This is a genomic window from Bacteroidales bacterium, from assembly GCA_017521245.1.
Lineage (GTDB): Bacteria > Bacteroidota > Bacteroidia > Bacteroidales > G3-4614 > Caccoplasma_A.
In genome coordinates, this window is sequence record JAFXDI010000009.1 from 1 (window position 1) to 57671 (window position 57671).

The window sequence follows — 57671 nt, forward strand, 5'->3', positions numbered from 1 at the left end:
AAAGTATTACCGTCAGGCACAGGCAACGTAACCATCGACGGAAGTACTACCACCCCCAAATACGTAGTGCCCGGCACCAACGTCACCTATGTAGCCACCGCAAAAAGCGGATACAAATTCAAAGGTTGGAATATGGAAGGAATAGAGATAAGCACTTCAAACACGCTTATACTTCCCATAAATTCAAATACTGAGATAACTGCAGTATTCCAAAATATACCCAATTATAGCGTAACAGTAGTAAGCAGTGGCAATGGAACAGTAAGTAGCAGTTCAAGCAGTGTACAAGAGGGCGGCAGTGTAACCTTAACCGCTACCCCCAATAGTGGCTATGTATTTAAGAATTGGACCTTAAACGGCAACGTCGTAAGCACCCAAAACCCCTATACAGCCATCGTAACAGCCAATAGCGTATATGTAGCAAACTTTATAGATAAATATAACGGACACGAATACGTTGACCTCGGCTTAAGTGTCAAATGGGCAACCTGCAACGTAGGCGCAACAACGCCGGAGGAATATGGTAATTACTATGCGTGGGGCGAAACCACACCAAAAACAACTTCCTACGATTGGATTACCTATAAATGGTGTAATGGAGATAAGTATTCAATGACCAAATACTGTACAAGTTCAAATTATGGCACAGTAGATAATAAAACCACATTAGAACTCACAGACGATGCAGCTCATGTAAATTGGGGTGGAAGTTGGCGTATGCCAACATACGAGGAACTAGAAGAATTAATGGATACAAATAACTGTACATGGAATTGGACAACTCAAAACGGAGTAAGAGGTTATAAAGTAACAAGTAAGAAGAACGGCAACAGTATATTTCTCCCGGCGGCTGGCTATCGCAGCAATAGCAATCTTAACTCTGCGGGCAGTTACGGTTACTACTGGTCGAGTTCGCTTTATACGAGCAGTAGCAGTAGTAGCTTCGCTTACTACTTGGACTTCATTTCGGGCAATGTGGATTGGGACTACTTCTACCGTTACTACGGGCGCTCTGTCCGCGCAGTTTGCGAGTAGAATTAAACGCCACAGCGTTTAAATTTAGTTTTTAGAATAACACTCAATAATAAGCAAGAGGTTGTAACGTAATAGTACGCGTTGCAACCTCTTGTTGTATTTCCCCGATTTTGGTTGTTTTTTCGGAAAAGATACACAGAGTTTGCAACCGGCCAAGTAGGGACACACCATGGTGTGTCCGCTAAAAAGAGTATCAATGTATTTCCCCGATTTTGGTTGTTTTTTCGGACGTACCATGGTACGTCCCTACATTAAGACATTGATAATCATATAAGTTAAGGTGCAAAATTCTGCAACCAGACAAGTAGGGACACACCACGGTGTGTCCGCCGAAAAGGGTATCAAAAGTTATCAGTTTTCAGCTATTAGATGTCAGTTTTTAGAATAAGAATTTATAACAAATAAAGTAGGGACACAGCATGCTGTGTCCGCCGAAAAGAGTATCAATGTATTTCCCCGATTTTGGTTGTTTTTTCGGAAAATATACACAGAGTTTGCAACCAAGCAAGTAGGGACACACGATCGTGTGTCCGCTGAGAATAGTATTACAAAATATAAAAAACATCTTTTGAAATTATTTATATATAACATATATTTGTTGTAGCATAAGTAAATAATTTTAACTGTAATGAAAAAACTCCCACAACGAAAAACACCTCGAGCGCAATGGATAGAATATAATACCGGATTATATTTTATAACAGTCTGTACTGATAATTGGATTCATTATTTTGGGGAAATAAAAAAAGGAGAGATTGAGCTAAGTGAAGTAGGTAAATATTTGTATGAAATATTGAATAATAGTAACACCCACCATTCATATATAAAAGTATTGCAATCAGTAGTAATGCCAAATCACTTTCATGCAATAGTTGAGGTTTGTGAAGGAGATAATTTTTCGGACACAGCATGCTGTGTCCCTACATCAGAGTATCGTATCTCGGAAGGAATAAACCTAACGAAACGCCCTTTATTATCAATATTTGTAGGCTCTATAAAATCATCAGTAACACGATATGCCAATAAAAGAAATATAAAATTTAAATGGCAGAGTCGCTATCATGACCATTTAATACGAGGAGTTGAAGATTGTAATAATATATCGCAATATATTGAAAACAACATCTTAAAATGGGAACAGGATTGTTATAATAAGTTGTAAGCTAATTGGAATATACAAGAAGTAACCATGCAAGTAGGGACACACGCAAGCAAGGTAATTACTTTGTAATTAGAATTGACTAAATGTCAATTCGTGCCGAAGGTTGGAGAGCACAGTGCTCTGTGCGACGGGGGTGTGTCCGCTAAAAAGAGTATCAATGTATTTCCCCGATTTTGGTTATTTTTTCGGACGTACCATGGTACGTCCCTACATTAAGGCATTGATAATCAGATAAGCTGAGGTGCAAAATTCTGCAACCAAGCAAGTAGGGACACAGCATGCATACAAGGTATTTGTGAAACAAATAGGATTAACTGAATGTTAATCCGACCGCAGTATGGGGAGTGCAGTGCTCTGCACGACGGAGTTGTGTCCGTCAAAAAAAATGCTCTCTCCGCAGTTGTTACTTTTTAGTTGTACGGTGTTACCCACGCACCTTAGTTATTAGCAATAAAGGCTCTAACATCTATTTATTATTCCTTATTTTTTCGGACGTACCATGGTACGTCCCTACATTAAGATGTTGATAATCAGATAAGCTAAGGTGCAAAATTCTGTACCATGCAAGTAGGGACACACGCAAGCAAGGTAATTACAAAGTAATTAGAATTGACTAAATGTCAATTCGTGCCGAAGGTTGGAGAGCACAGTGCTCTGTGCGACGGGGGTGTGTCCGCTAAAAAGAGTATCAATGTATTTCCCTGATTTTGGTTGTTTTTTCGGACGTACCATGGTACGTCCCTACATTAAGACGTTTATAATCATATAAGTTAAGGTGCAAAATTCTGTAACCAGACAAGTAGGGACACACCACGGTGTGTCCGTCTAAAATACAAATATATCTGTTATCTTTTTAATTCAGAAGGTAATCAAAGATATTCATCATGATAATGCCGTTTGGCATGGTATGTGTTGGTATATTATCTGTTGTAATAATTATTTTTGTAAAATAGTCGTTAGTAAGGGTAAGAGAACGTTGTTCTTGGTTCTTTTTCTCCTCATTTGGTAACGAATATGCAGATTGTATATATAATCTTTCACTGCCTTTGTTACAAACAAAGTCAATTTCAAGAGTAATTCTAATAGTTTTATCTTCATCATTTTTCTGATAGAATGTAACACTTCCTACATCTACTTTATAACCATTACCGACAAGATGGTTATATATGATGTTCTCCATGATATGAGTTGGCTCTACTTGACGGAAATTCAAAAGAGCATTACGCAATCCAAGGTCAGCAAAATAATATTTGTATGGAGTGTCAATATACTTCTTCCCTTTAATATCATAGCGAACTGCTTTCTCAATGAGGAATGAGTCTATAAAGTAATCTATATAGGTTTTTATTGTATTGTGACTTATTTTTACCTTTTTCTCACTAACGAATGTATCTGTGAGTTTGTTGGGATTAGTTAATGCTCCTATATTTGATGCCAAGAGACAAAATAATTCTTCTAATTCAGCATCATTTTTTATTCTATTACGGTTTATGATATCACTTAAATATGTCTCTTTAAGCAGCTCTTGAAGAATTTCTGCTTTTCGTGCTTTATCCTTCTCAATGACAACCATTGGCAGCCCCCCATAATAAATGTAATCTCGCCACAATGAAGAAGTATCTTCATCTGACATTTCTTTTATTTCTTTAAACGAAAGTGGTTGAAGATGGATTTGAACTCCGCGTCCTCTGAATTCTGTAACTATATCTGAAGAGAGGAATTTAGCATTACTTCCTGTTACATATACATCAAGATTCTCAATATGTAAGAACCCATTAAGAACATCAACAAAACTTTCTAACATCTGAACTTCATCAATTAACACATAATACATTTGTGAATCTTGCTTTGTCAAATTCTCTACATATTCATATAAAGTTTCTGCTTTGCGATATTTTCGGTGTACAAATGAGTCAAGTTGTATTTCAATAATATGCTCGGCATCAACACCATTGTTCAAAAGATGTTGCTTATAAAGATTGAATAGCAGATACGACTTGCCAACGCGTCGTAACCCTGTAACAATCTTTATCAAATGATTGTGCTTGCTGCTTATCAACTTTCTGATGTATTCTGCTCTTTTAAATCTCATATAAGTATAGTTTTTGTGTATTTACACAGTTTTCGTCTGCAAAGATAGTGATTTAATTAAAAAATAGGAATTTTGTCTCTATTATTTCCCCGATTTTGGTTGTTTTTTCGGAAAAGATACACAGAGTTTGCAACCATACAAGTAGGGACACAGCATGCATACAAGGTATTTGTGAAACAAATAGGATTAACTGAATGTTAATCCGACCGCAGTATGGGGCATTTTTAGGTAATTACATTGTAATTAAAATTGACTAAATGTCAATTTGTGCCTAAAAATGGGGAGTGCAGTGCTCTGCACGACGGAGGTATTAACTCCTATGCGACGGAGGAAATCAGTGCTCTGCACGACGGAGTCACGTCCGCCGAAAAGAGTATCAATGTATTTCCCCGATTTTGGTTGTTTTTTCGGACGTACCATGGTACGTCCCTACATTAAGGCATTGATAATCATATAAGTTAAGGTGCAAAACTCTGCAACCATGCAAGTAGGGACACAGCATGCTGTGTCCGCAGTTGTCAGTTTTTAGTTGTACGGTGCTACATACACCTTAGTTATTAGCAATAAAGGCTCTAATAACTATTTATTATTCTTTGTTTTTTCGGACGTACCATGGTACGTCCCTACATTAAGATATTGATAATCAGATAAATCGAGGTGCAAAATTCTGTAACCAAGCAAGTAGGGACACACCACGGTGTGTCCGTCAAAAAGAGTATCAATGTATTTCCCCGATTTTGGTTGTTTTTTTCGGACGTACCATGGTACGTCCCTACATTAAAATGTTTATAATCAGATAAGTTAGGGATAAAATTCTGTAACCATGCAAGTAGGAGGCTGCGCCAAAAAATACATTTTGACACAGCCCCCTATTTTGTTATTGTTTTGAAAGATTATTTAGTTTTATTAATCTAAAAACTACCCCGAAGGGGCAACAAAGTTGACAACTAAAAACTAACAACTGAACCTATCCATTCCCTTGAAAAAGTGTAACAATATCTTGCATATTCGTTGGAAAAAGTGTAAATCACTAATATATTTTGATTTGTGAAAGAGTAGTATTTGAATTATTTCTTTGGATTTTTACGATTTTCGTTAAATTATTTCTTTGGAAAATTTTGATTTACTATTTTTATGCATGTAAATAAAACGTGGGATTGAAAAAAAGAGATATGAAAAAGTTATCGGTTATTGAGTTGGATAGAGTATCAAAGGAGGAGTTTAAACAAATTGATAAGACTCCTTTGGTTGTGGTACTTGATAATATAAGAAGTTTAAATAATGTAGGTTCGGTTTTCCGTAGTTCTGATGCTTTTAAACTTGAGAAGATATATTTATGTGGTGTAACTGCTACACCTCCTAATGCCGAAATTCATAAAACCGCTTTAGGTGCTGAGGATAGTATGGAGTGGGAGTATGAGGAGGATACCAAAGCAGTTGTTGCAAAACTTAAACAAGAGGGATATAAGATATTTGCTGTTGAGCAGGTTCAAAATAGTATAATGCTCGATAGGGTTGAGCTTGATAAAACCAATAAATATGTTCTTATATTGGGCAACGAGGTTAAGGGCGTTCAGCAAGAGGTTGTTGATATGTGCGATTTTGCTGTTGAAATTCCTCAATTTGGCACTAAACACTCCCTCAATGTATCGGTTGCCGCAGGTATAGTTATTTGGGAATTCTTTAAGAAGTTGCAGTAAAAATAAAATAGACCAATTGGACTAAATTAGCCTAATTGGTCTAATATTTAAAAATAAGTACATTGCTAAAGCAAATGCCTTATGTGTGCTTAATAGTAAAATTCCTAATTCCTAATTGGCACGGAGTGCCGAACTAATTCCTAATTCAAAAAATTCTATTCGTTTATTAGAAATTTAATAGGGAGTCTTTTTATAGCGTACCCTTCGGCAAGTAACCACTCTATCACTTTTGGTAGAGCCTCTTTAAGGTTACGTTGGGCTTTTATTGAGTCGTGGAAAACAATAATAGAGCCGTTACGGGTATATTTCTTTACAATCTCCACAACCTCATCGGGAGTTAAGTTTTTACTATAATCTCTACTAACAACGTCCCACATTATTATATGATAACCCGCCTTTTGGAGAGCAACCTTCTGCCTAAAACGCATATGTCCGTGCGGAGGTCTGAATAGTGGACTGTTTATTAAAGTATTGGCAGCCTCAACATTTTTAAGATAGTTTTTTGTTCTGAACTTCATACCCTGTATATGGTTTTGGGTATGGTTGCCAGTTAAATGACCTCTGTTCAGCACCTCTTGATACAACTCTTTATGTCGGGCAACATTATCTCCAACGCAAAAGAAGGTGGCTTTAATGTTATAGTGGTCTAAAATATTCAGTACCCAAGGTGTAACCTCAGGTACTGGACCATCATCAAAAGTCAGATATACTGTTTTGTTTTTTCGTGGTATTCGCCATATAGTTTCAGGATACAACATCCTGTACATATATGGCGGTTGCTCTATTAACATATCTCTTCTATTATGACTCTTTAAACAAGTTGTAACCTAAATCACTGAGAGCGTAAAGATACTTCTCTGCACTCTCCTCATCGCCTTGTTGTATAAAGAATTGAATAATTGTTTTTAATGTGTATTCTTGTCTTAAATACTCTTGAGATATTGATCTAAGTTTATTGTATTCCAATGTTCTGAACCAACTCATATACTCCATTGAGTTATCGGCAATTTCAGTTAGCAGGGCTTTACCCTTTTCAGTTTCGCCCAAACTGTAATATGCCATTGCAGGTTGAATTGATAGGTAATCGTGTTTTGTTGCCGATGCAGGTATCTTCTCCATCATCTTATCAAGAACATTCAAAGCCATATCGTACTTCTCTTCCATTATCAATGCCTCAGCAAGGTCAATAAACAACATACGCATAGTATATGTCATTTTGCGAACGGTCTCATCTAAATATACATTAGGATTATCGACACCGCCCCACTCAAATTTGTTCATCATATTATCGTACATTGTCTCGGTATCAACCAATCCGTCACTCTCTGTATCGTTGTTTACAACAGGAAGTATTCTGTATGCCAAACCAACCTTAACAAAGTGTTTGTCCAAATTCAGATACATATCAGGGCCAACAGTTACTGCATAGTAGATAGGTCTTTCCCAGTTATCCCTTGCAATAGAGTTAAGCATACTCAATACCGATAATTGATTTAGCATCAGAGCATCGTTATTTGCCAACTTTATATCAATTCTGTCGGTAGCATACCCTTTTAAGTCGGCAGGAATTTTATCTGCTACTGCTGCTGAATCAACATCAATATAGAGGTTACTGTTAGGTATATGGTCAATAGATATACCATATTCAGGGATATATTTATTATCCTTATCCTCTGATATAAGGTAATTCATTGCTTTGTCAAGTTCCATATCGTAACCATAGCCTCTGTCAAGAACGTATGCGTATGAGAGTTTACCGTTACCATATCTGCTTCTATCCATCTCAATAGGTAGAGGAGTAGATTCGTATGCTTGGCTCTTCATTTGGTCAATATACCAATCAGTTTGAAGATAACTCAAGTTACAAACTCTCACGTCTGTTCTGTAACCCTCAGTCTCTTGAACATACCACAATGGGAATGTATCGTTATCGCCATTTGTGAATATAATACCGTTCTCCTCAACACAACTCAAATAGTTCTTACCAAAATCACGTGCGGCATAGCGTCCCGAGCGGTCGTGGTCATCCCAGTTTTGTGCTGCCATCTGAACAGGAACAAACAAGCATAGAATAGCAGTTGCAAGAGCAACAATAGAGTTATCTCTATCTTTAAGAAGGTATCTCTTAATTAAACTATATATACCTAATACTCCCATACCAATCCATATAGCAAAGGCATAGAAAGAGCCTGCGTAGGCATAATCTCTCTCTCTTGGTTGGTAAGGTGTTTGGTTAAGGTAAATAACAATAGCCAAACCAGTCATAAAGAACAGGAAGAATGTTACCCAGAAACTCTCAATACCTTTTTGTCCCGAGAAAGCCTGATAGAACAGACCAATCAATCCAAGTAGTAGAGGTAACATATAATATACGTTTCTACCCTTGTTGTTCATCAAGTCCGAAGGCAAGTTTTCTCCTTCAATATGTTTATCAATAAAACTAAAACCGGTAATCCAGTTACCTTTGTGTAATTCACCATGACCTTGAATATCGTTTTGGCGTCCTGCAAAGTTCCACATAAAGTAACGCCAATACATATAGTTTACTTGATAACTCAAGAAGAATCTTATATTCTCAGCAAATGTAGGTTTCTCTACATATCTGATACCACTATTAGTTTTAACCTTAACCTTATTTGTTTTATTGCCATCTTTGCTCCACTCTTTGTATGCCTCAACATGATGTGATTGGTTGCTATACATACGAGGGAATAACATATTCAACTCAGGTTGATATGTATAATCCTTTTTGTGGTCAGTTACAACATATTTATCAGGTTCGTTCTCATTGTTTTTAATAACACGTTTCCAGATAGCTTTGCCCTCTTTTATTTCGGGATTACCATTTGCATCTCTAACAATATCCGAGGTGTATGTATATCCATACAATAGAGGTCTCTCGCCATACTGTTCGCGGTTAAGATAACTCGATAGAGCAAATACATCCTCAGGTGAATTTTGATCCATTGGAGTATTAGCAGTAGAGCGTAACAAGATAATAGCATACGATGAGTATCCTATAAATATCACCATTATACAAGTTAAAACTGTATTAAGCAATCTTATGTTTACCTTCTTGCTTGCAAAGGTTACAACAATTAGAGCTGCAACAATTAGCAACGACAATAATATACTTTCGCTAACAAAAGGAAGTCCTACCATTATCAAACTCACAATGAACGACAATTTAAGTCTGTTCAAATTCTTTTGAGTAAAGGTCTCATACAATCCCCAACATATTGATGCAATAACCAAGAAGAAGTATGCAATAACACCTGTGTTATAAGGTGCTCCAAAAACATTTACAAATAGGAGTTCAGCCCATCCGGCAACCTTTATAAATCCGGGAACCAATCCGTAAAGAATAAAGAATATAAGGGCAAACGAAACCAATATAGCAATTATAGAGCCTTTTGCCGATGGCTCTTTCCATTTCTTATAGTAATAGATAAGAACAATAGCAGGGATACACAATAAGTTCAACAAGTGAACAGCAATTGAGATACCTATAATGTATGCAATTAAAATAATATATCTGTTGGCGTGGGGTTCATCAGCGTGGTTCTCCCATTTAAGTATAAGCCACACAACAAGTGCTGTACAGAACGAAGAGTATGCATAAACCTCTCCCTCAACAGCCGAAAACCAGAATGTATCGCTGAAAGTGTATGCTAAAGCACCAACAGCACCAGCACCCATTATGGCAATAGTGTTTGTTAAAGAGTAGTTATCACCCTTGATAACAATTTTACGAGCAAGAGCAGTAATTGTCCAGAATAGCAACAAAATAGTTGCAGCACTGAACATTGCCGACATAAAGTTTATGCACCATGCCACTTGTGATGGGTCAGATGCAAAGTTGGCAAAAAACCTACCAGTAAGCATAAAAATAGGGTTACCGGGTGGGTGTCCAACCTCTAATTTGTATGCCGATGATATAAACTCTCCGCAATCCCAGAAACTTGCGGTTGGCTCTAAAGTAAGGGTATAGACAATTCCTGCAATTAAGAACATTGCCCATCCCATCACGTTATTCAATTTTTTATACAATTCCATATTTTGAATATGCTAAATCTAACAACTAAAAACTAACAACTAACAATTCAATCAACTGTTTTTCCCAAGAGCGTAGCCGATGATGAGTCGTAAATTTCAACCATCACTCTATCACCAATGTGGTAGTTACCTTTGTCAAACACAACAGTTTTATTTTGAGGTGTTCTTCCACAAAGTTGTTCGCGAGAGCGTTTTGAGAATCCCTCTACCAAAACCTCAAAGCGTTTTCCAATATCGCGGCGGTTACTCTCTGCCGATAATTCGTTTTGTAACTCAATCATACGTTGAAGCCTTGCAATCTTAACCTCCTCGCTAATGTTGTCGGGCAATCTCTTTGATGCAAAAGTTCCGGGACGCTCAGAGTATTTAAACATAAATGAAGAGTCGAAACCAACCTCACGCATAAGCGACAAAGTCTCTTCAAACTCCTCCTCAGTTTCAGAGTGAAAACCGCTGAACATATCGGTTGATATACCGCAGTCGGGAATATATCTTCTGATTGCGGCAATTCTCTCTAAATACCATTCGCGAGTATATTTGCGATTCATCAGAGCCAAAATTCTGTTAGAACCCGATTGAACAGGCAGATGAATATGGTTACAAATATTATCGCACTCAGCAATGGTTTTTAAAATCTCATCGCTCATATCTTTGGGGTGAGAAGTTGTAAAACGCACCCTTATACCATCTCCAGCCTCAGTTGAGACCATACGAAGAAGTGCAGGGAAATCGGTTTTATTACCATTCTCATCTTCAAACATATAAGAGTTAACGTTTTGACCTAAAAGAGTAATCTCCTTAATGCCATTATTTTTAAGTTCGTTCAACTCATTAAGAATACTTTGAGGTGGACGGCTTCTCTCTCTACCGCGAGTATATGGAACAATACAATAAGAGCAAAAGTTATTGCAACCACGCATAATAGATATAAATCCCGAAATTGATTTACCAATCTTTCGAGGAAGAATATCTTTGTATGTCTCAACAGTTGAGAGTTCAATATTAATAGCCTTCTCGCCGCACTCTACAGCACCTACAAGGTTGGGAAGGTCGTTATAAGCATCGGGACCAGCAACAAGGTCAACACCGTAGTTGTTTATAAGGTCCTCCTTAACCCTCTCAGCCATACATCCAATAACACCCACAATAAGTTTACCCTTCTTATGGCGTAAACTATTCATAAATTGCAAGCGTCCCAAGACCTTCTGTTCGGCATTATCTCTAATAGAGCAGGTGTTTAGGAATACAGCATCGGCATCGTTAATATCTTCGCATAATGAGTAGCCGCAAGTAGCCATAATAGAGGCAACTACTTCGCTATCTGCCACGTTCATCTGACACCCGTATGTTTCAATAAAAAGTTTTTTATCCTCCGACATATTTTATTTATCAGAATAATTTGTAAATTTGACACAAAAATAATGATTAGAGAGCAAAATAATATCAAGTTTAGTTGAATATTTTACAGCGAGCGAAAGTATTTTTGCAAAAAAGCAGATAAAAATATAAAAACAATATAGATTATGGCATTTAAAGTAATAACAGCCCAAGAGGCAGCATCGCATATCGGAAACGGTGCGAAAATAGGATTTGGTGGATTTACTGCATCAGGAACACCAAAAGTAGTTTCAGCCGCATTGGCAGAGAAAGCAGAGGCTGAACACGAAGCAGGAAGAGAGTTTAAAGTATCGTTATATACAGGAGCATCATCGGGCGATATGCTTGACGGAGCATTGGCTCGTGCAAAAGCAATAGATGCACGCACACCATACCAATCAAACAAATCATCACGCGAAGGCATCAATAAGAACGAGATACAATACTTTGATATGCACCTTTCGCATTTGGCACAAAACCTGCGTTACGGATTTTATGGTAAGTTAGATTTTGCCATTGTTGAGGCTTGTAAAGTATATGATGATGGTCGCATAATACCATGTATGGGAGTAGGTATTGCACCAACAGTATGCGATTTGGCAGAGAAGGTTATCATTGAGTTGAATCATCACACACCTGAGGCAATAGAGGGCTTCCACGATATATATCAACCCGCCGATCCTCCATATCGTAAAGAGATACCCATTTATACACCATCCGATAGAGTAGGAGTACCATATATACAAATTGATCCCTCAAAAATCATAGGTATAGTTGAGAGTAACTTACCCGATGGCGTAGCACCCTTTACACCAGCCGATGAAACAACCAATAAGATTGGCGAGAATGTATGTAATTTCTTGGTATCAGAGTTAAAAGCAGGACGTATTCCTTCATCGTTCCTACCCATACAATCAGGAGTAGGAAACATAGCAAATGCAGTCTTAGGCTCACTTGGTACAAACCCAGATATTCCACCATTTGAGATGTACACCGAGGTTGTGCAAGACTCGGTTGTTGGTTTGATGAAGAGCGGAAAATGTAAATTTGCAAGTGGATGTTCACTAACTGTCAGTGATGCAGTAATGGAAGAGATAATATCAGATGTAGATTTCTTCCGCGATAAGATAGTTTTACGTCCACAGGAGTTATCAAACAATCCGGAGGTAGTTCGCCGTATGGGACTTATTACCATAAACACAGCACTTGAGGCAGATATATTCGGTAATATCAACTCAACACACGTTACCGGAACAAAAATGATGAATGGAATAGGAGGTTCGGGCGACTTTACTCGTAACGCATACCTATCAATATTCACATGTCCATCAGTAGCAAAAGGAGGTAAAATTAGTGCCATAGTACCTATGGTATCGCATCTTGACCACAGTGAACACTCTGTATCAATCCTTATCACAGAGCAAGGAGTTGCCGACCTTCGTGGTAAATCACCTCGCCAAAGAGCAGAGGCAATAATTGAGAACTGTGCTCACCCAATGTATCGCCCATTACTTCGCAAGTACCTTGAAATGGGAGCAGGACACACTCCTCACACTCTATCTGCTGCCTTTGCAATGCACACAGCATTTAACGAAACAGGTGATATGAGTACAGCAGAGTTTTAATATTGCACAGATAATAAAGTATATAAAATAAGAGGGTTCACTTCATCAGTGCAACCCTCTTATTTGTTTGAAATGTATATATGAATATTATCTACTCTTCTGCTTTTGTAGGCATTTCACGAATTTTTTTGTTCTTGCCCGAGATTTTTAAATCTCCTTTGCAGTAAGCCGCACCTTTCCCCCAACTGCGGACAGAGATGTCTTTATTCACGTGGCAACCAACGTCACCTTTTCCAAGAATCTTACAAGTGACCTCCTCTGCAACTAAATTATCGGCATCAATCTCTCCACTACCAATGATAGAGTATGTTGCCTTTCTTGCTTTGCCCGATAGAAGAATATCCCCTCTACCTAAACCGCGTTTTACAACCACTTCATCGTAAACAATATTTTTACAACGAATTAAACTCTTGTTTAAGACCTTTAGTTTAAGTTTACTGCCCGATACAATACCCTCTGCTGTAAAGTTGGCACCAACCGAACAATCAACTTGAGTAAGTTCTTTTGAATATACATAAACCATTATAACACCAAAGTTTCTGTTATAGCCTCTACCATATCTGATGCTAAGTAATCCGTTTTTAGATGTTATAGATACAACATCATCCCCTTCGGGTGCATATATTCTTACCTTTCCGGCCTTGCTCTCACTTTGAGTATATACCACGTTAATTCCGTTAAGAATACTTATTTTATTAAAATCGGCAATAGTTGTGTCGCTATACACATAGTTGTATTTCTTAACAGCACCATTTTGTGCATTTACCGTAACTGATGCAATAAAAATTGTAATTACTGCAACAAATAGTAATTTAATTCTCTTCATGATCAATTGAGTTATTTAAATATTTCTCTTGTATTGTGTCAAATATTGCGTTTAGTTCATCCTCTTTCTCGGCTCTTAGCATTGCTATCTTTATATCTCTGAAGTTAGGAATACCCTTAAAAAGAGTAGTTGCAGCAAGGTGTCGGCGAATGTGTAATATACCTCTTCTCTCATCTAAACGAGCAATACTTTCACGCATTTGGCGTCTAAAAACATTCATCTTCTCTTCCACCGATAGAGGTTTATATGTATCAGGATTTGTCATATAGCCCTTTATGTCGCGGAAAATCCAAGGAGCACCAATAGCACCTCTACCAATCATTATGGCATCGGTCTTATACTCCTCAAATCTCTCTTTGGCAATTTCGGCAGATGTCACATCGCCATTACCAATAATGGGTATCTTAATTTTAGGGTTTGCCTTAACCCTTCCGATATAATCCCAATCGGCAGAGCCTGTGTACATTTGACTACGAGTTCGCCCATGAATTGAGAGTGCTGCAATTCCGCAATCTTGCAACTCTTCGGCGAGAGTCTCAATTATACGAGAATCGTGATCCCACCCCAATCGGGTTTTTACTGTAACAGGAATATCAACCGCCTCAACAACTGCCTTTGTAATTTTGAGCATTTGAGGAATGTTTCGTAACATTCCAGCACCGGCACCTTTCCCTGCTACACGTTTAACAGGGCATCCAAAGTTGATATCCAATATATCGGGGTTAGCCTCTCGGCATATCTTAGCAGCCTCAACCATAGGCTCAATCTCCCTACCATATATCTGAATAACCACAGGGCGTTCCTCATCACTAATAGAGAGTTTAGCCTCAGTTTTATTAACGTGCCTTATTAAAGCATCGGCCGATACAAACTCGGTGTAAACCATATCGGCACCAAACTCTTTACACATAAGACGGAACGAAGCATCTGTTACTCCCTCCATAGGTGCAAGGAATAAGGGGAAATCTCCAAAATCAAGTTTACCTATTCTCATACTTTATATCACGCCTTAATAGTTTTTATCATATAAAAAATTCAACACCTTTTGCAATGCAAAGATAACGCAAAAATTTACCCAATAGCATAGATATGTTAGTAATCCACCGGTTAGCCCTCATATATCCCAATGCCACTATAATAAGTTCGCCACAAAAGGGTAAAAACGAGAGAAAGGCAATTATTGCTCCGGGACCTTTTTGTAGATACGAAATACCTTTTTGTAGCTTCTCTGGTTTTATTCTAAGATATTTCTCAATCCACTCCAATTTACCCAATCTGCCAATATAGTAACATGTTACGCCACCCAGAAAATTACCGAGAGTTGCAACAATCAACGAGGTAGTCATATTAAATCCCGATGCAAGCAGTAAGGTTAAAACTGCTTCGGAACTCAAAGGGAATACCGTTCCTGATATAAAGGCAGAGAGGAACAATCCAATATACCCCCATCCCGATAGTTGTGCTACAAAATCCATACAATATAGCAGGTAATATATATCAGTATTATCAAATATAAGAATCTCAATTTGCCTTTACTCTTAATAGAGTTAAAATAGTGAGCCGACAAAAGAGCGGCACTGCTATTAAAAATGGGCATATATGAGTTTATGTTTAATGGATTAAACGCAATAAGCAAAAGAGTAGTCAAGAGAACAGAGTTTAAAAACTGAACATACCTTTTTATTGAAATCTTCTCACGAGAGTCGGCATATAGATTTGTAATATTGTAAATAGCAACAACAATTAAGATAGGTATCAGATATAGAATATCATATAGCATCTTTCGACTTATAGAGTTATAATCCTCCAATAGGATAACCGATTTAATACTCTCCCACGCACTATTAAAATTGAAATATTCCAATCCTAAATATGAAGATGCCCAAAATAAAAAAGATGCTGTTGCTATTGCAAGTAGCGATGCACCTGCACTCTTTACCGAAAGGATGTTGAGTTGAGCCATACCAATCCAAAAGAGAGGAATAAAAAATATAATCTTATCCCAGAGAACTGCCGTTGCACATAAAATAAGAGTAGTATTATATACCATACTCTCCACATGCCTTCTGCCATAATTCTCAAAAAGGTAGTAGGTGGCAACAAGAATAGAGGTAGCACCTATAAGTCCAATATTAAACGATTGTAGAATAGCTGGTTTACAGCATTGCAACAATATAAAAAACAGCGAAGGGAATAGCGACAATAGAGTAGTAAGAGAGTATTTATTTGCTATTGAAGAGATAACAAAAGTAAGGAGCATCACAATTACAATATTAACAGTAATTGCCATATTTGATACTAACCACTCCTCTGATATTTGTAAAGGAACAATACCTTTAAAATTCTCCACCTCAGGAGCAAAATATATTGAGGCGATGACTACCATAGCCACCGCCACAATTATACATATAATGTGAGATACCAACGATGTAGGTACCTTTATTGCTCCGTACTCTCTGCCCGATTCCACCGTTTAAGTTCTATTTTAAATCAAAGCCAATATCTCTACGATAATATTTTTTGTCGAACTCAATCTTTTGAGCATTCTCAAACGATTTAGCCAAAGCCTCATCTTTACTATTTCCGTATGAACTAACTGCAATTACTCTACCACCCGATGTTACAACCTTACCATCTTTAAGGGCAGTTCCTGCATGGAACAATATACTATCTGTAACATTTTCAAGTCCGGTAATCTCTTTACCCTTTTCGTAATCACCGGGATATCCTCCCGATACCAACATAACAGTAACTGCGTAACGAGGGTCAATTTCAAGAATCTTCTCATTAAGTTTACCCTCTGCCACACCCTCAAACATATCAACAAGGTCAGATTTGATGCGAAGCATAACAGCCTCTGTTTCAGGGTCGCCCATTCTTACGTTATACTCAATAACCATAGGCTCGTTGTCAACATTGATAAGACCTAAGAATATAAAACCTTTATACTCAATACCCTCTTTCTTAAGACCTTCAACTGTTGGGATAACTATACGCTCCTCAACCTTTTTCATAAACACTTCATCGGCAAAAGAAACAGGCGAAACAGCTCCCATACCACCAGTGTTTAAACCGGTATCACCCTCGCCAATACGTTTATAGTCTTTTGCAACGGGTAATATTTTGTAGTTCTCTCCATCTGTCAAAACAAATACCGAACACTCTATTCCCGATAAGAACTCTTCAATAACAACAGTGCTACTTGCTTCGCCAAACATACCATCGAGCATGGCTTTCAACTCCTCTTCAGCCTCTTTAAGGTTGTCGATAATTAATACACCCTTACCGGCAGCCAAGCCATCGGCTTTTAAAACGTATGGAGCTTTTAAGGTTTTCAAGAACTCAACAGCCTCATCATACTCTTTTGCAGTAAACTCTTTGTATGCGGCAGTAGGAATGTTTTGACGCATCATAAATGCCTTAGCAAAAGCCTTGCTACCCTCAAGTCTTGCACCCTCTTTTGAAGGTCCAATAACTGGGATGTTTTTCAATTCTGCACTATTTTTAAAATAGTCATAAACACCTTTTACTAATGGATCTTCAGGACCTACAACAACCATTTTAATATCATTGGCAAGAACAAACTCTTTAATGGCATCAAAATCATCGGCTTTGATAGCAACGTTTGTTCCTGCGTTTGCAGTACCTGCATTACCTGGAGCGATAAACAACTTATCGCATTTTTCACTCTGAGTTATTTTCCACGCAAGGGCATTCTCTCTTCCGCCCGAACCTAATAAAAGGATATTCATATTTTACTATTTAATGATTATACAACTTTAGTATAGGATATCACAAACATATCCTATGTTGCAAAGTTAATTTAATTGAGTCAAATGACAAAAAAAAGATAAAATTTAGAGATAAATAAAGGTAATAAATGTTTAATTAACTATTTTGAGAGAGATAAATCTTCCATAAACCATTACAACTCATAGGTTTACAAAAATACCCTAAAAAAATAAAAAAAAATCAAATAAAAATTTGGATAATAAAAGTTCTCGTTTTATCTTTGCATCTTGTGTAGTTGCCCCCTATACAAAAGGGGGGGGTATATATGACAGCAGGAGTAAGATATCATTACCTTAACAATTATCAATTGTTCCCAAACTCCTCAAAAACTTTGCTTCACTTATCCTTTACGGAATTTCCGTAATCGCGTAGTCCAGCAGAACATATTTTTACAGCAAGAACTTTAAATTAGGAGTAATTTAAAGTATCCTTTTGCCCCCTATTGCGAAGTGTCGCAAATTTGTTTGTTGTATTAAATTTAAATTGTATAAAAAACAGAAAATTAGAATGCTATGAAAACACAACCAACCCACTTCCCGGAAAAGAATAGCCAACCTTCTTCAACTCAATTTAGACGGCTATAAATATTTTAAATAAATTTTTTAGGTAGATTTTATTAAAAACAAACTCAAACAAGAAGTTGTCTGGCTATTTTTTTAGACTTTGTATTTCTCTGTTGCGCAAAGTAGATCTTCCCCTCCTTTTAGGGACACCTCCTCGTCCCCTCGGTAGTAGAGTTAATGTTCTGTTAATCTCCTGCCATTTAGTGCCTTAAATCACTCTGTGATACAACTTCAAGAAGGGCTGCCATAACACATTGGTTGTTTGGTAGTCCTTCTTATATATAAAACATATTACCACTCTATCTGTAATCTTTAAGAATATTTTGTAATCTTTGCCTAGCAAAAAATATTCTACTCTTTACAGTTCCCAGTGGTAACTTCATATAAGCCGCAATTTCGTGATATTTGTATCCGGTAATATGCATTGAGAAAGGAATTCGGTATTCAGGAGCAAACGAAGCAATAGCCCTGTTAATCTCTTTAATTGTATAACTGCCATCGGGTGTATCAAATCCCGATTCTTGTGGCAGGTTCAAATGGAACAAATCTTCGGTTTGGTCAACCATAGTTTGGTTACGAACAACTCTGCGATAGTTATTAATAAATATATTTCTCATAATAGTAAACAACCACCCTTTAAAGTTGATGTTGTCAATATATTTATCCCTATTATCCAGAGCCTTCAAGGTTGTATCTTGTAATAGATCTTTAGCCTCCTCTCTATCAGAGGTAAGCATATAAGCAAAATTGTAGAGATTATCTTGTATCTCTAATAATCTCTCTTTAAACAGATCAAACTCTTTGTCCATTGTTAAGTTGTTTTTAATTACAAACTAACAACATATAACCTCTTAATATGGTTCAGGAGGATGAACAAAAAAAAGAGTGAACCCAAAATAAAGGGAACACTCTTATATGAATATTGTAAGCAAAAACTTTAATTATTACCCGATATAAAAACTATTTTGGTAACAACGCCCTCTTTGCCATCACTTGAAGAAGCCCAAACATAATATACTCCGCTCTTTACTCTTTGCCCATTAGTTGCGTTACCATCCCATACTATCTGACCACCTTTAGAGTATGCCTGATATATTAAATTTCCGGTAGTATCGGTAATCTTAACAAGAGAGTTAAACATCAATCCGGTTATTGTAATCTCGCCTGTAAACTCAGGGCGAACAGGATTTGGGAATGCATATATATTATCGTAATCTTCTTCTTCCTCAGTAGCCTCTGCCCTAAACGATGCCAAACCTTTATCGGTAGCAAAATATACCTCACCACTCTCTTGGTTAATAGCAATATCGTATATACAATTTGAGGGTAACAATGAATTTTCAGTTGTAAAGTGGTATATAGTTTCAAGACCATCGGGCGAAACTAAAAAAGCACCATTGCTGTAAGTTCCTATCCATTTGCAATTTGCGCCGTCAACTTTTATTGCTCTAATGGCTTCATCATCAAGCAAGAGGTCTGCATTGTTTGTTCCATCGTTACGAGCAATTTTTACCCTCTGGCATGTAAAGTTTGAGTTCATAAAGTTATCGGGGCGAGATATTATTATAGGACCTCTATCAGTACCTATCCACAATTTTCCGTCTCTATCCTCGCTTATACAATAAAAAGCAGTAGCATCAATGGTTTTACCATCTTGGTCGGTAAATGTATTAAATCTGCGATATTTATCATCAGAGGTCTTTTCAAGAGTATTGTTTATGTTTAAAGCCAAAACAAAGTTTTGTCCGTTATTTGATACAAACCATTTTGTTTTTGATTGTTTGGGATGTATCATATTGCACATATATTTTTGATCTATCAAATCATTAATATGTTCATAAACCACCCATTTACCATCAGGTTTTAAAATAAGAACACCTTGCTCTGGGCTATAACTAGTCATCCATAAGTTTTTATCTTTATCAAAAGCTAAACTACTTAATTGATTTGCGTAGTTATTGGCTGCTCCAACAATAGGACTATTCATATAGTTCCAATTCTCTTTATATTTCCCCTTTTCAAACTTATAGAGTCCGTCAAACCAAGTACCAACGTATGCAAGCTCATCATTATCGGGGTGAATTGCCAGTTTTGACGGCAACATAAATTTATTTATGTTAGAAGGTTTGTCTTTGGGACTTGGAACATTATCGCCATATATATTATGCCATCTGTAATCTTTTAAATATGATATGTTGTTATAAGCCAATTTTTGGTCTTCATTATCTAAACATATACCAACAGGAACACAGTAGAGCGTACTGCCCGAAATAGCAAGAGAGTAGGGAGCAGATACAGCCAATTTATCAATCATTGGAATAGTATCACTTCGTGTAATGTTGCTCTCTTCTGTTTTATACGAGGCAATGCCATTTTCATTTAAGAACCAATATAGCGAATTTTTATTATTACATGATATATTTATTGGGGTATAACCAATTTGTGGCAATATCTCTATTTTGTTTTTCTTAGAGAAGTCGGGTAGAAATATCTCAACAGAACTTTTTGTTATAGAGTAAGCATATATCTCATTTAAAGCATTTTTCTCCAATGATACATATTTACCGTATGAAATGTTTTTGACGCCTATATCTTTATTATAACCCCAAATCTCACCTAATGTTTGAATCCATAAAGTATCAGATAAATTTAATAAAGTTTGAGGTTTAGTTGGAAATTTATAAATGCTCTCCCAGTTATTTATGTCATAAGGGATATTATCTTCGGAGCAACTATCCAAATAACGATCCTCATTAACCATAAAATATTTATCTTCAAAGTATGTAGCATCCAAAACCTTAACCCCTAATTCAAAACTATTTTTTATCTCAAATTTTTTACTATTTAAGATAACAATACCAAAATCGGTAGAGAGATATATCTCATCTCTATCGGGTAAGAAGTTAATGTTATTAATTGTTTTGGAGGTTGTCATAATAGCCTCCTTGATGTATGGAATGTTGTAAGTTTTGTTTTTATATAAAATATCAATATTACCATTAGCGTATGCAACAACCAACATATCTTTAACATTGTCATATTTAATCAGAGAAATTTCTGTATCAGACAATTTATTATCTCTATTAATCTCGGCAACCTCGTCATACTCTTTATCGTATGAATATAGATACCCTTCGGCTAAAATATATACACACTCTTTCGCTTCTACAACCATTTTAGGGTTATCAAAAGCCGAGTAGGTTTGCCATTCAAACATCTCTGATTGCGAAAAAGCTGTTGCAATACAAAAAATAAAATACAGTATAGTAAATAAAATTCTTTTCATATAAAGTTAATCAATAAGATTATTTAAGAACTGAGCCAGTTTATACATAGCCTTTGCACGATGACTAATTTTGTTTTTAACATCATCGCCGAGTTCGGCAAAAGTCTCATCGTAACCAAAAGGTTTAAAAATAGGATCATACCCAAAACCGGCATTGCCACGAGCCTCTTTTGTGATTACACCAGCAATCTCGCCCATAAAAATATGTTCGCTACCTCTTAATGTTATGGCAACACAAGTTACAAAAGCAGCACCTCTCTGCTCAATGCCATCTAATTCGTTGAGCAGTTTCTCCATATTTTTTTGAGGGTTACACTCCTCGCCGGCATAACGAGCCGAATATACTCCGGGTGCCCCATCAAGAGCATCAACCAACAAACCGGTATCATCGGCAAAGCAATCATAACCGTAATGCTCTTTTATATATCGAGCCTTTATCAAGGCATTGCCCTCTAATGTAGTAGCAGTCTCGGGAATATCATCGTTACACCCAATCTCGGCAAGAGAAAGAATTTCAACCATCCCCTCTAAAATCTTACGAGCCTCCTCTAATTTATGTTTATTGTTAGTGGCAAAAACCAATTTTCTCATAATATTTACAACTTATTGTTTATACTATATATAATTAACGAGCAACACGTTGCTCTATTGCATAAGCAAAATTAAAAAATATTTTTACAAAAAAGTTTGATGTTAAGCAAATCGTAAAAAATATATCTAAAAAATCGCTCCATAACTTTTTTTATATCTCAACTAATTGATAATTTTCAAATTTATTTTTTACTTTGTAGTAGAAAATTTAAACTATAAAGGTTATGGCAAAAAGTAAAAAGGGTAAAGGATCAGGAAACCAAAGAATGACAAGAGAGGAGATGATTAAACGCATCGAAAAATTCTTTAAAGAGCGTCCTTCTCAAATATATAATTATAAGCAGGTTGCACGAGGTATTGGAGCAAATAGTGAACCTGCAAGAATTGATGTTGCCCACCTTCTTAACCAGATGAAAAATGATATGTTCTTGGTTGAGACCGATCCTGGACGTTTCCGCCGTAATCCAAAAAGAGATCTTCGCGAAGGAGTATTCCAACGCAAACAGAGCGGACACGTTATTATCCCTGATGGAGGAGGCGAGCCTCTTGCTGTTAAGGAGGAGGATTCGTTACATGCACTATCGGGTGATAGGGTAAAATACTCTCTATTAACCAAGCGTCGCCGTCACGATTTGGAGGCAAGAGTTCAAGAGATTATAGAGCGAGCCGATAATTCCTATGTAGGAATCTTAGAGGTAAAGAAACATTACGCTTTTTTAACCCCTAATACACGTACACTTGAGTATGATATATATATACCCTTAGATAAACTTGGCGAAGGAAAAGATGGCGATAAGGCAATAGTAAAGATTGTATCGTGGGATCCTTTAGCATCTAATCCCGAAGGCGAGGTAGTGGATATACTAGGAGTACCCGGCGAGAACAATACTGAGATGCACGCCATTCTTGCGGAGTTTGGTTTGCCATACAAATATCCCGAGAATGTAGAGGCCGCAGCCGATAATATTTCAGAAGAGATACCACAAGAGGAGATAGAACGAAGAGAGGATTTCAGAGGAGTAAATACCTTTACAATCGACCCCAAAGATGCAAAAGATTTTGATGATGCCCTATCAATAAGAACACTATCCAATGGCAATTATGAGGTTGGAGTACATATTGCTGATGTAACTTACTATGTATTACCTGGTTCAGTAATTGACAAAGAGGCATTTAATCGGGCAACATCAGTATATTTGGTTGATAGAACCATTCCTATGCTTCCTGAGAGGTTGTGTAATAACCTATGCTCTTTACGACCAAACGAAGATAAACTTGCATTTTCAGCAATATTTGAACTAAACGAAGCGGCTGAGGTCAAATCCTCACGCATTGTTCGCACAGTTATTCGTTCAGTACGTCGCTATGCTTATGAGGAGGCACAAATGATAATTGATACAGGCGAGGGAGAGTACAAAGAGGAGATTTTGAAACTTAACGAACTTGCACAAAAACTTAGAGACAAACGATTTAAAGATGGCTCAATTGACTTTGACCGTTGTGAGGTACGCTTTGATATTGATGATAAAGGTAAACCCATAGGAGTATATTTCAAACAGAGCAAAGAGGCAAATAAACTTATTGAGGAGTTTATGTTACTTGCCAACCGCACTGTTGCCGAAAAGATAGGAAAAGTGGAGCGAGGCAAATCGGCAAAATCGTTTGTATATCGTGTACACGACTTGCCCGATAGTGTAAAGATGGCAGATGTAGCAAAATTTGTACGCCGATTAGGATATACGCTCAAAGCAGATGGAACAAGAGGGCAATTAACAAACTCAATAAAAGGGATGCTTGCCGAAGCAAAAACACGCCCAGAGGCAAACCTCATTGAGACCATAACCATAAGGGCAATGGCAAAAGCCATATACACTACAAAAAATATAGGGCACTATGGTTTGGCATTCAACTATTACACACACTTTACATCCCCCATACGCCGTTATCCCGATATGATGGTACACCGTCTTTTGGAACGATACTTGGATGGAGGTCGTAGTGTAAGCGAAGGACGTTTAGAGGAGGCATGTAAACACTCTTCTGATATGGAACTGACAGCAGCAAATGCCGAAAGAGCCTCAATAAAATACAAACAAGCCGAGTATCTTGGCGATAGAATAGGCGAAGTTTATGATGGAACCATTTCGGGGATAAACAAGTTTGGAATATACGTAGAGATTGATGAGAATAAATGCGAGGGAATGGTTCCTTTCAGAGACTTTGAAGATGACTACTATGAGTTTGATGAAAAGAACTATTGTGCAAGAGGTCGCTCATTCCATAAAGTTTACCGATTAGGAGATAAGATGAAAATCACTGTTGCTCGAGTGAATATGGAGCGTAGGCAAGTAGATTTTAACATTGTAGAGGAGTAATCTTTATATGAATCTCACAAACTATCACTCCCATACGCCATATTGCGATGGACGTTGTAATATTGAGGAGTTTATCGTAACCGCCATTTTTTGGGGATTTACCTCATACGGAGTATCGCCACACTCTCCAATACCTTACCCCTCGTCTTGTAATATGTTGCACGAAAGGGTAGAGGAGTATATTTCAGAGATGAATCTCTTAAAACAAAAATATGAGGGAAAGATAGAGTTATACACAGGAATGGAGATTGATTTCTTTGGCGAGGAGTGGAACACAACAATAGAGTATTTCAAAAAAATGCCACTTGACTATCGTATAGCATCGGTACATTTCATACCAAACCAACAAGGAGAGTACTTTGATATTGACGGTAATGCACATAAGTTTATAAAATTAATAGATACACATTTTGGAGGAGATATAAGATATGTGGTAGAGTGCTATTTCGAGAATATGATTAAAATGATTGAAATAGGAGACTACGATTTTATAGGTCATCCCGATAAAATATCAATGAATGCCTCAGCATATTCTCCTCATATTACAGATAGTAAATGGTACAAAGATATAGTTCACGACTATTTCAAATTTATAGCAAAAAAAGGGGTTATGTTAGAGGTAAATACCAAAGCATATACCCCACATTCATATCTCTTTCCTAACGTTCAGCACCTCAAATATTTAAAGAAATTAAATATCCCTCTGGTAGTAAATAGTGATGCACACATACCCTCGTTAATGAAGAGTGGATATAAAGAGGCATACACCCTATTAAAAGAGGCAGGATATAAAAATACTATGCAACTCTCTTCGGGTAAATGGGTAGAAAATCCTTTTTGAGTAACTAAAACGCTCTAAAATTGCTCTACAATTTTTATAACTGAATTTATTTTGCTTTTTTTGCATAATAATTGCTAAAATGCGGTAATATGATTTTGTCATATCCCATATTACCTATTAACAAAATAGATGATGCGAAAACAAAAACATGCACAATCAATAAGAGAGGCGGTAGAGAAACTCTCTAATCAGGAGTCGGTGCGTATCTTGTGCAATCGACAACAAGAGGGAGAACCAATGCCCTCGGCAAAGGAACTTTGCGAGATAATAGATTTATGCCGTTCATTGATATTTCCCGGATATTTCGGGCACTCACGCATAGATATAGATACACTTCCCTATCACATAGGAGTAAATACCGAAAAACTTTTTAAACTCCTCATAAGCCAAATTCTAGCAGGAATGTGTAGTGGTAATCCGCAACAGGGCGAGAGTATTGAAACACGCAGAGAGAAGGCAAAAGACCTAGCTGCCGAGTTTATATCATCACTACCTGAACTGCGCAGAATATTGGCAACCGATGTTATTGCCGCTTATAACGGAGACCCTGCCGCAGAGAGTTATTCAGAGGTAATATTCTGTTACCCTGCCATAAGAGCCATAAGTAACTATCGTATTGCCCACCGACTTATGCAGTTGGGAGTACCCCTTATCCCACGAATAATATCAGAGATGGCACACTCCGAAACAGGAATAGATATACACCCGGCGGCAACAATAGGCGAGTATTTCACCATTGACCACGGAACAGGAGTAGTAATTGGAGCAACTGCCATATTAGGAAACAACGTAAAACTATATCAGGGAGTAACACTCGGAGCAAAAAGTTTCCCATTAGATGAAAACGGCAACCCAATAAAAGGCATAGCCCGTCACCCTATAATTGGCGATAACGTAATAATATATTCAAATGCAACAATATTGGGCAGAATAACCATTGGCGAGGGGGCAGTAATTGGAGGTAACATCTGGATAACCGATAGTGTAGCACCGGGCGAAGTGGTAACACAATCAAAGGCAAAACAAAAGAAAGGAGAGTAAAAGTGGAAAACGCTAAATTTAAATTAGTAGCAAAAACTTTTCAAGGAGTTGAGGAGGAACTTGCAACAGAGATATCGCAACTTGGAGGAGAGGATATAATCATAGGCAAACGAATGGTGTCGTTTGTAGGAGACAAAGAGTTAATGTACCGAGCAAACTTTTTTTGTCGCACCGCACTACGAATATTAAAACCTATATACACCTTTGAGGTAAACAGTACCGATGAGTTATACGACAAAATAAAAGGGTATAATTGGGAACAAATACTATCACCAAAGAGTACCTTTACAATAGATTCAGTTGTAAACTCAGATGAATTTAGAAATTCCCGTTTTGTAACATACAGGGCAAAAGATGCCATAGTAGATTATTTTACCGACAAAGGAAAAGAGCGTCCATCGGTACGATTAACAAACCCCGACATATATATAAACATACATATCTCACATAATGAGTGTACCATTTCGTTAGACTCATCGGGAGAGAGTCTGCACAAACGCGGTTATCGAGTAGCACAAACCGAAGCGCCTATAAACGAGGTACTTGCAGCAGCAATGTTGATTAAAGCAGGATGGGACGGAAGTTCCGATTTTGTTGATCCTATGTGTGGCTCTGGAACAATCCTTATTGAGGCTGCAATGATTGCCACAAATACACCACCAGGCATCTATCGTCAAGGATACGCATTTGAAAAGTGGAGTGATTTTGATGCCGACCTATTGCACGAAATATACAATGATGACTCTGCTGAGCGAGAATTTAATAATAAAATCTATGGAGCAGACATAAATCCTCAAGTGATAGAGGTGGCTGCTAAAAACGTTAAGAGTGCAGGTATGGAGCGTTACATATTGCTTGAAACACGCTCAATACAACGCTGGGAAGAGGCACCACAAAACTGTATGGTAGTAACAAACCCACCATACGGAGAGCGTCTGAAACCAAGAGATTTAGAAGACATATATGCAGCACTTGGCGAAAAATTAAAACACATATTCTTGGGATGCTCTGCTTGGATAATAAGTTCTTCACGCGAGGGATTTGACAAAATAGGATTAAAACCTTCGCAAAAAATAAAGATGATGAACGGAGCGTTGGAGTGCGAGTTAAGAGAGTATCAAATCTTTGGAGGAACATATAGCCAACATAAAAAAGATATAGCCGAAGGCAAGAAAGAGGGTAAGCGAGAAAAGAGAACACCCAAAAAAGAGAATTTCAAAAGAGAGTTTGAGAAGAAGGATAAAGAGAAAAAGAGTTATCGTTTTGACGATAGAACTGCACCTAAGAAAGAGAAACCCTCAAAACCAAAACGAGAAAAAGTATTCTCAAAAAAGGAAAACAAGCCAAAACCAGCACCAGTGCCAACCGAAAATTTTGAACGAGGCAAACGAGAACTGCATGGCGATGAATTTGTATCAAAATTTGTAACCTTCCGTAAACCCACAATGATTGATGAGTCGGCAACAGAAAACAAACAATTCCGTAAACGTAAAAAAAAGGAGTAATGTATAATCTAAGAAGAGTACAGCTACTTGTGGTAGCACTAACAATATCGTTATTTACAATGGCACAAAACAGAAAAGAGTTAACATTACAACACCTTATGCCGGGTGGAAAAAACTATTCATCAATAGTAGCCAAGAACATAAAGCAGTTGCAGTTTGCAGGAGATAACTATATTTATGTATCGGGGAATAAAATTATATCAGCATCACTCCCCGATGGTAAAGAGAGTACTCTTATTACAAAACAAGATATAGACCTTATATTATCATCAGTAAAGGCTGATACACTTAAATCAATTCCTCAAATATTTGCATCAGAGGAGGGGGGAGCAATAGCCATACGATTTAATCATAAGGGCAAAGCATACAAGATTGATTGTCAGGCGAAAAAGATATTATCGGAATATACCTTTGTCAGAGGAGATAAACACGCAGAATATTCTGCTGAAGCAGATGCCTATGTAACAACCGTAGGAAATACACTTCATTTACATTCAGCAGATGGTAAGCGAGTAAAAATGGTAAAAGATGAAGGAGAAGATATATCACTTGGCTCAAACTATGTACACCGAAACGAGTTTGGCATTGAGAAAGGAATATTTTGGTCGCCACAAGGAGAATCAGTAGCATTCTACCGTATGGATGAGAGTCGAGTAAAAGATTACCCATTAGTAAACATCTCGGCACGTCAAGCCCAACTCCAAAGCATAAAATACCCTATGGCGGGAATGAACAGCCATACCGTAAAAGTTGGAGTCTATAACATAAAAAAGAAAAAAGCAGTTTACCTGAAAAGCGGTAAAACAGATGAAAGATACTTTACCAATATAAGTTGGTCTCCCAAAGGAGATAAACTATATATCTTAGAGGTAAATCGAGGACAAGACACTTGTAACTTAGTATGTTACAATGCAAAAAACGGAGCAAAAGAGAGTGTCCTGTTTACCGAAACAAGCAATAAATACACAGAGCCAGAAAATCCATTGTTGTTTATATCAGACACAGAGTTTATCTATCTGTCACGCAAAGATGGCTTCCGTCATGCCTATCTCTACAATACAAATGGAGAGGAGATAAAACAACTAACCTCTGGCGAGTGGGAGATAATAGAGGCACAACTCTCTGCTGATGGAAAATATCTCTATATACTCACAACAGAGGAGTCGCCATTACAACGCACACTATATAAATTAGATATCGCATCGGGCGAAAAAACACGAATAACCCCGGAGGAGGGAGTACATAAAGTACAACTCTCAGCATCAGGAAAATACTACATAGATAATTATAGTAGCCACAACGTACCACGAGTAGTAAAGGTAGGAAGTTTAGAGTCTGGAGCAGAAGTAAAAGAGTTGTTACGAGCAAAAAATCCATTCGATAAATTTGATATGCCGGTGGTAATAGAGAGTGGAACAATAACCGCAGCAGATGGCGTAACACCACTATATTACAGAATGACACGCCCTGTGGATGTAGATTCAACACAAAAACTACCCGCAATAGTATATGTGTACGGAGGACCACACGCACAACAAGTAACCGATGCCTTTATGTGGAACTATCGTGGGTGGGATATATATATGGCACAAAGAGGATATGTAGTCTTTACCCTTGACAATAGAGGCTCAGCCAACAGAGGATTAGAGTTTGAGAGTGTAACACACCGTCAACTTGGAGTCTCGGAACTTGCTGACCAGTTGAAAGGAGTAGAGTATCTGAAATCGTTACCCTACATTGACGGAGAGCGTTTAGGCGTTCATGGCTGGAGTTTTGGAGGATTTATGACACTGAATATGATGCTCAATAATCCTGGAATGTTTAAAGCAGGAGTAGCAGGAGGAGCAGTAACCGATTGGAAATACTACGAAATAATGTATGGCGAACGCTATATGGGAACACCCCAAAACAATCCAGAAGGATATAAAAAGGCAGATATGAACTCATTATCGGGCAATTTGCAAGACCGTTTACTATTGATACATTGCGATACCGATCCAGTTGTAGTATGGCAACACACCTTACGTTTCTTGGAGAGCAGTATTGATAACGGAGTATATCCCGATTACTTTGTATATCCAGGACATGGACACAACGTAGTAGGTCCTGAGCGAGTACACCTATACGAAAATATAACCCGATACTTTGATGATTTCTTGAAATAAAGTTTAATTAGGGATGAGGAATTTTCTTCATCCCTAAATTTTCTCTAACAACAAAAAACTAACAACAGATAACTAACCTTATCCCCCCATTTCGTTAATAATCTGTTTACGGAAGGTACTGGGCGAGATACCCTCGCAACGCTTAAAAAATCTACCCATATACGATTGGTCGGGGAATGCCATTTGGTTAGCAATATCTTGCATTGATAGTTGAGTGTTGTGCAACAGCACCTTTATCTCAAGAATAGAGAAACTATCAATAATCTTTTTTGCCGACACACCTACCACATTATGGCAAATATCTGTAAGGTATTTGTTTGAAATACAGAGTTTGTCGGCATAAAAACTAACTTCGCGTTGAGTAGAGCAGTTGTGATGAACTAAATCAATAAACCTGTCAAAAATTTTATTTCTTGCACTCTCGTTAATCTTTTCATCGGGGCAATAGAATCGTTGATAGCGGTCGTATGTAAAAAGCAGAAAAGCATTCAATGCACTTCTAATAATCTGTTGTCTGTAAAGGTTGTCAATATCATTATATAGCCCTTTGGCAAGAGTCATAAATAGGTCAATAGCCTTTATCCCCTCAGGCGATAATTTAATACAAGGCGTAGTTCTCAACATTCTAAAAAACGAAGGATTTATATGCACACTAACATCGCGGAAAAGAGAATCATTTATCTCTAAAACAAATAAAGAGATATCTTTCGATACATTTTTAATTCGAGTAATAGTATTAGGCATAATAATAAATTGAGAATTGCTCTCAATAGTTATAAGATTAAGATTGATGAGCATATCAATCTTGCCCCTTTGACAAAAACCAATAATCCCGTTCTGGTTCTTGTTGAAAAGTTCATCTTCAAACGAATGGTTTATCTCAACCACTCTAAAAGGCTCCGTATTGTTATTTCTTGTGTTGTTACTCATATACTCCAATATTCTATTCAAAAGGTAAAGATATGTAAAATTTAGCAATTTTTATCAGTTTTTATTCCAAAAATGAACAATATATAGTAAAATTTGAAATCTGATAGTATAAATTTTAGAACTATCTTTGCACTTTGAAAATAGGGCGTAGTTTAGATAGACCTAAAAAGAGAATATAAATACAGATTAAAATTAATATCATGATGAAAAAGATGTTTTATGTAATGCAACTATCATTCGTAATTAGTTGCTTATTATTGGTAGGATGTAACCAAGCACCCACCCAAATGCCTGCGGCAACTTATGCTTGTTTGGCAGTTTCAAACTCAGACAAAACAATAACAAGTGAGTACAGTGCCACAATTAAAGGAAGGCAAGATATTGCAATAATGCCACAAGTAGGAGGTACATTAACAAAACTATGTGTTGAAGAGGGACAAAAAGTAAAAAAAGGACAAGTAATGTTTATAATTGACCAAGTTCCTTACAAAGCACAATACGAAACAGCAAAAGCAAATGTTGAGGCAGCAACAGCAGCATACGAGACTGCAAACTTAAATTACGAAAGCCGCCAGGAACTATACAAAGAGAATGTAGTTTCGGAGTTCGATTTAAAGACAGCAAAAAACTCAATGCTTGCAGCAAAAGCACAACTATCACAAGCAAAAGCACAACTAATAAATGCAGAGAACAGTCTATCATATACTGAGGTTAAGAGTCCTGCTGACGGAGTTGTAGGAACACTACCATATAGAGTAGGAGCATTAGTAGGTCCATCAATGATGCAACCCCTTACAACAGTATCAGACAACTCTGATATGTATGTATATTTCTCAATGACAGAGAATCAACTTCTTGCAATGGTAAGAGAGTATGGTTCAAAAGAGGCAGCACTTAAAAATATGCCTGAGATAGAGTTGCGTCTAAACGACAAATCATATTACAATCAAAAAGGAAAAATAGAGACAATAAGTGGAGTTATTGATCCAACAACAGGAACAGTAAGCCTACGAGCAATCTTCCCAAATAAAGAGGGATTACTTCATTCAGGAGGAGCAGGAAGTGTAATGGTTCCTGTAACATACAAAGATGCAGTAGTAATTCCACAAAGTGCAACATTTGATCTTCAACACATGAACTTTGCATATAAAGTAGTTGAAGGAAAAACAGTAGCAACACCCATACAAGTTCTTCGCGTTAACGGCGGAAAAGAGTATATCGTTGAAATGGGATTATATCCGGGCGATACAATAGTAGCAGAAGGAGTAGCACTTCTTCGTGAGGGAATGCCAATAATCCCCAAACAAGCACCAGCACCACAACAAGCACAACCTACTAAATAATAAACAGAGGAGGAAGAATAATGAATTTAAAGAGATTTATAGAGAGACCTGTACTTTCAGCAGTAATCTCAATCATAATAGTAATTATGGGATTGATAGGTTTGTCAAACCTACCCATAGAGCAATATCCCGATATTGCACCTCCAACAGTAATGGTACATGCCACATACTATGGAGCCAATGCAGAGACCATTCAAAAAGCGGTAATTGCACCACTTGAGGAGGCAATCAACGGAGTTGAGGATATGACCTATATGACCTCAACAGCCTCAAACTCAGGTTCTGCATCAATAACAATATACTTTAAGCAGGGAACAGACCCCGATATGGCGGCAGTCAATGTTCAAAACCGCGTGTCACGAGCAAACGGACGTTTGCCACAAGAGGTAAAACAAGTTGGTGTAACAACTATGAAACGCCAAACAAGTATGTTGCAGATATTCTCATTACACAGTCCCAGTGGAATGTACAATGAAAACTTCCTTGCAAACTACATCAGCATAAACATAAAACCACAAATTCTTCGTATCACAGGAGTAGGAGATATGATGGTTATGGGAGGCGAGTATAGTATGCGTATATGGTTGAAACCCGATGTAATGGCAACATACAAGTTGATGCCTTCAGATGTAACAATGGCACTTGCCGAGCAAAATATTGAGGCAGCAACCGGACAATTTGGAGAAAACTCGGGCGAGACCTTCCAATATACAATGAAGTATAAAGGACGTTTAATGACTCCGGAGGAGTTTGGAAATATAATAATACGTTCAACACCCGATGGCGAGATACTACGAGTTAAAGATGTAGCAGATGTAGAGTTGGGTAAAGAGAGCTATTCATATCGAGGAGAGATGAACGGACACCCTGGAGTGATGGCAATGGTATTCCAAACCGCTGGGTCAAACGCAACAGCAGTAAATGAAGAGATAGACAAACTTCTTGAAGAGGTTCGTAAAGATTTGCCAAATGGAATAGAACTTGATCAGGTAAATAGTTCAAACGACTTCTTGTATGCATCAATTAGCAATGTAATTAGAACACTTATCGAGGCTATCATCCTTGTAATATTGGTAGTATATATATTCTTGCAAGACTTCCGCTCAACCCTAATACCATTGGTAGGAATTATAGTATCGTTGGTTGGTACATTTGCATTTATGATGGTAGCAGGATTCAGTCTTAACCTTATCACACTATTTGCATTGGTACTTGTAATTGGTACGGTGGTGGATGATGCCATTATTGTGGTAGAGGCAGTACAAGCAAAATTCGATGCAGGATACCGCTCTTCTAAAAAGGCAAGTGTTGATGCAATGAAAGGAATCAGTAATGCCGTTATCACCTCATCACTTGTGTTTATGGTGGTGTTTATCCCCGTATCGTTTATGGGAGGAACATCAGGAGTATTCTATACACAATTCGGATTAACAATGGCAGTAGCGGTAGGTATATCTGCAATCAATGCCTTAACATTAAGTCCCGCACTTTGTGCCTTGATCTTAAAACCATATTTGAACGAGGACGGTTCGCAAAAGAATAACTTTGCAGCACGCTTCCGTAAAGCATTTAATGCCGCATTCGGAACAATGGCAGAGAAGTATCGCAAGATTGTAATGTTATTTGTAAAACGCAAATGGCTTGCATGGGTATTGGTAGTAGTATCAGTAGGATTGTTAGGATACTTTATGAAAACAACAAAAACAAGTCTTGTGCCTAACGAAGACTTAGGATTTGTTATTGTAAACGTAAGTGCAGCACCAGGAAGTTCATTAAATCAAACAGATGAGATAATGGAGAAAGTACAACAACGCATTCAAATGATACCACAAGTAGAATATCTACAAAAGGTAACAGGATACGGAGTACTTTCAGGACAAGGAAATTCATTTGGATTGTTCATGGTACGTTTAAAAGACTGGAGTGAGCGTACAAACGAAGGAGACGATGTTGATTCTGTAATAAAGATGATATATGGCTATACAATGGATATTAAGGACGCACAGATCTTTGCAGTATCTCCGGGTATGATTCCGGGATACGGAATGGGTAATGCACTTGAAGTACACATGCAAGATCAAGTAGGAGGAGATGTAACCACATTCTTTACAGAAACTCAAAAATATTTAGGAGCGCTAATGCAACGTCCCGAAATATCAATGGCATACTCAACATTCGATATACGTTATCCACAATGGAGTGTAAGTGTAGATGCAGCAAAATGTAAACGAGCAGGCATAACACCAACCTTAGTGCTAAACACATTGTCAGCATACTACGGAGGACAATATGTATCAGACTTTAACCGTTTCTCAAAAGTGTATCGAGTAATGATGCAAGCAGATCCAAAATATCGATTGGATGAGAAATCACTCGACAACACATTCGTTATAACAGGAACAGGCGAGATGGCACCATTAAGTCAGTTTATATCACTTGAAAGAGTATATGGAGCGGAGACACTATCACGCTTTAATATGTTCAACTCAATACAAGTGAGCGCAATGCCTAACTCAGGATATAGTACAGGAGAAGCCCTTGCAGCCGTAAAAGAGACAGCAGAACAAGTGTTACCACGTGGATATGGATACGATTTTGGAGGAATAACACGCGAAGAGAACTCACAATCAAATAATACAATAGTAATATTTGGAATATGTATCCTGATGATGTACCTAATCCTTTCAGCACTGTATGAAAGTTTCATAATCCCATTCTCAGTAATTCTAACAATCCCAGCAGGATTGATGGGAAGTTTCGCCTTTGCCAAGATGATGGGACTTGAAAACAACATCTATCTACAAACAGGATTGATAATGCTTATAGGATTGATAGCAAAAACAGCAATCTTGTTAACAGAGTATGCAGTAGAGCGCAGAAGAGCAGGAATGGGAATAACCGAGGCAGCGTTGAGTGCGGCAAAAGCACGTTTACGCCCAATCTTAATGACAGCCCTTACAATGATTGTGGGAATGTTACCATTGATGGCAGCACACGGAGTAGGAGCAAACGGAAACCGTTCTCTTGGATCAGGAGTTGTAGGAGGTATGTTAATAGGAACAATCGCACTATTGTTTATAGTTCCTTCTCTATATATAACATTCCAATGGTTAGATGAGAAGATTAAACCCTTGAAAAAGCACAAGACACAAGACCTTAACATCAAACACGATATAGAAGAGGTTATAAAAGAGAAGAAAGCAGAAAAAGGAGAAGCATAAATCAAATGAAAATTATGATGAAAAAATTAATAATACTTACCGTAGTAACTGCTCTTATGAGCAGCTGCGGCTTGTATGGAAAATACAAACCACAACAGGAAGTACCCGAAAATCTATATGGCGAAGAGGTGCTGACAACAGATAGTAGCAGTTTGGCAGACCTCTCATGGAGAGAGATGTTTACCGATCCTCAATTGCAAGCACTAATAGACACAGCCTTAGTACGCAATGTAGATTTAAAAACCATACAATTAAATGTAGAGCAAGCAGAGGCAGCAATGATACCAGCAAAACTGGCATATCTCCCATCAATAGCAGTAGCACCCCAAGGAGGATATAACTACGTAGCAATGAATGGCGGTATGACAACAAAAACATATACTGCCCCAGCATCAGCATCTTGGGAGATTGACATCTTTGGAAAACTAACCAGTGCAAAACGCAAATCACAAGCAACATTAGAGCAAACCCGCGACTATGAGCAAGTAGTAAAAACACAACTCATAGCAGGAGTAGCAACAACCTATTACAGTTTGTTAATGCTCGACAGACAGTTGGAGATAGCCGAGCAGACCGAAGAAAACTGGGAACAAACTGTAAAAACCGCACAAGCAATGAAAAAAGCGGGAATGATGAACGAAGCGGGATTGGCACAAACAGAGGCAACATACTATAACATTTGTACAACAGTGCTATCACTAAAAGAGGCGGTAAACGAGGCACAAAACACTCTATGCTTGTTGTTAGCACAAACACCACAAGAGATAGAGCGAGGCTCGTTAGATGCAGCAGTATTGCCCGAGAATATCTCTCTTGGAGTACCCGTAAGCGTACTATCACGCCGTCCTGACGTAAGAGCGGCAGAACATGAACTTGAGGGAGCATTCTATGACACAAACAAAGCAAGAGCATCGTTCTACCCTCAAATATCGTTGAGTGGAACAGCAGGATGGACAAACAGCGTAGGATCAGCAATCCTAAACCCGGGAAAGTTCATAGGCTCAGCATTACTATCAATCCTACAACCAATCTTCAATAAAGGAGCATTAGTAGCCAACCTAAAAATAATGAAGGCAAATCAAGAGATTGCACTACTTAACTTCCAACAATCAATTCTTAAAGCAGGAAGCGAAGTAAACTTGGCATTAGACAAATATCAAACAGCCAAAGCAAAATCAGACTACTATGCAAAACAAGTAAGCACATTGGAGGTAGCAGAAAAGAGTACAAAACTATTAATGAAATATGGCAATACCACATACTTAGAGGTATTAACAGCACAAGCCACACTATTAAATGCCCAACTAAATCAAGTATCAAACAAATTTGTAGAGATACAATCAATGATTGAGTTGTACCGAGCATTAGGAGGAGGTCAAGACTAATAGCGGAAATACAATTATAAAAGAGATAACGGGTTGCCAAAAGCAGCCCGTTATTTTGTTATAAAAGCAAATTTAAATCATTGCGATTTTTATATGCTATATAAATAATTTAGGTATAAAATAACTGATTTTAAAAAGTTTTTATATCTTTGTGGCGTGTTAGGAATTCTAACACTACATATTTTAATGGCATTTAGGCTGTTGTTCTGTTAAGAAAAACGACCAATTTTTATTACAGACGAACAATAAGCACTCTCTAAATGTCCACGCTATATAGCGTGGATGTGCTTATGTCTGTATAGGTGCTTGGTCGTACCTTCTTAACAATAAGCATCATCCACGTTTCTTTTTTGAGATTCTGGTTGCCATTAAGGTTTATAGGCAATATTGCAATAATATATAAATTACAAACCTTATGAAAACCAAAATTTTATCTTTAATGCTCATAGTTTCGAGCATATTTCTTTTCTCTTGTAAAGAGGATGATAATTTCACAGATGGGAAGTTAAAGAAAACTAATCTGACCCTAAACGTAGGAGAGAGTTCTCAATTAGAGTACACAGGAATGGACTGTACATTTCAGTCTGCAAATCCATTAATAGCAAGTGTTACTGATGATGGAACAGTAACAGGTGTGCATGTAGGAAAAACAAATATTAGAGCAAACTGGTCTTCTTGCGAAGTGGAAGTTAAATCAAAGAGTAATTTTTATGTTGATCCAATAATAAATGGTTTCGATTTATATACAAATAATTTAACCTCATATTTTAGTTCTCAGGTATCATATTCAAAAAATGGTAAATTATCGTATATATTAAATGCAGATCCCTTTGAGTTAAATAAATCATTAAAGGATAAATTTAATATTTATGATGCAAATGTCAATGATCCATCTGACGCTTCAAAAACTATAAACGTAAACTTCTATACTGAATTATCTCCCGAAAAAGATAAAGAGGTAAAGGATGCTTCTATAAAATCTGTATTGAGATATGTATATATGTATAATAAAAATTCAAAAAAGATAGAGGCGATAGGTTTAGTAACTGACTACTCAAATGCGGATTTCCTTTATGACTATTTATGTGACAGATATATGATAGTCTCTGATAGTGAAACTGATAAAAAAGAATTTAAAAGTATAGATGATAATCTTTTTATTCAAACTGATTTTATTGATGAACGAGGAAGAGATGAAAACTACAACTATACCACTTTTGTTGAGAAAGCATTTGCCATAGCAATGATTGTTCCTAACGGAGCAGACAAAGAGACATTAATAACAGAATTGAAAAATGGCATTATTGAGTCTTATCTTCGTAAGTCATATACCGTCACTTTATTAACATCTGAAAATGGAATAGCCTCTGCAAAGAACATTAAAGGAAAAGAGTTGACAGAGGGAAAGATGATACAATATGGAAAAGTTATATTATCGGCAACAGCAAACCCGGATTATAAATTTGCAGGATGGGGAGTAGAAAAAGACGGCAAAGTATCTGTAACCTCATATCAAAGAATTGATACAGTAACCATTGTAGATAACATTAGATATATCCCATTATTTGAGAAACCATTTAATATTAAGGTATCTGCAACAGAAGGAGGAACTGCCAATATCTCTTCTGCAACAGAGTCAAACAAAGAAACTTTAAATGTAACTAAGTATGATGAAATTATATTTAAAGCCGAACCTGTAGAAGGGTACCAATTTAAAAATTGGACAGATGCCGATGGAAATGAGATAAGCAAATCAGCAACATATAAAGCAACCTTTACAGAGGAAGTAGAATACATTGCAAACTTTGAGGTTGCAAAATATAATATTACAGTAAAACTTGAAGGAGAGGGAATAATAGCAGGAGAAATAGTAGAAGGAGAGACTAATACTCCTATGGAATTTGCAGAGTCAACTCTTAAAGGAGTAGTCAAATACGGTCAAGAGGTAAAAGTTAAGGCAACAGAGAATGAGACATCAGATTATATCTTTGCAGGTTGGCAATGTGGTAAAAAGATTGTTTCTACTGAAAAAAATTATTCATTTACAGCGACACAAGATTCTGTATTTACAGCACTCTTCCAAAAGAAACAATTTAAGGTAACTGTAGAAGCAGGAGAGGGAGGAACAGTAACACCTACAACTAAGAATGTTGAAGTTGGATCGCTTCTAAAAATAGAAGCGAAACCTAAAAAAGGATATAAATTTGATAAGTGGGTTTCAAAAGAAGGAGAACTTATCTCAACAGAGAACCCTTATGAACCTACAATTACTGAAGAGTCGTACTTTAAAGCCCTATTCTCAAAAATGAATTACGATGTTACAGTATCAGTTAAAGGCGAGGGAGAGATAAGTGCATTTGTAGTTGAAGATGCTGTTGAATCAGCAATACAAATAGGAGAAACTACACCTATAACTTACGGTAAAACAATAAAATTAAAGGTAACCAATATTAATGAGTCTTCATTGTTCGTAGGTTGGCAGTTAGGAGATAAAATTGTATCAAAAGATATAGAATTTATAACAACAGTGTCTGAAAATTCTGTATATACAGCACTATTTGAAAAGAAAGCATATTATATCAAAGTATCAGCAAGTGAAGGAGGCGAAATAGTAGGAAATGATCACCCAAGAGTTGAATATGGCAATACCCTAACTCTAACAGCCAATGCAAAAGTTGGATATGTACTTGTAAATTGGACAGCAAACGGAAATGTGATAACCGATGCTGACAATAATATAATAACATCAACAACATTTACAACTGAGCCAATATATCAGAATATTAATTATCAAGCAAACTTTGAAAAGATAAAATATGAAGTAAAAGTTGAGGCAGGCGAAGGAGGAACAGTAACACCCGCTACCAATGAAGATAACAAATTAATGATAACAGCAGGAGAGCAAACAACAATCCAAGCAACTCCTAATGAGGGATACAAATTTGTAAATTGGACAGTCGGTGGAGTAGAAGTAAGTACAAGTAACCCATATACTACTGCACCAATTGATAAGGAAAAAACATATCAAGCAAACTTTGAAAAGATTTAAAGATAAGATTTGTAAAATATAAATCGATAATGAGAGAGGGATTCCCTCCCTCATTATCGATAATATAAATATATAAATGCTAAGAAAATATTTACATCAAATTATATATATTATTACACTTATTGTTCTCTTTTCGTGTGAGGGAAATATATATGATAATGGAGTAGATAAAGAAGTAGTTCCATGTCAAATTAAGGTAAAAACCAATGGATATGGAAGAGTAACTCCTGATAAATTTATTGTTACTGCGGGAGAGACTTTTACTATTAAGGCACAAGCAAATAGAGGATATATATTTAAATATTGGGCTTCTGGTGATAGAATTGTCAGTATAAACAATATTTATAAAACAGAAGTTTATAAAGATACAGAGTTTGAAGCATATTTTCAGAACGAAGAGGTAGATATAAAAGCTGTAGATTTAGGGCTAAGTGTAAAATGGGCAGATTGTAATATTGGAGCCTCTTTGCCTCATGAGTATGGAGATTTTTTTGCATGGGGAGAGACCTCTCCTAAAAGTTCAATAGATTTTTTTTGGGAAAGATATATTTTATGTGAAGGAACTTATAGTTCATTGACTAAATATAATTCAATTGCAGAGTTTGGAAGAATTGACAATAGAAACATAATAACCAAATATGATGATGCAGCATATTCTATTATGGGAGAGAATTGGCGTTTGCCCTCAAAAAACGAATTTATAGAACTATATGAAAAATGCAAATGGGAGTGGACTGAGCAAAAAGGAACTTATGGTTATAAAATAAAAGGTCCAAACGGAAATACAATATTTCTTCCGTTAACAGGATATTTTGTTGGTACACATCATAACCTTATAGACTTTGGATATTATTGGAGTAATATAAATAGTGAAATAAGTCCAAATGATGCCTATGCTTTAACATTCACTCAAGATAATATAGAAATAAAGACTGTATCACGAAAAAACGGATTACCCATACGAGCAGTGTGGAGAGAATAAGGTTGTAATATAAGGCAAAGGTATAGATTCCGCTTAAGTTTTTTCATTTCTTTTCTCAAAGCTTATGTTAATCAGTCCTTTGCCTTTTTTATTTATATATTTAATATTACTCTATTTACTTGTCTGTAATTTTAAGCATAAAAGCGGACAAGACTAATAGCGGAAATACAATTATAAAAGAGATGACGGGTTGCCAAAAGCAGCCCGTTATTTTTGTTATATTGACGAAATCTCCAATATTTTTGCGTTCGCTTAGAAATATTCAAGTAAACTTGATATTATTTCGCTCACTTAATCGTATATTTAAATAAATCTTTGAATATACTCACGTTCGCAGTAAAATATTAAAACAAGTTTTATATTTTGCTCACTTAATCGTATATTTAAAATAAAAATTCTGAATATACTCACGTTCGCTTAGAAATATTCAAGTAAACTTGATATTATTTCGCTCACTTAATCGTATATTTGCGGAGAAGAACTACCATCACTATGTAGTCTTAAAAAGGGAACAAAATAATGGCAATAAACTACTATAACGAGGGAATAGAGATGCCCTCAATAAACAAAACCCAAATAACAAAATGGGTAAAAGAGGTCGCCGCAACATACCAAAAACGCTGTGGCGAAATATCATATATCTTTTGCGATGATGAAAAAATACTTGAAGTAAACAGACAATACCTTCAGCACGACTACTATACCGATATAATCACCTTTGACTATTCATCACCCACCACCATCTCGGGCGACCTCTTCATAAGCCTCGACACCGTTCGCACCAATGCCCAACAATTTGGCGAAGAGTATGAGCGAGAACTACACCGAGTAATAATACATGGCATCCTTCACCTATGTGGCATAAACGACAAAGGCGAAGGCGAACGCGAGATAATGGAAGCAGCCGAAAACAAAGCCCTCTCACTAATCTTTGAGTAATACTCCGTAGGAAAACGCACCTTTTTAGGGGCTAAAATTTACTGAAAACGCACCTTTTTGATATGCTTTTTTATAGGAAAACGCACCTAAATTAAAAAAATATACTATATTTGTGCCTGTAAATAAGTAGAATATGCTATACAGAAAAATAACAAAAAGGATCGAAGAGTATCTATTGTCAGATTCCAATAGAATGTTATTAATTGATGGAGCACGTCAAATAGGTAAATCATATATAATTCGTTGGGTAGGGCAAAAGAAGTTTTCTAACTATATTGAGATCAATATGGAAGAAGACAAGTTGGGAGATAGAATATTTGCCGATGCCAAAACCACCAAAGACTTTTATATGGCGATGAGTATGGTTGCTGGAGATAAAATGGGAGATAAGTCCAATACCCTTGTCTTTATTGATGAAATACAAGCGTATGATCATCTTCTAACGCTGGTGAAGTTCCTAATGACTGAAAATAAATTCACATATATAGCCAGTGGCTCTTTGCTCGGAGTAACATTAAAAAATACACAATCAGTACCTATCGGAAGTTTAGAGATACAACACATGTATCCGATGGATTTTGAAGAATTCCTTTATGCCAATGGAGTTGGTGAAGTTGTCATTGAAGCAATGAGAGAAAGTTTCGATAAACAACAACCATTATCAGATACAATGCATGATAAGATGATAGACCTCTTCAAAAAATATTTATTAGTAGGAGGTTTACCCAAGGCTGTTGAAACATTTATCGAAAGCCGTAATGTAGTAGAATTTAGGTCTATACAAAAAGGAACTCACGATTTATACGGAATAGATGCATCTAAATACGAAGCAGAGAACAACAAAAAATTGAAGATACGCCGTATCTATGATATGATACCCTCAAATCTTGAGAACAAGAAAAAAAGAGTAATAATTAAGGATATAGAAGATAAAGATTGGAAACGATCAAGCGATTATTTAGATGAATTTGAGTATTTGATATCAGCAGGAATAGCACTCGAAGTAAAAGCAATTAGTAAGCCATCATATCCATTAGCCGAGAATAGTGGGAAAAATCTACTAAAACTTTATTTGAACGATGTAGGAATACTTTCAGGTATATTCTATCGTAACAATATAAAGGCAGTAATGTCCGATATTCGTAGCATAAACCTAGGTTCAATCTATGAAACAGTAGTAGCACAAGAACTAAAGGCTCATGGATACGAACTATATTATTACGACAATAAGAAAAATGGCGAAGTAGATTATTTAATAGATGATACAGATAATCTATCAAACATCCCAATCGAAGTAAAGTCAGGTAAAGATTATACAATTCATAGCGCATTAGATAAATTCATATCAAATAAAGAATACAATATCAAACGAGCCTATGTGCTATCTAACGAACAAAGAGTTTACACAGAAAATGGAATAACATATATACCCATATATTATATAATGTTCTTCCAGAATGACTCTAACGTAGTAGAACAATTTTTAGATTAAATACCTATTTTACCTTATAATAAACCCACTATATGCCAATAACATCACATCCACTTGTAAGATACTTTGCACTTGATAATTGCTTTAGCAATTTCTATCGCAAATACTATATCGAAGACCTTATACAAGCATGTAATGAGGCATTATATGAATATACAGGAGGGAGCAGATATTCCAATCCACTAAGTCCAGGGATAAGCCGCAGGCAGATATTTGAGGACATAAAATTTATGGAAAGCTCCTCAAGTTGGGAGATACCCTTAAAAAAAATAAAAGAGGGCAAGAGAGTATATTACCGCTACTCTGACAAAGACTATTCAATCAAAAAACAACCCGTAACGAGCGAAGAAGTATCGCAAATTCGCGAAATGACCTTCCTGTTAAACCGCTTTAAAGGATTGCCCCAATGCGAATGGATTGAAGAATTAACCACTAACCTCGAAGATAAGTTAGGAATAAAAGGCACAACCAAGAGCGTAATCTCAATGGAGGCAAACGCCTATATCGAGGGAGTGAAATACCTATCGCCCATATTCAACGCAATAGTCAATAAACAAGTATTACATATTATCTATACCCCATTTAACAAACCCGAATGTGAGTGGGATATTCACCCCTATTACATAAAACAATATAACAACCGCTGGTTTTTGATGGGATTGAACAATGAGGAACAGAGAATATCACATATAGCATTAGACCGAATAAAAACAATAGAAGCATCTGCAATACCCTATACCGAAGATAACATTATAGAAGATATAGACGAATACTTCTCCGATGTAATAGGAGTAACCATCCCGCACAACAAAGAGGTGGTGCGAGTAAAACTACAATTCTCGCCCAATAGATACCCCTATATAATCTCCAAGCCACTGCACGAATCGATGCGAAAAGTGGATAACGAAAATAGGATAGTAGCCATAGATGTAATCCCAAACAGAGAATTAGAATCATTAATCCTCTCCTTTGGTGCCGATGTAGAAGTACTTGAGCCACAAGAACTAAGAGAGCAAATAGCAAAAAAGATAGAAGAAAATTATAATAAATATTTTCCTATGCAGCAAAACTGCACAGAATGGTAGTAGTTTTGCACTCAGAAACCTAAAATTAATGTCTAATCTAAATTTATGTAGGCTATGTCAGAACAAATAAAAAACAATCTTTGGAGTATAGTTGAAAATAGTAAATATTATTCATTCGGAGAGAATCCTTTTCCTATATTTCATGAGATATTATCTTTTTATATTTTTGATTTTATTATAGATGGTAAAAGTCTTGACGAGATAGAACAGACAAATAAGGAATATTTCAGTAAATGTTTAGACCTACATAAAAAAACTAGATTAAAATGTGAAGATACGACAGATGAAATATCTTTACTACTTGATAATTTCTCAAAGGAACTTGTAAATGGTGTAGGAAAAGATCAAAAACTTCTAGCTGAGATTATGGAGTTTTTTGTTGAAAAATATGTTTTGGTAGAAAAAAATAGTAATCTTTGCCCTATATTGTCTGATGAACTAGAAAGTTTGATATATTGGTGTGCTGCAGGAGAGGACGCTGATATTGAAGGAATGGCAATCTTCAATCCTTTTGCAGGGGTTTCTTCTTTTTGTAAGAAACACATTGATATGCTTGAAAATAGGGTTGATGAGGCTATTGAAGGAGGAGAGTGTTCTACTCTTGAAGAAATAAGAGCAAGAAGGGTTGCTGCTCAGGAAAATAGCTGGTATTCTGGTTTAGAATCTAATGAAACATTTCACTTAATAGGAGAATTGCGTCTTTTATTTAATAATTTAAATAATAGTATAGACATTTTCAAGAACAAGAATATTTATCATGAAGATTCTATGTCAGCTGATTTCAATGATTATACTGGTGGTTGGAGCATGATATGTACACCACCTATGGAATCGTATAAGGATGCTAAAGAATCAGATGCTAAACTTGTTTCAGAGTTAATAAATAAGTTTATATTGGCAGAAGGTATGAGTTGTGCATATATTATTCTTCCTAAAATATTCTGTTACGATAGTTTATATAAGAGTATTCGTAAAAGGATAGTGAATACAGGAATTCTTGGAGCTATTGTTGAATTACCTCAAGAGGCATTTAAAACAGAATCTGACCATATTCTTCTTTATTTGGATAAGTATTCTTCTAATTCAATTGCTAAGGTTATTGATGCAAGTAGCGGTTTGCAAAAAGATAAATTTATTTGGCCAATATTTAATGATATTGTTTATGCTGAATCATGTGAATATAGCAAAAGAATAGAAGGTTATATATTTGCACAATGTGACTATTGTCTTCTTCCATCAGTATATACCGATACATTAGATAATAATACTGATAATAAGTATATACTAAATTGCAAGACTCAATATTTGTTATTTGAAAAATCACGTAGTATATCTGACGAAAAACGTCTCGCTCACAGAAATATATCTGGACAACTTTCTCATATGTTGGGAACAACATACCATAAGATGTTTGATGCTATATCTGAATTGAAGTATGTTGAAGGGTTAGAGGAGACATATTATATGTTGTATGACAATTTTGAATATATGCGTAGACTTATCAATAGCATTGATGATGATTTTTCATCTCAACATATGAATTTAGAAGAAAAATCTATCAATGAGTTTCTGCAGAAATATTGTAAGGCATGGGAAAACTATGCTAAAAAGGATTTTTTTGTAAGTTTGGATACTAAACTTAATGATGATACTACTTTCAAAATCGATGAAGTATTTATGAAGGTTCTGTTGGATGCTGTTCTTGAAAATGCGAATAGGCATGGATTTGATGGAGTTGATATAGAGGATCCACAAATCCAAATATCAACCTCATATACCGTAGTCAATAATCTTCCATGTGTCTTAATAAGTATTGCTAATAATGGAGCATCTTTCCCTAAAGATTTTACTATTGAAAAGTATATAAGAGAGGGGGAGTTTGGAGGAGCAAACGGAAATACAGGAAGAGGTGGATTTCATATATATCAAATTACAAAACGGCATCATGGATATATAAGTTTAAGTAATGACGATATTTGGAATGTAAAAATAAATATTATGATTCCTCTTGAATATTATGAGGAAAGTGAAATAGAAAAATTTTCAACATATGAAGAAGAATATATGTAATATTATATGGGTAGATGATGATATTTACAATATATGTCCTGAAATAGGTTTGGGTGGTTTAAAGCGTGAGCTTAGGAAAACAGGTATTGAGGTAATTGGTAAAGCTCGTTCTTTCTATGAGTTTGAGGAAATAATGCGTAAATTTTATGATATAGTTGATGCAGTTATAACGGATGCCAATTTTAATAAAACATCTCTTGCTCCTGCAAAGGAAAATGACTTTACTGGTTTGATACAGATAAGTAGGATTATGGATTCATACAATCAAAAACGTGTGATCCCATTTTATCTATACACTGGTAAGAAGAGATATTTTAATACTTTTCAAAATGGAGAATTTGACGATTTTATTCAAACAGGACGGTTCTTTGAGAAAGGTTGCGATATTGAGAAGATGTTTCAAAAAATAAAAGAGGATGTTGAACATATTAATTCGTCTTCATTCCGTATTAGAAAAAAGTTTGCAAAAGAGCTTGAAGCAGCATCTTTGATTGATGGTAATCAAGAGTCTCTTTTTAATGCTCTTTTATATGAATATTCCGATGATTGGAAAAGTACAGAAGACTATTTCAATCCTATGAGAAAGATAGTTGAATCAATATTCGCTGAATGCAAGAAACTTAAAATTATACCGAGGATTGAACGTTTGGGGGAAATAAGTCGCTTCTTATCCAACAAACAACATGAAAAGTACAAAATATTAGATGGCGAGGAAATTATGCCAAAACCTCTTACTCGTAGTTTATGGCTTTTTCTTGATATTACACAAGAGGGGTCTCATAAAAAAGATGATGTTCCATTAGGTGTTGAGAAATATGTTAGAGAAACAAAGAATATAAATTTATTCCGAGCAATATTGTATATTGCTATGGATATATGCCTATGGTTTAAGTCTTGTGTAGAGGAAACTAAATTGCCAGGATTCTTCCCAAAATGGGAGGAGATAAAATCCGAGGTTAAAGATACAATATCTTTCAAAGTACAAGAAAAAGAAAAAAATACAGAGATAGAAGTTAGTAATGAAACTAAGAATGCTAAATCAAAATATGAGGGAAAGATATATATCCCTGAGCAAGATGAAAATGGAGTATGGCATTGTGAAGAGTGTGTGGTAGGTATAACACATTGGGATTCAGGAAAGATGTTGCTAAAAGAAGTTTCTAATAATACTAATACAAAAACTAATAGCAAATATCCATTGTATGCTAAATACGATAAGGTAGAATAATATAAATATTATAGAGTATTTTATATATAATCTATCCCTCTTACCCCCTCCTCGCTTTAAGCATAGGCATAGCAACTGCAACTAAATATATCATAAGCAGGGCGGTGCGAAGGGTGTATTTAAGTATTGTATTTTCGATAGGGGTGTACATTCCCGCCACATAAAGTATGGCAGCAAGGAGAGTGTATGCACCTATCTCTTTTAGTGGGTATTTTATTGGGTAGTAGTGTTGCCCAATAATGTATGATGCAACCATCATAGCAAAGTAGCAGGCAAACGATGCCCATGCACAGGCTACATATCCATATTGGGGAACAAAGAGAATGTTTACAGTTGCAAGTATTACAAAACCAAATATTGACAGGTATGCACCCCATTGAGTGCGGTCGGTCAGTTTATACCACAACGACAGGTTAAAGATTACGCCAAAGAACACCTCTGCTGCCATTATCACAGGCACAATATGTATGCCTTTGAAGTAGGCTGGGGGCATTAAAAACGATACTATATCAATGTAATACATCACGCCCAAGAATATGAGTAACGATGTTATGATAAAATATTTCATCGTTAGGGCGTATGTAGTTTTAGCATCGCCTTGCTCGTTCTTGTTTTTTGCAAAAATGAATGGCTCGTAAGCAAAGCGGAATGCTTGTGTGAACATAACCATTACTATGGCAATTTTAAATACTGCTCCGTATATTCCTAACTCCTCCATATATGCGGGGCGATTTGCTGCAAGGATAGGGTAGAACATCTTATCAAAGGTCTGATTCATTATCCCTGCTATCCCCAGTACAAGTATTGGCAAGGAGTAGCGGAGCATAGTACACCATAGTTTCTTGTCAAAGGTGTATTTAAATCCTCTGAGTTGAGGCAGTAGCATCAGCAGTGTTGCAACCGAACTTATCAGGTTAGATACAAAGATGTAATATACCAACTTGTCGTAACTGAAAAACCACGATACCGCTTCGGGGTTACGCTCATATATGTATGGGCATAGCAAAAAGAAGAATAGGTTCAGAGCAATGTTAAGTGCTATGTTTATTAGTTTTAGCGAAGCAAATCTAATGGCTCTCTTTTGGTATCGCAGATAGGCAAAGGGTATAGATATAAAGGCATCAATTGCTATTATTATAGCCAACATCATCACGCACTCTTGCCCATTGGGGTAGCCCATTATGGTTGATATGGGGTTAAGGAAGAGTGCAACTATTGCAATAAACAGAGCCGATGTAGTGGCTATGGATATAAGCGTGGTGCTATATACCCTCATAGGATTGTTGTTCTCTTTGTCATTGGCAAAGCGGAAGAAGCCTGTCTCCATTCCGTAGGTAAGTATTATCAGTAACAGAGCCATATAGGCGTATAGGTTTGTTACTATTCCGTAGTCCGAAGTGGAACGTAATACGTTTATATACAGAAACACAAAGCACCAATTCAGGAATTTACCTAATATGCTGCTTAGTCCGTATATTGCGGTATCTTTTGCCAATGATTTTAATCCTGCCATCTTATAAATCAAATAGAGTGCCTTGAGGAGTTGCTGGTGTGCGTCCCAAATGTTTGTATGCGAGTTCGGTTACCTCTCTTCCGCGAGGAGTACGTTTTATAAAACCCTCTTTTATTAAGAAAGGCTCATATACCTCCTCAAGAGTTCCAGAGTCCTCGCCCAACGCAGTTGCTATGGTATTTACACCCACAGGGCCACCTTTAAATTTATCAATAATTATAGATAGTATCTTGTTGTCTATCTCATCCAATCCAAATTTATCAATGTTTAGAGCCTCTAACGAGAAACGTGCAATGTCGAGAGTAATCTTGCCACTACCCTTTATCTGAGCAAAGTCTCTGACTCGGCGAAGCAGAGCGTTGGCTATACGTGGAGTACCCCTACTTCGTAACGAAATCTCAGTTGCAGCCTCTTCGGTACAAGGCACTTTTAGTATGGTTGCCGAACGTTTAATAATGTTGGCAAGAGTCTTGTGGTCGTAATACTCCAAGTGGCTGTTAATACCAAATCTGGCTCTTAGGGGGCTTGTGAGTAGTCCGCTTCGGGTTGTAGCACCAACAAGAGTAAAGGGGTTTAACGATAGTTGTATTGAACGTGCACTTGGCCCTTTATCTATCATTATATCAATCCTGAAATCCTCCATTGCCGAGTATAGATACTCCTCTACTATTGGGCTTAGGCGATGTATCTCATCAATGAACAACACATCGTTTGGCTCAAGCGAAGTGAGTAATCCTGCAAGGTCGCCGGGTTTATCTAACACAGGTCCCGAAGTTACCTTAAATCCCACTCCAAGTTCATTAGCTACAATGTTGGCAAGAGTTGTTTTGCCAAGTCCTGGAGGGCCGTGCAAAAGTAGGTGGTCAAGCGACTCACCACGTAGTTTTGCTGCCGCTACGAACACCTTTAAGTTCTCAATGATTTTCTCTTGTCCGCTAAAATCATCAAAGTTCAAAGGTCGCAACACTTTGTCGGTATCGCGTTCATCGTAACTGTTTATGTTTCTTATATCAAAATCTTCCATCTTTTGTTGTATGGTTATCTTTTACGTCTTTCATTACGACGTCGTTTATATTCGTTTCTCTTATCAGTTTTTTCCCAAAATTGGTTGCTATACACTGTTGCTTCTTTAATAGCCTCATCTTCGTTCCAGCCACAAAGGCGAGCGTACTCTCCAACGAGTATAGCAAGAGACTCTTTGCAACGGAACATTCTCCTGAAGTTGTATAGTCGTTCTTTGCGAGTTAGTTCTTTCCCGAACCTCATTCTGTTGAGGTCAAGAAGTGAAAACTTTACCACTCCATCCTCACCCTTCTCATATATAATGTTCCCGGGAGAGTAGTCAATATGGAGAATCTTTTTGTCATGCACCATCTTTGTAAAGGCTGCAAATTGCTTTAGAACATCTTCACCCCCGTTTGCACTATCAACAAACTCTCGCATTATATTTTTAGTAGGGTTATTTATGCAGCCAAAATAGCCTTGATGAAATAGACCATCTTTTTTAACAGTTATGTAAAACACAGGCTTTGGAGTTGGTATCCCCAACGATAGTAACTTTTCGGCATTCTCGTAAGCTCTACGAGCTTTACACTTTCTGAAGAACTGGTATACAACTTTGTTTATAAAAATGGGAATTGCATATTTCTTTACCACCACCTCTTCACCATTTGGCAGTTGCATCTTTTTTAGAGTATTACGTGCCTGATAAACTATCTCTCCAATATTATCAAAGGTCTGAGGGAGTTGCTCAACCCACTCTTTTATGTTGCTATATTGATTGTTTATGATAACTTTCATCTGCTCTATTCCCCCACTGAAATCTCTTTTATTTTCTCTATAACCTTTTCAGGGGCTATATCCATACATCTATAATCGCCATACTTGCAAGGTCTGTTTCCAAATACCGAACAAGGTCGGCACTCAAGGTCGTTACGTTCAATAACACTCTCTTTGTTCAATCCCCAGCCCAAGAAACCCGTATATCGGTGAGTGGCACCCCAAACAGAAATAACAGGCGTTCCCACAAGACGGGCAATGTGCATATTGGAAGAGTCCATCGAAACAACAACTACAAGTTGTTTCATAAGAGCCATTTCGTTTCTAAAACCCAATTTATGGTTACACAACGAAATTATATACCCCTCTTTATCTTGCCAACTGTCAAGCAACTTACCATCCGATGGAGAGCCAAAAATAAATATCTTATACTGCTTGGTTTGAGCAAGCCTCTCCACAACCTCTCTCATTCTCTCCAAAGGGTAGTTCTTCCCTTTGTGAAGAGAGATAGGAGCAACACCAATCCATTTTGTTTTATCAGTAGTATTGCGTTGTAACCATTCGGGTATAGGAGTTGAAACATTGAGCGGTTTAAAATCCTGCTTTGCCACCAGTTCTAACTCTTTAAAAACATCGGCGTAGCGTTCAAACGATGTTTTAAGTTGCTTCAATGAGCCACTCTTATCAGGTGATGTTATATTACGTTTTTCGTTACGCCCTTTGTTGATAGTTGCAACCTTTACACCGCTTATCTTAAAGAGTAACGATAAAATCTTTGAGCGTAGCACATCATGCAGGTCAGCAACAGCATCAAATCGTTCTCTCTTTAACTCTCCAAATAGTTTAAATATACCCTTTAAGCCCTTATAATCTTTTTTAGTATCAACACTCTTTACAATAAGGTTTTCGGGCGTATCAACGTATAGTTGAGCAGCCATAGGCGAGGTTAAAAGAGTAAACTCCTTTTGTGGATATTCTCGACAAATAGGATATAGCACAGGAATAACCATAGCTACATCACCCAATGCCGATAGTCGTATTACAAGAATTTTATCGCATGTTTTGCTCATATCCCTTTCTACTTTTTACCGTAGAGGACTGGGTTTGTTTCAGGGTCGTTGTACATCTTCATTTGACGATATACTTTCATATATTTGCGTCCTGCCTCTATGTCGTTTAATAGAGTCTCTATTGCTGTTGATAGGTCGATACGTTGTTCCAACAAAATATCCAATTTTGCTTGACACTTTTGAATATGTTCTTTTGTTGCATCGGTACGCTCAACCTCTTGTTGCATATGATATATTTTAAGAGCCAAAATTGACAAACGGTCAATTGCCCATGCAGGGCTTTCGGTGTTTATTGTAGCATCTTGAGCAACCTCAACATCTTTGTACTTATCTCTGAAGTAACTATCAATCATCTCAACCAAATCGGTACGGTCTTGATTTGATTTATCAATTCTTCTTTTAATATATAGAGCTGTTATAGGTTCTATTTCGGGATTGCGAATAATATCTTCCAAGTGCCATTGCACAGCATCAATCCAACACTTTTTATACAATGAATATTCGATGGTTGAAGTCTCGTAAGGGTTTTGCATACAAGCATCAACATCATCATGTTTGTGGTAATCTAAACAAACATTCCAAAATATTCGGTTGCTCTTTTCGGTAAAAGTCATAACTATTGGTAAAATTATCTATTATATTTTGCAAAGTAAACAAATGTTTTACAAAGTTGCAATTTTAAACAGGTTATTCGTACAATATCTGACATAAATCTTTATAACTATACCGGTGTTAAATAATTATTGATTACTTTTGTTCTGCAATAGATAACACAAAAAGAGATGAAAATAGTAGTTGATGGCCATATCCCCTATTTGCGAGGAGTACTAGATGCCTATGCCAATGTAGAGTATGTACCAGCCGAGAATATAGACAACAGTGCAATTAAGGATGCAGATGTTTTAATAATCCGCACCCCGACAAAATGCACCCCTGCTTTACTGAGTGGTAGTAAATGTAAATTTATAATGACAGCAAGCATAGGTATTGACCACATTGATACCGATTATTGTCAGCAACATGGCATTATGTGGCGTAACTCTCCGGGATGTAATGCCTACTCAGTTGCACAATACGTATTAGCGTCGCTACTTCTCTATTGCGATAAAAAAGCTCTTACCCCCTCAGAGGTAACAGTAGGAGTAGTAGGAGTAGGAAACGTAGGCAAGGCAGTATGCGATTACCTCTCAAAAGTTGGCTTCAAACTCTTGCTAAATGATCCACCACGAGCAGAGAGGGAGGGGAACGAAGGATTTGTCACTCTTAAAGAGATAGCCGAGCAATGCGATGTTATAACAATGCACACCCCTCTGATTAAAGCAGGAGAGCACCCCACAAAACATTTAGCAGACAGCAACTTCTTTAACTCACTAACCAGAAAACCATTCTTTATCAATAGTGCAAGAGGAGGAGTAGTAGATGATAAAGCACTATATAAAGCAAAGCAAGATGGTAAAATCTCAGACTTTGTAGTTGATACATGGGAGAATGAACCCAATGGAATATATACCCCATTAATAGATGAAGCATTTATTGCCACTTCGCACATAGCAGGATATTCCGATGATGGCAAATTTAATGGCTCTCGCACTTCAGTTGAAGAGGTAGCAAAGTTCTTAGGTGTTGATATTGAGTTTACACCCAATAGAGCAACCCCTAAAAACGATATAATAGATTTAAGCAAATCAAAAAATATTATACTCGATGCAGTACTTGCAACATATAATCCACTTGAGGATTTTGAACGTTTAAAACAAAATCCTGCAAATTTTGAGAAACTGAGAGTAGAATATCCCTTCCGTCGCGAATTTGGAGCATATAGAGTAACAGGGGTAGATGAACGCTATTTACCTATACTTAAAAATTTAGGATTCAAGGAATAATACATAAAATTAACATATATTAACACGATAACTAAACCCTTTATAAATTGCACATTAGGTATTTAGATGTGCAATTTCTTTAATTTTAATGCCCAAATATTTTTTTAGGAACTATAAAAAGAGTTATCTTTGCAGTCGATTAGATATTTTATTTTATTAACTTAAATCTTAAAATTATGTCTGAGATTTCTGAAAAAGTAAAAGCAATTATTGTAGACAAACTTAGTGTTGATGAGTCAGAGGTAACTCCAGAGGCAAGCTTCACAAACGACCTTGGTGCTGATTCTCTTGATACAGTAGAGTTGATCATGGAGTTCGAGAAAGTATTTGATATTACTATTCCCGAGGATCAATCAGAGTCAATCTCAACTGTAGGTGACGCAATCAAATTTATCGAGTCTAAACTACAGTAATCAGATTACTTTTATAATCTTATGGAATTAAAAAGAATTGTAGTAACAGGTTTGGGAGCGGTTACTCCGTTAGGTAACGATGTAGAAACCACATGGAATGCTCTTATTAACGGGGTAAGCGGTGCCGGACCTATTACTCTTTTCGATGCCTCATTATTTAAGACACAATTTGCATGCGAAGTTAAAAACTTCGATCCAATACAATATATCGAGCGTCGTGATGCTCGAAGACTTGACCGTTATACTCAATTAGCAATTGCTTCGGCAGTGCAAGCGGTAGAGGATGCAAACCTCGATATGGAGACGGTAAATAAAGATCGTGTAGGTGTTGTCTATTCAGCAGGTATCGGAGGTTTGAAATCATTTGAGGATGAAGTTGGAGAGTATTTCCTTCACCCTGAAAAAGGTCCAAGATTTAGTCCTTTCTTTATCCCTAAAATTATTCCTGATATAGCAGCAGGACATATATCAATGCGATACGGATTTAGAGGTCCTAACTACGCAACAGTATCAGCTTGTGCTTCATCAACAAATGCACTTATTGACGCATTCAACCTAATACGTTTAGGGAAAGCAGATATAATTGTATCAGGAGGAGCAGAAGCAGGAGTTAACATCACAGGAATCGGAGGATTTAATGCAATGCACGCATTATCAACTCGTAACGATTCTCCTCAAACAGCAAGTCGTCCATTGAGTGCAAGTAGAGACGGATTTGTTCTTGGCGAGGGAGCAGCATGTTTAGTTTTAGAAGAGATGGAACATGCGTTAGCACGTGGAGCAAAGATATATGCTGAGGTTATCGGAGGAGGTCTTTCGGCAGATGCACATCACTTAACAGCATCACACCCCGAAGGTTTAGGAGCAAAACTAGTAATCAAAAATGCTCTTGCCGATGCAGAGATTAACCCTGAAGATGTAGATTATATCAACATTCACGGAACATCAACACCTGTTGGAGATATATCGGAAGTAAAGGCAATAAAAGAGGTTTTTGGAGAACATGCCAAGAAACTGAACATCAGTTCTACAAAATCTATGACTGGACACCTTTTAGGTGCAGCAGGAGCAATGGAGGCACTTGTTTGTGTTAAAACAGTGCAAGAAGATATAGTTCCTCCAACAATCAATCACGAAGAGGGTGATGAAGATCCTGAAATAGACTATTCTCTTAACTATACATTTAACAAAGCCCAAAAGAGGGTAGTAAATGTAGCGTTATCAAACACCTTCGGTTTCGGAGGTCACAATGCAAGTTTAATAGTTAAAAAATTTGTAAAATAACGGTGTTAAGCGAACTATATTTTAAGATAAGACTTTTTACTCTTTGGGGTAAGAAGTCTTATTTTTTACTCTATAAATTATTGGGATTTATCCCTGATAATTTAGAAATTTATAGAGAAGCCCTTTCGCATGCCTCAATTAAGGCAACACGTAAAGATGGCGAGAGGCTAAATAATGAACGCTTAGAGTTTTTGGGCGATACCATTTTAGACACTATAGTCAGTGATATATTGTATCACAAATACCCAAACGAGCGAGAGGGGTTCTTGACCAATATGAGGTCGAGCATTGTACAACGTAAAAGTTTGGACAGAATAGCACAACAGATGAACATCAGCGATATTTTATCTGTTTCATACGATATCACCCTATTAAATAACCATATAGGCGGAAATGCCTTAGAGGCTCTTATAGGAGCAATATATTTAGACAAAGGATACGATGTATGTCGTAAATTTGTCAAAGATAAAATAGTAACACCATATATTGATATGGACATGTTGGCACAAACCGAAGAGAATTATAAATCAAGATTAATGGAGTGGTGCCAAAAAAACAGAGTAGATATAGATTATATCCTACTCGACAATCACACCGAAAAAGGCAACTGTCAAATATTCAAGTTTGAAGTATTTATTGAGGGCATTGCCTGTGGACGAGGTAAAGGACGTTCAAAAAAAGCAGCCCAGCAAGAGGCTGCACGTAAGGCCTACAAGTTGATTTTAAATGACGAAGAGGCCAAAAAGCGAATTTTTGATGCACAAAACTATTCAAAGTTAGCAGAAAATAGAGTAACTTCGCAAAAAATTTCAGAACTGGCATCTGAACATACAGAAAACGAAAGTAATAATAACAACAAAATAATTAACGCTATGAGTAAAAAAGCCCTTTTAATGATTTTGGATGGTTGGGGAATTGGCAACCACGACAAAGCAGACGTTATCTATAACACACCCACTCCCTATTGGGATTATTTGGTAAGTACATATCCAAACTCACAACTTCAAGCAAGTGGCGAGAATGTAGGTTTACCCGATGGACAAATGGGTAACTCTGAGGTAGGACACCTTAACATTGGAGCAGGTCGCGTAGTATATCAAGACCTCGTAAAAATTAATAAGGCATGTAAAGAGAATACCATTCTTCAAAACCCCGAAATAGTATCGGCTTTCTCATATGCAAAAGAGAATGGCAAAAACATTCACTTTATGGGATTAACCTCTGACGGAGGAGTACACAGTTCATTAGAGCATCTTTACAAACTTTGCGATATAGCAAAAGAGTATGCTATTGACAACTGTTTCATCCACTGTTTTATGGATGGTCGTGATACCGATCCCAAAAGCGGAAAAGGATTTATTGAGGCATTAACAGACCATTGCCAAAAAAGTGCAGGACGAATAGCATCAATCATAGGACGCTACTATGCAATGGACCGCGACAAACGTTGGGAGCGTGTAAAAGAGGCGTACGACCTATTGGTAAAAGGAGTAGGTAAAAAAGCCGAAGATATGGTTGTAGCAATGCAAGAGTCGTATGATGAAGGAGTTACAGATGAGTTTATCAAACCAATTGTAAATAGCGGATTTGATGGAACAATTAAAGAGGGCGATGTAGTAATATTCTTCAACTATCGTAACGACCGTGCAAAAGAGTTAACAATAGTTCTTACACAACAAGATATGCCTGAGGAGGGAATGATGACAATCCCGGGATTACAATACTACTGTATGACACCCTACGATGCATCATTCAAGGGAGTACACATTCTATTTGACAAAGAGAATGTAGTAAACACATTAGGAGAGTATCTTGCAAGTAAAGGCAAAACACAACTTCATATTGCAGAAACAGAAAAGTATGCACACGTAACATTCTTCTTTAACGGAGGACGTGAAACACCATACGACAATGAGGAGCGTATTCTTGTACCATCACCAAAAGTAGCAACATACGACCTTAAACCCGAAATG

General features: G+C 36.8%; 41 protein-coding genes (1 of these 41 running past the window's edge). 23 read left to right on the top strand and 18 right to left on the bottom strand.

From position 1 onward, the window contains the following. Both IKK64_02225 and IKK64_02230 read left to right on the top strand, forming a co-directional pair. The coding region (locus tag IKK64_02225) for a hypothetical protein (protein ID MBR4118878.1) at positions 1-1035 on the top strand (1035 nt) is incomplete at its 5' end. Between the two features lie 628 nt (positions 1036-1663). Next, positions 1664-2197 carry a transposase gene (locus IKK64_02230; protein ID MBR4118879.1) on the top strand — a complete coding sequence of 178 codons (534 nt, stop codon included), beginning with the start codon at positions 1664-1666 and terminating at the stop codon, positions 2195-2197. Between the two features lie 853 nt (positions 2198-3050). Here IKK64_02230 and IKK64_02235 read toward each other — a convergent pair. Continuing rightward, the gene (locus IKK64_02235) at positions 3051-4289 is read right to left on the bottom strand and encodes an ATP-binding protein (GenBank protein ID MBR4118880.1); all 1239 of its coding nucleotides are present in this window, start codon (positions 4287-4289) and stop codon (positions 3051-3053) included. A 1172-nt stretch (positions 4290-5461) separates the two neighbouring features. Between IKK64_02235 and IKK64_02240 the strand changes: the two genes are divergently transcribed. Continuing rightward, complete coding sequence (locus IKK64_02240; GenBank protein ID MBR4118881.1) at positions 5462-5989, top strand: RNA methyltransferase; 528 nt, start codon at positions 5462-5464, stop codon at positions 5987-5989. A gap of 155 nt (positions 5990-6144) precedes the next feature. On the opposite strand, the gene IKK64_02245 is transcribed toward IKK64_02240, so the two are convergent. The 3 genes from IKK64_02245 to miaB are packed head-to-tail and all read right to left on the bottom strand — an operon-like array spanning position 6145 to position 11424. After that, positions 6145-6780 carry a polysaccharide deacetylase family protein gene (locus IKK64_02245; GenBank protein MBR4118882.1) on the bottom strand — a complete coding sequence of 212 codons (636 nt, stop codon included), beginning with the start codon at positions 6778-6780 and terminating at the stop codon, positions 6145-6147. A gap of 10 nt (positions 6781-6790) precedes the next feature. Continuing rightward, positions 6791-10045: a DUF2723 domain-containing protein gene (locus IKK64_02250; protein ID MBR4118883.1), complete on the bottom strand. Its 3255-nt coding sequence runs from the start codon at positions 10043-10045 to the stop codon at positions 6791-6793. Between the two features lie 47 nt (positions 10046-10092). After that, positions 10093-11424: a tRNA (N6-isopentenyl adenosine(37)-C2)-methylthiotransferase MiaB gene (miaB, locus tag IKK64_02255; protein ID MBR4118884.1), complete on the bottom strand. Its 1332-nt coding sequence runs from the start codon at positions 11422-11424 to the stop codon at positions 10093-10095. Between the two features lie 144 nt (positions 11425-11568). On the opposite strand from miaB, the gene IKK64_02260 reads away from it, so the two are divergent. Then, complete coding sequence (locus IKK64_02260; protein MBR4118885.1) at positions 11569-13047, top strand: acetyl-CoA hydrolase/transferase family protein; 1479 nt, start codon at positions 11569-11571, stop codon at positions 13045-13047. Between the two features lie 91 nt (positions 13048-13138). On the opposite strand, the gene IKK64_02265 is transcribed toward IKK64_02260, so the two are convergent. From IKK64_02265 to IKK64_02300, 8 genes are all read right to left on the bottom strand, one after another. Continuing rightward, a complete protein-coding gene (locus tag IKK64_02265; protein ID MBR4118886.1) occupies positions 13139-13873 on the bottom strand; it encodes a DUF2807 domain-containing protein in 735 nt (244 codons plus the stop codon). Next, a complete protein-coding gene (dusB, locus tag IKK64_02270; protein ID MBR4118887.1) occupies positions 13860-14867 on the bottom strand; it encodes a tRNA dihydrouridine synthase DusB in 1008 nt (335 codons plus the stop codon). Before dusB ends, IKK64_02265 begins: the two co-directional genes overlap by 14 nt. A 28-nt stretch (positions 14868-14895) precedes the next feature. Further along, entirely contained in the window at positions 14896-15348 is a 453-nt protein-coding gene (locus IKK64_02275) for a DedA family protein (protein ID MBR4118888.1), read from the bottom strand. After that, the gene (locus IKK64_02280; GenBank protein MBR4118889.1) at positions 15336-16343 is read right to left on the bottom strand and encodes a hypothetical protein; all 1008 of its coding nucleotides are present in this window, start codon (positions 16341-16343) and stop codon (positions 15336-15338) included. The genes IKK64_02275 and IKK64_02280 overlap by 13 nt, the downstream gene beginning before the upstream one ends. Before the next feature lie 10 nt (positions 16344-16353). Further along, the gene (gene purD, locus IKK64_02285) at positions 16354-17625 is read right to left on the bottom strand and encodes a phosphoribosylamine--glycine ligase (protein ID MBR4118890.1); all 1272 of its coding nucleotides are present in this window, start codon (positions 17623-17625) and stop codon (positions 16354-16356) included. A gap of 902 nt (positions 17626-18527) precedes the next feature. Then, the gene (locus IKK64_02290; protein ID MBR4118891.1) at positions 18528-19037 is read right to left on the bottom strand and encodes an RNA polymerase sigma factor; all 510 of its coding nucleotides are present in this window, start codon (positions 19035-19037) and stop codon (positions 18528-18530) included. A gap of 128 nt (positions 19038-19165) precedes the next feature. Then, a complete protein-coding gene (locus tag IKK64_02295; protein MBR4118892.1) occupies positions 19166-21514 on the bottom strand; it encodes a hypothetical protein in 2349 nt (782 codons plus the stop codon). 6 nt (positions 21515-21520) lie between these two features. Continuing rightward, complete coding sequence (locus IKK64_02300; GenBank protein MBR4118893.1) at positions 21521-22105, bottom strand: non-canonical purine NTP diphosphatase; 585 nt, start codon at positions 22103-22105, stop codon at positions 21521-21523. 224 nt (positions 22106-22329) lie between these two features. Between IKK64_02300 and rnr the strand changes: the two genes are divergently transcribed. From rnr to IKK64_02325, 5 genes are all read left to right on the top strand, one after another. Next, complete coding sequence (gene rnr / locus IKK64_02305; GenBank protein ID MBR4118894.1) at positions 22330-24480, top strand: ribonuclease R; 2151 nt, start codon at positions 22330-22332, stop codon at positions 24478-24480. A 7-nt stretch (positions 24481-24487) separates the two neighbouring features. Continuing rightward, positions 24488-25321 (top strand): histidinol-phosphatase, encoded by an 834-nt coding sequence (locus IKK64_02310; protein ID MBR4118895.1) that lies wholly within the window; start codon positions 24488-24490, stop codon positions 25319-25321. A 132-nt stretch (positions 25322-25453) separates the two neighbouring features. Next, on the top strand, positions 25454-26362 hold the full coding sequence (locus IKK64_02315) for a serine acetyltransferase (GenBank protein MBR4118896.1): 909 nt from the start codon (positions 25454-25456) through the stop codon (positions 26360-26362). A gap of 2 nt (positions 26363-26364) precedes the next feature. Continuing rightward, complete coding sequence (locus IKK64_02320) at positions 26365-27867, top strand: RNA methyltransferase (GenBank protein ID MBR4118897.1); 1503 nt, start codon at positions 26365-26367, stop codon at positions 27865-27867. After that, positions 27867-30032: a DPP IV N-terminal domain-containing protein gene (locus IKK64_02325; GenBank protein MBR4118898.1), complete on the top strand. Its 2166-nt coding sequence runs from the start codon at positions 27867-27869 to the stop codon at positions 30030-30032. The genes IKK64_02320 and IKK64_02325 overlap by 1 nt, the downstream gene beginning before the upstream one ends. A gap of 78 nt (positions 30033-30110) precedes the next feature. On the opposite strand, the gene IKK64_02330 is transcribed toward IKK64_02325, so the two are convergent. Continuing rightward, complete coding sequence (locus IKK64_02330; GenBank protein ID MBR4118899.1) at positions 30111-30962, bottom strand: helix-turn-helix domain-containing protein; 852 nt, start codon at positions 30960-30962, stop codon at positions 30111-30113. 200 nt (positions 30963-31162) lie between these two features. Between IKK64_02330 and IKK64_02335 the strand changes: the two genes are divergently transcribed. The 10 genes from IKK64_02335 to IKK64_02380 all read left to right on the top strand — a co-directional run bounded on the left by IKK64_02335 (position 31163) and on the right by IKK64_02380 (position 47756). Beyond that, positions 31163-32305: an efflux RND transporter periplasmic adaptor subunit gene (locus tag IKK64_02335; protein MBR4118900.1), complete on the top strand. Its 1143-nt coding sequence runs from the start codon at positions 31163-31165 to the stop codon at positions 32303-32305. A gap of 20 nt (positions 32306-32325) precedes the next feature. After that, positions 32326-35526, top strand: a complete 3201-nt coding sequence (locus tag IKK64_02340; protein ID MBR4118901.1) for an efflux RND transporter permease subunit — start codon at positions 32326-32328, stop codon at positions 35524-35526. 17 nt (positions 35527-35543) lie between these two features. Next, positions 35544-36911 carry a TolC family protein gene (locus IKK64_02345; GenBank protein ID MBR4118902.1) on the top strand — a complete coding sequence of 456 codons (1368 nt, stop codon included), beginning with the start codon at positions 35544-35546 and terminating at the stop codon, positions 36909-36911. Between the two features lie 415 nt (positions 36912-37326). Beyond that, positions 37327-39960 (top strand): Ig-like domain-containing protein, encoded by a 2634-nt coding sequence (locus IKK64_02350; protein ID MBR4118903.1) that lies wholly within the window; start codon positions 37327-37329, stop codon positions 39958-39960. Between the two features lie 76 nt (positions 39961-40036). Then, complete coding sequence (locus tag IKK64_02355; protein MBR4118904.1) at positions 40037-40942, top strand: hypothetical protein; 906 nt, start codon at positions 40037-40039, stop codon at positions 40940-40942. A 519-nt stretch (positions 40943-41461) separates the two neighbouring features. Beyond that, the gene (gene ybeY / locus IKK64_02360; protein MBR4118905.1) at positions 41462-41881 is read left to right on the top strand and encodes an rRNA maturation RNase YbeY; all 420 of its coding nucleotides are present in this window, start codon (positions 41462-41464) and stop codon (positions 41879-41881) included. Between the two features lie 133 nt (positions 41882-42014). Next, positions 42015-43373, top strand: coding sequence for an ATP-binding protein (locus tag IKK64_02365; protein ID MBR4118906.1), 1359 nt, complete (start codon positions 42015-42017; stop codon positions 43371-43373). A gap of 32 nt (positions 43374-43405) precedes the next feature. Continuing rightward, a complete protein-coding gene (locus IKK64_02370) occupies positions 43406-44458 on the top strand; it encodes a WYL domain-containing protein (GenBank protein ID MBR4118907.1) in 1053 nt (350 codons plus the stop codon). 54 nt (positions 44459-44512) lie between these two features. After that, positions 44513-46528 carry a HAMP domain-containing histidine kinase gene (locus tag IKK64_02375; GenBank protein ID MBR4118908.1) on the top strand — a complete coding sequence of 672 codons (2016 nt, stop codon included), beginning with the start codon at positions 44513-44515 and terminating at the stop codon, positions 46526-46528. Continuing rightward, positions 46509-47756: a hypothetical protein gene (locus tag IKK64_02380; protein MBR4118909.1), complete on the top strand. Its 1248-nt coding sequence runs from the start codon at positions 46509-46511 to the stop codon at positions 47754-47756. The genes IKK64_02375 and IKK64_02380 overlap by 20 nt, the downstream gene beginning before the upstream one ends. Positions 47757-47796: 40 nt before the next feature. On the opposite strand, the gene IKK64_02385 is transcribed toward IKK64_02380, so the two are convergent. Genes IKK64_02385 through IKK64_02405 form a run of 5 tightly spaced genes read right to left on the bottom strand, consistent with a single transcriptional unit; the run spans position 47797 to position 52732 of the window. Then, positions 47797-49269 (bottom strand): oligosaccharide flippase family protein, encoded by a 1473-nt coding sequence (locus tag IKK64_02385; protein ID MBR4118910.1) that lies wholly within the window; start codon positions 49267-49269, stop codon positions 47797-47799. A 1-nt stretch (position 49270) separates the two neighbouring features. Beyond that, positions 49271-50293, bottom strand: coding sequence for a Holliday junction branch migration DNA helicase RuvB (gene ruvB, locus IKK64_02390; GenBank protein ID MBR4118911.1), 1023 nt, complete (start codon positions 50291-50293; stop codon positions 49271-49273). A gap of 14 nt (positions 50294-50307) precedes the next feature. After that, positions 50308-51069 (bottom strand): hypothetical protein, encoded by a 762-nt coding sequence (locus IKK64_02395; GenBank protein ID MBR4118912.1) that lies wholly within the window; start codon positions 51067-51069, stop codon positions 50308-50310. Positions 51070-51074: 5 nt separating this feature from the next. Next, positions 51075-52118, bottom strand: coding sequence for a glycosyltransferase family 9 protein (locus tag IKK64_02400; GenBank protein ID MBR4118913.1), 1044 nt, complete (start codon positions 52116-52118; stop codon positions 51075-51077). 8 nt (positions 52119-52126) lie between these two features. Beyond that, positions 52127-52732 (bottom strand): DUF4254 domain-containing protein, encoded by a 606-nt coding sequence (locus IKK64_02405; protein ID MBR4118914.1) that lies wholly within the window; start codon positions 52730-52732, stop codon positions 52127-52129. Positions 52733-52900: 168 nt separating this feature from the next. Here IKK64_02405 and IKK64_02410 point away from each other — a divergent pair, with 168 nt between their 5' ends. From IKK64_02410 to IKK64_02425, 4 genes are all read left to right on the top strand, one after another. Next, positions 52901-54001 (top strand): DUF3410 domain-containing protein, encoded by a 1101-nt coding sequence (locus IKK64_02410; protein MBR4118915.1) that lies wholly within the window; start codon positions 52901-52903, stop codon positions 53999-54001. A 176-nt stretch (positions 54002-54177) separates the two neighbouring features. After that, positions 54178-54414, top strand: a complete 237-nt coding sequence (locus IKK64_02415) for an acyl carrier protein (GenBank protein ID MBR4118916.1) — start codon at positions 54178-54180, stop codon at positions 54412-54414. 21 nt (positions 54415-54435) lie between these two features. Beyond that, a complete protein-coding gene (gene fabF / locus IKK64_02420; GenBank protein MBR4118917.1) occupies positions 54436-55698 on the top strand; it encodes a beta-ketoacyl-ACP synthase II in 1263 nt (420 codons plus the stop codon). 2 nt (positions 55699-55700) lie between these two features. After that, a protein-coding gene (locus IKK64_02425) for a 2,3-bisphosphoglycerate-independent phosphoglycerate mutase (GenBank protein ID MBR4118918.1) crosses the window boundary here: on the top strand, positions 55701-57671 show its 5' portion. The gene runs 414 nt beyond the window's last position; only the first 1971 of its 2385 coding nucleotides appear in the window; the start codon lies at positions 55701-55703; its stop codon lies beyond the right edge, outside the window.

What these genes read in the sequence shown, in the direction of transcription:
- IKK64_02380 (MBR4118909.1), top strand. Translation starts at nt 46,509, where the DNA reads ATGAAGAAGAATATATGTAATATTATATGGGTAGATGATGATATTTAC.
- IKK64_02245 (MBR4118882.1), bottom strand. Translation starts at nt 6,780, where the DNA reads ATGTTAATAGAGCAACCGCCATATATGTACAGGATGTTGTATCCTGAA.
- miaB (MBR4118884.1), bottom strand. Translation starts at nt 11,424, where the DNA reads ATGTCGGAGGATAAAAAACTTTTTATTGAAACATACGGGTGTCAGATG.
- IKK64_02370 (MBR4118907.1), top strand. Translation starts at nt 43,406, where the DNA reads ATGCCAATAACATCACATCCACTTGTAAGATACTTTGCACTTGATAAT.
- IKK64_02375 (MBR4118908.1), top strand. Translation starts at nt 44,513, where the DNA reads ATGTCAGAACAAATAAAAAACAATCTTTGGAGTATAGTTGAAAATAGT.
- IKK64_02350 (MBR4118903.1), top strand. Translation starts at nt 37,327, where the DNA reads ATGAAAACCAAAATTTTATCTTTAATGCTCATAGTTTCGAGCATATTT.
- IKK64_02230 (MBR4118879.1), top strand. Translation starts at nt 1,664, where the DNA reads ATGAAAAAACTCCCACAACGAAAAACACCTCGAGCGCAATGGATAGAA.
- IKK64_02395 (MBR4118912.1), bottom strand. Translation starts at nt 51,069, where the DNA reads ATGAAAGTTATCATAAACAATCAATATAGCAACATAAAAGAGTGGGTT.
- IKK64_02325 (MBR4118898.1), top strand. Translation starts at nt 27,867, where the DNA reads ATGTATAATCTAAGAAGAGTACAGCTACTTGTGGTAGCACTAACAATA.
- IKK64_02415 (MBR4118916.1), top strand. Translation starts at nt 54,178, where the DNA reads ATGTCTGAGATTTCTGAAAAAGTAAAAGCAATTATTGTAGACAAACTT.
- IKK64_02295 (MBR4118892.1), bottom strand. Translation starts at nt 21,514, where the DNA reads ATGAAAAGAATTTTATTTACTATACTGTATTTTATTTTTTGTATTGCA.
- ybeY (MBR4118905.1), top strand. Translation starts at nt 41,462, where the DNA reads ATGGCAATAAACTACTATAACGAGGGAATAGAGATGCCCTCAATAAAC.
- IKK64_02365 (MBR4118906.1), top strand. Translation starts at nt 42,015, where the DNA reads ATGCTATACAGAAAAATAACAAAAAGGATCGAAGAGTATCTATTGTCA.
- IKK64_02315 (MBR4118896.1), top strand. Translation starts at nt 25,454, where the DNA reads ATGCGAAAACAAAAACATGCACAATCAATAAGAGAGGCGGTAGAGAAA.
- IKK64_02330 (MBR4118899.1), bottom strand. Translation starts at nt 30,962, where the DNA reads ATGAGTAACAACACAAGAAATAACAATACGGAGCCTTTTAGAGTGGTT.
- IKK64_02345 (MBR4118902.1), top strand. Translation starts at nt 35,544, where the DNA reads ATGAAAAAATTAATAATACTTACCGTAGTAACTGCTCTTATGAGCAGC.
- IKK64_02260 (MBR4118885.1), top strand. Translation starts at nt 11,569, where the DNA reads ATGGCATTTAAAGTAATAACAGCCCAAGAGGCAGCATCGCATATCGGA.
- IKK64_02355 (MBR4118904.1), top strand. Translation starts at nt 40,037, where the DNA reads ATGCTAAGAAAATATTTACATCAAATTATATATATTATTACACTTATT.
- ruvB (MBR4118911.1), bottom strand. Translation starts at nt 50,293, where the DNA reads ATGGAAGATTTTGATATAAGAAACATAAACAGTTACGATGAACGCGAT.
- IKK64_02400 (MBR4118913.1), bottom strand. Translation starts at nt 52,118, where the DNA reads ATGAGCAAAACATGCGATAAAATTCTTGTAATACGACTATCGGCATTG.
- IKK64_02410 (MBR4118915.1), top strand. Translation starts at nt 52,901, where the DNA reads ATGAAAATAGTAGTTGATGGCCATATCCCCTATTTGCGAGGAGTACTA.
- purD (MBR4118890.1), bottom strand. Translation starts at nt 17,625, where the DNA reads ATGAATATCCTTTTATTAGGTTCGGGCGGAAGAGAGAATGCCCTTGCG.
- IKK64_02240 (MBR4118881.1), top strand. Translation starts at nt 5,462, where the DNA reads ATGAAAAAGTTATCGGTTATTGAGTTGGATAGAGTATCAAAGGAGGAG.
- IKK64_02310 (MBR4118895.1), top strand. Translation starts at nt 24,488, where the DNA reads ATGAATCTCACAAACTATCACTCCCATACGCCATATTGCGATGGACGT.
- IKK64_02335 (MBR4118900.1), top strand. Translation starts at nt 31,163, where the DNA reads ATGATGAAAAAGATGTTTTATGTAATGCAACTATCATTCGTAATTAGT.
- IKK64_02340 (MBR4118901.1), top strand. Translation starts at nt 32,326, where the DNA reads ATGAATTTAAAGAGATTTATAGAGAGACCTGTACTTTCAGCAGTAATC.
- IKK64_02300 (MBR4118893.1), bottom strand. Translation starts at nt 22,105, where the DNA reads ATGAGAAAATTGGTTTTTGCCACTAACAATAAACATAAATTAGAGGAG.
- IKK64_02235 (MBR4118880.1), bottom strand. Translation starts at nt 4,289, where the DNA reads ATGAGATTTAAAAGAGCAGAATACATCAGAAAGTTGATAAGCAGCAAG.
- fabF (MBR4118917.1), top strand. Translation starts at nt 54,436, where the DNA reads ATGGAATTAAAAAGAATTGTAGTAACAGGTTTGGGAGCGGTTACTCCG.
- IKK64_02265 (MBR4118886.1), bottom strand. Translation starts at nt 13,873, where the DNA reads ATGAAGAGAATTAAATTACTATTTGTTGCAGTAATTACAATTTTTATT.
- IKK64_02290 (MBR4118891.1), bottom strand. Translation starts at nt 19,037, where the DNA reads ATGGACAAAGAGTTTGATCTGTTTAAAGAGAGATTATTAGAGATACAA.
- IKK64_02405 (MBR4118914.1), bottom strand. Translation starts at nt 52,732, where the DNA reads ATGACTTTTACCGAAAAGAGCAACCGAATATTTTGGAATGTTTGTTTA.
- rnr (MBR4118894.1), top strand. Translation starts at nt 22,330, where the DNA reads ATGGCAAAAAGTAAAAAGGGTAAAGGATCAGGAAACCAAAGAATGACA.
- dusB (MBR4118887.1), bottom strand. Translation starts at nt 14,867, where the DNA reads ATGAGAATAGGTAAACTTGATTTTGGAGATTTCCCCTTATTCCTTGCA.
- IKK64_02250 (MBR4118883.1), bottom strand. Translation starts at nt 10,045, where the DNA reads ATGGAATTGTATAAAAAATTGAATAACGTGATGGGATGGGCAATGTTC.
- IKK64_02385 (MBR4118910.1), bottom strand. Translation starts at nt 49,269, where the DNA reads ATGGCAGGATTAAAATCATTGGCAAAAGATACCGCAATATACGGACTA.
- IKK64_02275 (MBR4118888.1), bottom strand. Translation starts at nt 15,348, where the DNA reads ATGGATTTTGTAGCACAACTATCGGGATGGGGGTATATTGGATTGTTC.